The sequence below is a fragment of the Streptococcus gallolyticus subsp. gallolyticus DSM 16831 genome, from assembly GCF_002000985.1.
Taxonomy (GTDB): domain Bacteria; phylum Bacillota; class Bacilli; order Lactobacillales; family Streptococcaceae; genus Streptococcus; species Streptococcus gallolyticus.
The window spans coordinates 80,001-137,671 of record NZ_CP018822.1; the positions used below are offsets into that span (position 1 = coordinate 80,001).

The 57,671-nt window shown below is 37.9% G+C and carries 56 protein-coding genes and 1 pseudogene; 50 read left to right on the forward strand and 7 right to left on the reverse strand.

Going from position 1 to position 57,671, the window contains the following annotated elements; translation table 11 throughout:
• The first annotated feature begins 232 nt into the window (after nucleotides 1-232).
• The 4 genes from ispE (at nucleotide 233) to BTR42_RS00605 (ending at nucleotide 3,118) form a co-directional block, all read left to right on the forward strand.
• Entirely contained in the window at nucleotides 233-1,081 is an 849-nt protein-coding gene (gene ispE, locus BTR42_RS00590) for a 4-(cytidine 5'-diphospho)-2-C-methyl-D-erythritol kinase (protein WP_061459301.1), read from the forward strand.
• A 75-nt stretch (nucleotides 1,082-1,156) separates the two neighbouring features.
• Entirely contained in the window at nucleotides 1,157-1,603 is a 447-nt protein-coding gene (locus tag BTR42_RS00595) for a zinc-dependent MarR family transcriptional regulator (protein WP_039695577.1), read from the forward strand.
• Complete coding sequence (locus tag BTR42_RS00600; protein WP_009853222.1) at nucleotides 1,600-2,310, forward strand: metal ABC transporter ATP-binding protein; 711 nt, start codon at nucleotides 1,600-1,602, stop codon at nucleotides 2,308-2,310. The genes BTR42_RS00595 and BTR42_RS00600 overlap by 4 nt, the downstream gene beginning before the upstream one ends.
• A complete protein-coding gene (locus BTR42_RS00605; RefSeq protein ID WP_077495915.1) occupies nucleotides 2,300-3,118 on the forward strand; it encodes a metal ABC transporter permease in 819 nt (272 codons plus the stop codon). The genes BTR42_RS00600 and BTR42_RS00605 overlap by 11 nt, the downstream gene beginning before the upstream one ends.
• Before the next feature lie 76 nt (nucleotides 3,119-3,194).
• On the opposite strand, the gene tyrS is transcribed toward BTR42_RS00605, so the two are convergent.
• Nucleotides 3,195-4,451: a tyrosine--tRNA ligase gene (tyrS, locus tag BTR42_RS00610; RefSeq protein ID WP_077495917.1), complete on the reverse strand. Its 1,257-nt coding sequence runs from the start codon at nucleotides 4,449-4,451 to the stop codon at nucleotides 3,195-3,197.
• A gap of 159 nt (nucleotides 4,452-4,610) precedes the next feature.
• Between tyrS and pbp1b the strand changes: the two genes are divergently transcribed.
• The 24 genes and pseudogenes from pbp1b to BTR42_RS00735 all read left to right on the forward strand — a co-directional run bounded on the left by pbp1b (nucleotide 4,611) and on the right by BTR42_RS00735 (nucleotide 30,306).
• Nucleotides 4,611-6,935 (forward strand): penicillin-binding protein PBP1B, encoded by a 2,325-nt coding sequence (gene pbp1b / locus BTR42_RS00615; protein ID WP_077495919.1) that lies wholly within the window; start codon nucleotides 4,611-4,613, stop codon nucleotides 6,933-6,935.
• A 342-nt stretch (nucleotides 6,936-7,277) separates the two neighbouring features.
• Complete coding sequence (rpoB, locus tag BTR42_RS00620; RefSeq protein WP_039695584.1) at nucleotides 7,278-10,850, forward strand: DNA-directed RNA polymerase subunit beta; 3,573 nt, start codon at nucleotides 7,278-7,280, stop codon at nucleotides 10,848-10,850.
• 177 nt (nucleotides 10,851-11,027) lie between these two features.
• Nucleotides 11,028-14,666 carry a DNA-directed RNA polymerase subunit beta' gene (gene rpoC / locus BTR42_RS00625; protein WP_012961326.1) on the forward strand — a complete coding sequence of 1,213 codons (3,639 nt, stop codon included), beginning with the start codon at nucleotides 11,028-11,030 and terminating at the stop codon, nucleotides 14,664-14,666.
• A 170-nt stretch (nucleotides 14,667-14,836) separates the two neighbouring features.
• Nucleotides 14,837-15,205, forward strand: a complete 369-nt coding sequence (locus tag BTR42_RS00630) for a DUF1033 family protein (RefSeq protein WP_074658936.1) — start codon at nucleotides 14,837-14,839, stop codon at nucleotides 15,203-15,205.
• Between the two features lie 70 nt (nucleotides 15,206-15,275).
• Nucleotides 15,276-16,217 (forward strand): competence type IV pilus ATPase ComGA, encoded by a 942-nt coding sequence (comGA, locus tag BTR42_RS00635; RefSeq protein WP_077495921.1) that lies wholly within the window; start codon nucleotides 15,276-15,278, stop codon nucleotides 16,215-16,217.
• Complete coding sequence (gene comGB / locus BTR42_RS00640; protein ID WP_231873059.1) at nucleotides 16,099-17,184, forward strand: competence type IV pilus assembly protein ComGB; 1,086 nt, start codon at nucleotides 16,099-16,101, stop codon at nucleotides 17,182-17,184. Before comGA ends, comGB begins: the two co-directional genes overlap by 119 nt.
• Nucleotides 17,184-17,477 (forward strand): competence type IV pilus major pilin ComGC, encoded by a 294-nt coding sequence (gene comGC, locus BTR42_RS00645; protein ID WP_039695588.1) that lies wholly within the window; start codon nucleotides 17,184-17,186, stop codon nucleotides 17,475-17,477. The genes comGB and comGC overlap by 1 nt, the downstream gene beginning before the upstream one ends.
• Nucleotides 17,461-17,892 (forward strand): competence type IV pilus minor pilin ComGD, encoded by a 432-nt coding sequence (comGD, locus tag BTR42_RS00650; RefSeq protein WP_009853232.1) that lies wholly within the window; start codon nucleotides 17,461-17,463, stop codon nucleotides 17,890-17,892. Before comGC ends, comGD begins: the two co-directional genes overlap by 17 nt.
• Nucleotides 17,846-18,139: a competence type IV pilus minor pilin ComGE gene (comGE, locus tag BTR42_RS00655; RefSeq protein ID WP_012961329.1), complete on the forward strand. Its 294-nt coding sequence runs from the start codon at nucleotides 17,846-17,848 to the stop codon at nucleotides 18,137-18,139. Before comGD ends, comGE begins: the two co-directional genes overlap by 47 nt.
• Nucleotides 18,093-18,560, forward strand: a complete 468-nt coding sequence (gene comGF / locus BTR42_RS00660; RefSeq protein WP_012961330.1) for a competence type IV pilus minor pilin ComGF — start codon at nucleotides 18,093-18,095, stop codon at nucleotides 18,558-18,560. The genes comGE and comGF overlap by 47 nt, the downstream gene beginning before the upstream one ends.
• The gene (comGG, locus tag BTR42_RS00665) at nucleotides 18,514-18,864 is read left to right on the forward strand and encodes a competence type IV pilus minor pilin ComGG (protein WP_420031090.1); all 351 of its coding nucleotides are present in this window, start codon (nucleotides 18,514-18,516) and stop codon (nucleotides 18,862-18,864) included. The genes comGF and comGG overlap by 47 nt, the downstream gene beginning before the upstream one ends.
• 54 nt (nucleotides 18,865-18,918) lie before the next feature.
• Nucleotides 18,919-19,875: a class I SAM-dependent methyltransferase gene (locus BTR42_RS00670; protein WP_009853236.1), complete on the forward strand. Its 957-nt coding sequence runs from the start codon at nucleotides 18,919-18,921 to the stop codon at nucleotides 19,873-19,875.
• A 52-nt stretch (nucleotides 19,876-19,927) separates the two neighbouring features.
• Nucleotides 19,928-21,127 carry an acetate kinase gene (locus BTR42_RS00675; RefSeq protein WP_061458770.1) on the forward strand — a complete coding sequence of 400 codons (1,200 nt, stop codon included), beginning with the start codon at nucleotides 19,928-19,930 and terminating at the stop codon, nucleotides 21,125-21,127.
• Between the two features lie 161 nt (nucleotides 21,128-21,288).
• On the forward strand, nucleotides 21,289-21,489 hold the full coding sequence (locus BTR42_RS00680) for a helix-turn-helix transcriptional regulator (protein ID WP_012961332.1): 201 nt from the start codon (nucleotides 21,289-21,291) through the stop codon (nucleotides 21,487-21,489).
• Between the two features lie 231 nt (nucleotides 21,490-21,720).
• Entirely contained in the window at nucleotides 21,721-22,173 is a 453-nt protein-coding gene (locus BTR42_RS00690) for a hypothetical protein (protein ID WP_061458772.1), read from the forward strand.
• A gap of 11 nt (nucleotides 22,174-22,184) precedes the next feature.
• Nucleotides 22,185-22,820, forward strand: coding sequence for a CPBP family intramembrane glutamic endopeptidase (locus BTR42_RS00695; RefSeq protein ID WP_077495927.1), 636 nt, complete (start codon nucleotides 22,185-22,187; stop codon nucleotides 22,818-22,820).
• Nucleotides 22,821-22,998: 178 nt separating this feature from the next.
• Nucleotides 22,999-23,901: a helix-turn-helix domain-containing protein gene (locus tag BTR42_RS00700; protein WP_077495929.1), complete on the forward strand. Its 903-nt coding sequence runs from the start codon at nucleotides 22,999-23,001 to the stop codon at nucleotides 23,899-23,901.
• Between the two features lie 456 nt (nucleotides 23,902-24,357).
• Entirely contained in the window at nucleotides 24,358-25,620 is a 1,263-nt protein-coding gene (gene purD, locus BTR42_RS00705; protein WP_009853192.1) for a phosphoribosylamine--glycine ligase, read from the forward strand.
• Nucleotides 25,610-26,059: a 2-thiouracil desulfurase family protein gene (locus BTR42_RS00710; protein ID WP_012961319.1), complete on the forward strand. Its 450-nt coding sequence runs from the start codon at nucleotides 25,610-25,612 to the stop codon at nucleotides 26,057-26,059. Before purD ends, BTR42_RS00710 begins: the two co-directional genes overlap by 11 nt.
• Entirely contained in the window at nucleotides 26,059-26,547 is a 489-nt protein-coding gene (gene purE / locus BTR42_RS00715; RefSeq protein WP_061458775.1) for a 5-(carboxyamino)imidazole ribonucleotide mutase, read from the forward strand. The genes BTR42_RS00710 and purE overlap by 1 nt, the downstream gene beginning before the upstream one ends.
• Nucleotides 26,534-27,625, forward strand: a complete 1,092-nt coding sequence (gene purK / locus BTR42_RS00720; RefSeq protein WP_077495931.1) for a 5-(carboxyamino)imidazole ribonucleotide synthase — start codon at nucleotides 26,534-26,536, stop codon at nucleotides 27,623-27,625. The genes purE and purK overlap by 14 nt, the downstream gene beginning before the upstream one ends.
• A 19-nt stretch (nucleotides 27,626-27,644) precedes the next feature.
• Entirely contained in the window at nucleotides 27,645-27,869 is a 225-nt protein-coding gene (locus tag BTR42_RS00725; RefSeq protein WP_061458915.1) for a hypothetical protein, read from the forward strand.
• An 89-nt stretch (nucleotides 27,870-27,958) separates the two neighbouring features.
• Nucleotides 27,959-29,257 carry an adenylosuccinate lyase gene (gene purB / locus BTR42_RS00730; protein WP_009853197.1) on the forward strand — a complete coding sequence of 433 codons (1,299 nt, stop codon included), beginning with the start codon at nucleotides 27,959-27,961 and terminating at the stop codon, nucleotides 29,255-29,257.
• 146 nt (nucleotides 29,258-29,403) lie between these two features.
• Nucleotides 29,404-30,306: pseudogene (locus BTR42_RS00735) on the forward strand (helix-turn-helix domain-containing protein).
• A gap of 146 nt (nucleotides 30,307-30,452) precedes the next feature.
• Here the strand turns inward: BTR42_RS00735 and proC are convergent.
• Genes proC through BTR42_RS00750 form a run of 3 tightly spaced genes read right to left on the reverse strand, consistent with a single transcriptional unit; the run spans nucleotide 30,453 to nucleotide 32,903 of the window.
• Nucleotides 30,453-31,223: a pyrroline-5-carboxylate reductase gene (gene proC, locus BTR42_RS00740; protein ID WP_077495933.1), complete on the reverse strand. Its 771-nt coding sequence runs from the start codon at nucleotides 31,221-31,223 to the stop codon at nucleotides 30,453-30,455.
• Nucleotides 31,224-31,283: 60 nt separating this feature from the next.
• Entirely contained in the window at nucleotides 31,284-32,351 is a 1,068-nt protein-coding gene (gene pepA, locus BTR42_RS00745) for a glutamyl aminopeptidase (RefSeq protein WP_061458778.1), read from the reverse strand.
• 42 nt (nucleotides 32,352-32,393) lie between these two features.
• Nucleotides 32,394-32,903, reverse strand: coding sequence for a GNAT family N-acetyltransferase (locus BTR42_RS00750; RefSeq protein ID WP_061458779.1), 510 nt, complete (start codon nucleotides 32,901-32,903; stop codon nucleotides 32,394-32,396).
• A gap of 449 nt (nucleotides 32,904-33,352) precedes the next feature.
• Here BTR42_RS00750 and BTR42_RS12460 point away from each other — a divergent pair, with 449 nt between their 5' ends.
• From BTR42_RS12460 to ytpR, 3 genes are read left to right on the forward strand one after another with little or no spacing between them, the layout of a single operon-like run.
• Nucleotides 33,353-33,646, forward strand: coding sequence for a DUF4651 domain-containing protein (locus tag BTR42_RS12460; RefSeq protein WP_167367601.1), 294 nt, complete (start codon nucleotides 33,353-33,355; stop codon nucleotides 33,644-33,646).
• A complete protein-coding gene (locus tag BTR42_RS00760) occupies nucleotides 33,639-33,956 on the forward strand; it encodes a thioredoxin family protein (RefSeq protein ID WP_009853246.1) in 318 nt (105 codons plus the stop codon). Before BTR42_RS12460 ends, BTR42_RS00760 begins: the two co-directional genes overlap by 8 nt.
• Nucleotides 33,957-33,964: 8 nt before the next feature.
• Complete coding sequence (gene ytpR, locus BTR42_RS00765; RefSeq protein WP_061458781.1) at nucleotides 33,965-34,591, forward strand: YtpR family tRNA-binding protein; 627 nt, start codon at nucleotides 33,965-33,967, stop codon at nucleotides 34,589-34,591.
• An 86-nt stretch (nucleotides 34,592-34,677) separates the two neighbouring features.
• Here the strand turns inward: ytpR and BTR42_RS00770 are convergent, their stop codons facing one another.
• Nucleotides 34,678-35,394, reverse strand: coding sequence for a class I SAM-dependent methyltransferase (locus tag BTR42_RS00770; protein WP_167367602.1), 717 nt, complete (start codon nucleotides 35,392-35,394; stop codon nucleotides 34,678-34,680).
• Nucleotides 35,395-35,505: 111 nt separating this feature from the next.
• Between BTR42_RS00770 and BTR42_RS00775 the strand changes: the two genes are divergently transcribed.
• From BTR42_RS00775 to BTR42_RS00790, 4 genes are all read left to right on the forward strand, one after another.
• On the forward strand, nucleotides 35,506-35,901 hold the full coding sequence (locus BTR42_RS00775) for a single-stranded DNA-binding protein (RefSeq protein ID WP_077495935.1): 396 nt from the start codon (nucleotides 35,506-35,508) through the stop codon (nucleotides 35,899-35,901).
• 149 nt (nucleotides 35,902-36,050) lie between these two features.
• Nucleotides 36,051-37,094 carry a YeeE/YedE family protein gene (locus BTR42_RS00780; RefSeq protein WP_077495937.1) on the forward strand — a complete coding sequence of 348 codons (1,044 nt, stop codon included), beginning with the start codon at nucleotides 36,051-36,053 and terminating at the stop codon, nucleotides 37,092-37,094.
• 2 nt (nucleotides 37,095-37,096) lie between these two features.
• Nucleotides 37,097-37,324, forward strand: coding sequence for a sulfurtransferase TusA family protein (locus BTR42_RS00785; RefSeq protein ID WP_009853252.1), 228 nt, complete (start codon nucleotides 37,097-37,099; stop codon nucleotides 37,322-37,324).
• A gap of 127 nt (nucleotides 37,325-37,451) precedes the next feature.
• Complete coding sequence (locus BTR42_RS00790; RefSeq protein ID WP_077495939.1) at nucleotides 37,452-38,258, forward strand: Cof-type HAD-IIB family hydrolase; 807 nt, start codon at nucleotides 37,452-37,454, stop codon at nucleotides 38,256-38,258.
• Between the two features lie 59 nt (nucleotides 38,259-38,317).
• Here the strand turns inward: BTR42_RS00790 and BTR42_RS00795 are convergent, their stop codons facing one another.
• A complete protein-coding gene (locus tag BTR42_RS00795) occupies nucleotides 38,318-39,961 on the reverse strand; it encodes an ABC transporter ATP-binding protein (protein ID WP_077495941.1) in 1,644 nt (547 codons plus the stop codon).
• Nucleotides 39,962-39,967: 6 nt separating this feature from the next.
• Complete coding sequence (locus tag BTR42_RS00800) at nucleotides 39,968-40,927, reverse strand: ThiF family adenylyltransferase (RefSeq protein ID WP_077495943.1); 960 nt, start codon at nucleotides 40,925-40,927, stop codon at nucleotides 39,968-39,970.
• A gap of 378 nt (nucleotides 40,928-41,305) precedes the next feature.
• On the opposite strand from BTR42_RS00800, the gene BTR42_RS00805 reads away from it, so the two are divergent.
• The 15 genes from BTR42_RS00805 to BTR42_RS00875 all read left to right on the forward strand — a co-directional run bounded on the left by BTR42_RS00805 (nucleotide 41,306) and on the right by BTR42_RS00875 (nucleotide 56,694).
• Nucleotides 41,306-42,271 (forward strand): sugar ABC transporter substrate-binding protein, encoded by a 966-nt coding sequence (locus tag BTR42_RS00805; RefSeq protein WP_077495945.1) that lies wholly within the window; start codon nucleotides 41,306-41,308, stop codon nucleotides 42,269-42,271.
• Nucleotides 42,262-43,587 carry a sensor histidine kinase gene (locus tag BTR42_RS00810; protein ID WP_373128941.1) on the forward strand — a complete coding sequence of 442 codons (1,326 nt, stop codon included), beginning with the start codon at nucleotides 42,262-42,264 and terminating at the stop codon, nucleotides 43,585-43,587. The genes BTR42_RS00805 and BTR42_RS00810 overlap by 10 nt, the downstream gene beginning before the upstream one ends.
• A complete protein-coding gene (locus tag BTR42_RS00815) occupies nucleotides 43,584-44,267 on the forward strand; it encodes a response regulator transcription factor (RefSeq protein WP_058813570.1) in 684 nt (227 codons plus the stop codon). The genes BTR42_RS00810 and BTR42_RS00815 overlap by 4 nt, the downstream gene beginning before the upstream one ends.
• Nucleotides 44,260-45,564, forward strand: a complete 1,305-nt coding sequence (locus BTR42_RS00820; protein ID WP_077495947.1) for an ABC transporter substrate-binding protein — start codon at nucleotides 44,260-44,262, stop codon at nucleotides 45,562-45,564. The genes BTR42_RS00815 and BTR42_RS00820 overlap by 8 nt, the downstream gene beginning before the upstream one ends.
• Nucleotides 45,565-45,730: 166 nt before the next feature.
• Nucleotides 45,731-46,159 (forward strand): PTS sugar transporter subunit IIA, encoded by a 429-nt coding sequence (locus BTR42_RS00825; RefSeq protein ID WP_003062950.1) that lies wholly within the window; start codon nucleotides 45,731-45,733, stop codon nucleotides 46,157-46,159.
• 14 nt (nucleotides 46,160-46,173) lie between these two features.
• Nucleotides 46,174-46,668: a PTS sugar transporter subunit IIB gene (locus tag BTR42_RS00830; protein ID WP_003062952.1), complete on the forward strand. Its 495-nt coding sequence runs from the start codon at nucleotides 46,174-46,176 to the stop codon at nucleotides 46,666-46,668.
• Nucleotides 46,669-46,875: 207 nt separating this feature from the next.
• The gene (locus BTR42_RS00835) at nucleotides 46,876-47,724 is read left to right on the forward strand and encodes a PTS mannose/fructose/sorbose/N-acetylgalactosamine transporter subunit IIC (RefSeq protein ID WP_058813573.1); all 849 of its coding nucleotides are present in this window, start codon (nucleotides 46,876-46,878) and stop codon (nucleotides 47,722-47,724) included.
• A 1-nt stretch (nucleotide 47,725) separates the two neighbouring features.
• Nucleotides 47,726-48,559 carry a PTS system mannose/fructose/sorbose family transporter subunit IID gene (locus BTR42_RS00840; protein WP_013851407.1) on the forward strand — a complete coding sequence of 278 codons (834 nt, stop codon included), beginning with the start codon at nucleotides 47,726-47,728 and terminating at the stop codon, nucleotides 48,557-48,559.
• Nucleotides 48,560-48,628: 69 nt separating this feature from the next.
• Nucleotides 48,629-48,916: a hypothetical protein gene (locus BTR42_RS00845; protein ID WP_058813574.1), complete on the forward strand. Its 288-nt coding sequence runs from the start codon at nucleotides 48,629-48,631 to the stop codon at nucleotides 48,914-48,916.
• 167 nt (nucleotides 48,917-49,083) lie between these two features.
• Nucleotides 49,084-50,163 carry a hypothetical protein gene (locus BTR42_RS00850; RefSeq protein WP_077495949.1) on the forward strand — a complete coding sequence of 360 codons (1,080 nt, stop codon included), beginning with the start codon at nucleotides 49,084-49,086 and terminating at the stop codon, nucleotides 50,161-50,163.
• A 485-nt stretch (nucleotides 50,164-50,648) separates the two neighbouring features.
• The gene (locus tag BTR42_RS00855) at nucleotides 50,649-52,625 is read left to right on the forward strand and encodes an ABC transporter substrate binding protein (RefSeq protein WP_077495951.1); all 1,977 of its coding nucleotides are present in this window, start codon (nucleotides 50,649-50,651) and stop codon (nucleotides 52,623-52,625) included.
• Nucleotides 52,625-53,428 carry an ABC transporter ATP-binding protein gene (locus tag BTR42_RS00860; RefSeq protein WP_058692648.1) on the forward strand — a complete coding sequence of 268 codons (804 nt, stop codon included), beginning with the start codon at nucleotides 52,625-52,627 and terminating at the stop codon, nucleotides 53,426-53,428. The genes BTR42_RS00855 and BTR42_RS00860 overlap by 1 nt, the downstream gene beginning before the upstream one ends.
• Nucleotides 53,429-53,639: 211 nt before the next feature.
• On the forward strand, nucleotides 53,640-53,924 hold the full coding sequence (gene groES, locus BTR42_RS00865) for a co-chaperone GroES (RefSeq protein ID WP_077495953.1): 285 nt from the start codon (nucleotides 53,640-53,642) through the stop codon (nucleotides 53,922-53,924).
• A 67-nt stretch (nucleotides 53,925-53,991) separates the two neighbouring features.
• On the forward strand, nucleotides 53,992-55,620 hold the full coding sequence (gene groL / locus BTR42_RS00870) for a chaperonin GroEL (RefSeq protein ID WP_009853265.1): 1,629 nt from the start codon (nucleotides 53,992-53,994) through the stop codon (nucleotides 55,618-55,620).
• Between the two features lie 168 nt (nucleotides 55,621-55,788).
• The gene (locus BTR42_RS00875) at nucleotides 55,789-56,694 is read left to right on the forward strand and encodes a helix-turn-helix domain-containing protein (RefSeq protein WP_074658480.1); all 906 of its coding nucleotides are present in this window, start codon (nucleotides 55,789-55,791) and stop codon (nucleotides 56,692-56,694) included.
• Nucleotides 56,695-57,671 lie beyond the last annotated feature (977 nt).

Consider the following 57,671-nt stretch of genomic DNA (forward strand, 5'->3'; position numbering starts at 1 on the left):
CGAGAACAACTTTTGTTCTCGCTTTTTAATGTTTAATTTTAAAATATAATATGTTCTTAAGACTGAAATATGATTGACTTTAGATAAGAAGGAATATATATCATTGAATAATGTTTGGGTGATGATGTTCGTAATGTTAAAAATTTATGGCTTTTGGGAAGAATGTGGATATTTTTGTTATCTTCTAAAATTATTTGATATAATAGATGTAATATTTTAAAAGGATTATTGAATGGCTATTATTGAGAAGGCACCAGCTAAGATTAATTTGGGGCTAGATATTATTGGAAAACGACCGGATGGTTATCATGATTTATCTATGATTATGGTTAGTGTTGATTTGAATGACTATATTACGGTTTCTGAAATTGATGGAAGTGAGATTGTGGTTGAGTCTAATAATCATAAAATGCCCTTGAATGATAAAAATGACGTTTTTAAGGCTGCTAAATTGATTCGTGAGGTTTATCAGATTGATTCAGGGGTTAAGATTGAGTTGAAAAAATCAATTCCTATTTGTGCTGGCCTGGGTGGTGGTTCAACAGATGCTGCTGCTACAATTCGAGCTTTGGATAAATTATGGCAGCTTAATCTTTCTAAGGATGAAATGATTGATGTTGGATTTCAAATTGGGAGTGATGTTCCGTACTGTCTGGAGGCAGGTTGTGCGTGTATTTCTGGTAAGGGAGAGATTGTAGAATGTCTTGATTATCAATTATCAGCTTGGGTTGTTTTAGTGAAACCTGAGTTTGGTGTTTCAACACGTACGGTTTTTCCTGAAATTGATTGTAAGACGATTTCACGTGTAGATATCGCTTCGTTACGAGAGGCGGTGCTTGCTAAGGATTACGAAAAAATGATTGCATATATGGGAAATTCTTTGGAGGATATTACCATTAAGCGCAAGCCATTTATTCAAAAAATCAAGGATCGGATGATGAATTGTGGAGCAGATGTTGCTTTGATGACGGGAAGTGGTCCGACAGTTTATGCTTTGTGTCGTTCGGAAAAAAAAGCCGATCGTCTGGTCAATAGTATGCGTGGCTTTTGTAAGGAAGTTTACAAGGTTCGTATTTTATAGAGGAAAGAGTCAAGTCATTGATTCTTTTTTTAGTTTTTGATATAATTAACTGGTTAATGAAATGAGGTGTGAAATATGCAGCTAGAGAAGCAAGTAGATAAGTTAGTAAATCAAATTTTGTTGAAAGCAGAAAATCAGCATGAATTGTTGTTTGGTGATTGTCAGAGTGGTGTTGCCATAACGAATACTCAAGAGCATATCTTAATGCTTCTGTCACAAGAACGTTTGACAAATTCTGATTTGGCAAAACGTTTGAATATTAGTCAGGCAGCGGTAACGAAGGCAATTAAGTATTTGGTGAGTCAAGGAATGTTAGCGTCTGTGAAAAATAAAGAGGATGCGCGAGTGACTTATTTTGAATTGACAGACATTGCTAAGCCAGTTGCCAAAGAGCATACTCATCATCATGATGCAACATTGGCTGTTTACAAAAATTTATTTAACCAGTTTTCTGAGGATGAACAAGACGTTATTGCACGATTTTTGAAGGTCTTTTCAGATGAGTTAGAAGGGCGAGAATGAGATATATTACTGTAGAAGATTTGTCTTTTCAATATGATAGTGAGCCAGTTTTAGAAGGAATTAACTATCATCTTGATAGTGGAGAATTTGTCACTTTAACAGGTGAAAATGGTGCTGCCAAATCTACGTTGGTAAAGGCGACATTAGGTATTTTGACACCAAAGAGTGGTCAAGTAACTATTTCAAAAACGAATAAAGAGGGTAAGAAGCTCCGCATTGCTTATTTGCCACAGCAAATTGCGAGTTTTAACGCAGGTTTTCCATCAACGGTTTATGAATTTGTGAAATCAGGGCGTTATCCAAGGAATGGTTGGTTTCGTCGTCTGACCAAGCATGATGATGAGCATGTCAAAATTAGCTTAGAATCTGTTGGCATGTGGGAAAATCGTCATAAGAGAATTGGTAGCTTGTCAGGTGGGCAAAAACAGCGTGTTGTTATTGCTAGAATTTTTGCATCTGATCCTGATATTTTTATTTTGGATGAACCAACTACTGGTATGGATGCTGGAACGACAGAAACTTTTTATGAGTTGATGCATCATAGTGCGCATAAACATGGAAAATCTGTTTTGATGATTACTCATGATCCAGATGAGGTAAAACATTATGCTGACCGTAACATTCATTTGATACGTAATCAAAAGACGCCATGGCGTTGTTTTAATGTGCATGGTACTGATGTGAAAGGGGCTGTTGATGTTGATTGAAATATTTTCTTATGATTTTATGCAACGTGCTATTATGGCAGTAATTGCTATTAGTATTTTTGCCCCGATTTTAGGAATTTTCCTTATCTTACGTCATCAAAGTTTAATGAGTGATACGCTTAGCCACGTTTCTTTGGCCGGTGTTGCCTTAGGCATTTTGCTTGGGACTTCAACAACTTGGTCAACGATTCTTGTTGTCACGATTGCTGCGGTTATTTTGGAGTATTTGCAGACGGTTTATAAGCATTATGTTGAAATTTCAACAGCTATTTTAATGTCACTTGGTTTGGCGATTTCGTTGATTGTGACGAGTAAGTCTGAAAATGGTAGTAGTGTTAATTTGGATCAATATTTGTTTGGTTCGATTATTACGATAAATATGGAACAGGTAATTGCGCTATTTACCATTGCAGTTGTTGTTGTGCTTCTAACGATTTTATTTATTAGACCAATGTATATTTTGACATTTGATGAGGAGACAGCTTTTGTTGATGGTCTGCCTGTTCGTTTAATGTCTGTTCTCTTTAATATTGTGACAGGGATTGCGATTGCTTTGACAATTCCTGCGGCTGGAGCTCTTTTGGTTTCAACGATTATGGTTTTGCCAGCAAGTATTGCTATGCGCTTGGGGAAGAATTTTAAATCGGTCATTCTTATTGGTGTAATCGTTGGTTTTATCGGTATGGTAGCTGGTATTATCACCTCTTACTACTGGGAAACACCTGCGAGTGCAACCATTACGGTTATTTTTGTGGGAATTTTCCTTTTGGTGAATTTATTTAATATGATTTTTCATCGTAATAGCTAAAAAAAGAGGGGCTCTCCCTCTTTTTTTGTTGTGATAAAAAACAGACACCCAATGGTGCCTGTAAAGATTGTGCTAATTAGTATGTTAACACGAAGTATTTTTTCTTACCGCGACGGATAACTGTTAGTTCGTTATCGATTTTATCGTCGTCAGAAAGTGTGTAATCTAAATCTTGGATACGTTCACCGTTGATGTAGATGGCACCATTTTGAACGTCTTCACGTGCTTGACGTTTTGATGGTGAGATTTTTGCGGCTACAAGAACTTCAATGATATTGCGGTTATCGTCGGCTTGAACAGCGTAGTTAGGAACGTTGTTTAGACCTTGTTTCAATTCTTTTGCTGAAAGGCTCTTGATGTTTCCAGCGAAAAGTTGTTCAGTGATTTTAAGGGCTTGTTTGTAAGCTTCTTCGCCGTGAACAAGTGTGACAACTTCGCGTGCTAAGATTTTTTGTGCTAAACGTTCGTGACGAGCTGCGTTGAATTCTTTTTCGATTTCAGCGATTTCTTCTAGTGAAAGGAATGTGAAGATTTTCAAGAAGCGAACAGCGTCGTCATCCATAACGTTGAGCCAGAATTGATACATTTCGTATGGAGATGTTTTGTCGGCATCAAGCCAAACAGCATTTCCTTCAGATTTACCGAATTTTTTACCTGTTGAATCAGTGATGAGTGGTACGGTCATGACGTGACCTGTTTTATCAGCTTTGCGGCGTAGCAACTCTGTACCAGCAGTCATATTTCCCCATTGGTCTGAACCACCGATTTGCAAGGTAACGTTGTATTTGTCATTTAATTCGTAGAAATCGTAACCTTGCATGATTTGGTAGGCGAATTCAGTGTATGAGATACCAGTTTCGATACGTTTTTTAACGGATTCTTTACTCATCATAGCGTTGACAGTAAAGTATTTTCCGACATCACGTAGGAAGTCAATGAAGCTGACATTACCAAACCAATCATAGTTGTTTACCATAACGGCTTTGTTGTCACCATTTTCGAAATCAAGGAAACGTGATAATTGATTTTGAATCTTAGTTACCCAGCCGTCAACAGTTTCTTTAGTTTGAAGACTGCGTTCAGCATCTTTGAATGATGGGTCACCGATAAGTCCAGTAGCTCCTCCAACAAGAGCATATGGTTTATGCCCTGCCAATTGAAGGCGGCGTGATGTTAAAATAGCAACTAGGTGACCAAGGTGCAAGCTATCAGCTGTAGGATCATAACCAGTATAATAGGATACTTGCCCTTCTGTTAATGCTTTGACAAGGGCTTCTTCATCAGTCGTTTGAAAAACTAAGCCACGTTCTTTGAGTTCTTCGAATATGTTCACGAGCTTTCTCCTTACTTAAAATTTTGAGGTTGATAGTAATTTCTAGCTAAGCTAAATCTACCCCAATGATATATTGTAGTTTACAGGCTATTATATCAAAAAGCGGTACTTCTATGCAAGCTTTATCAAAGTTTGGTATAATATTAATGAGGTATTAGAATGTTTAAGAGAAACAAGAAAAAGAAAAAAACAAATCACCAGAAACTTAGTGTTATAGATTTGGGTTCGGTTGTTTTAAGAACAGTGAAATTATTAACCGACTTTTTTTATATTATTATCATCCTGTTTGGGATGTTAGGGGCGGGGATAGCTTTTGGTTATCTTGCAAGTCAGATTGATTCTGTCAAAGTTCCTAGCAAGGAAAGTCTGGTTAGTCAGGTAACATCTCTGACTAGGATTTCAGAGATGTCGTATTCTGATGGTAGTTCGATTGCAAGTATTGATACTGATTTGTTGCGAACACCTGTTGAAAGCGACGCTATTTCAGACAATGTTAAAAAAGCCATTATTGCGACTGAGGATGAAAATTTCGAGAGCCATGATGGTGTTGTTCCAAAAGCTGTTTTTCGTGCAACCTTAGCTTCAGTGCTTGGTTTGGGTGAGACAAGTGGTGGGTCAACTCTTACGCAACAGTTGATTAAACAGCAAATTTTGGGAGACGATCCAACCTTTAAACGTAAATCACGCGAAATTATCTACGCATTGGCGCTAGAACGTTATTTGAGTAAAGATGAGATTTTGACTGATTATCTTAATGTCTCTCCATTCGGACGTAATAATAAAGGTGAAAATATTGCTGGGATTGAAGAAGCAGCGCAAGGTATTTTTGGCGTTTCAGCCAGTGATTTGACAATTCCACAAGCGGCATTTTTAGTTGGTTTGCCACAAAGTCCGATTGTCTATTCTCCGTACACAGCTGCAGGGCAGCTGAAAGACGAGGAGGATATGGCTTATGGTTTGTCTCGTCAGCAAGATGTTCTTTATAATATGTATCGCGCAGGCTATTTGACTAAAGCTGAATATGAGGAATATAAGGCTTATGATGTTAGTCAGGATTTCATTCAACCTGAATCAACGACAACGAGTGAACATGATTTCCTTTATTATGCCGTTTTAGAAGAGGCTCAGGATATCATGTATGATTATTTGGTTGAGCAAAATGGTGTTTCTGAACAAGAATTAAAAAATGATTCAACGAAGGAATCTTACCAAAAATTGGCTTTAGAAGCGTTGCAACAGGGTGGCTATACCATCAAAACAACAATTGATAAAGATGTTTATAACGCCATGCAGAATACCGTAGCACAATACGGTAGCACGCTTGATCAAGGAAGCTCAGAAACGGTTGAAGTTGGTAATGTCTTGATGGATAATTCAACTGGGGCTATTCTAGGATTTATTGGTGGACGGGATTATTCAACTAACCAGAACAACCATGCGTTTGACACTGCGAGGTCACCAGGATCAAGTATTAAGCCGATTATCGCGTATGGGATTGCTATTGACCAAGGGCTTTTAGGTAGTGCTAGTATGTTATCTAACTATCCGACAACTTTCTCTAGTGGTCAGTCAATCATGCACGGTAGTGAAGAAGGAACGGCAATGGTTACTCTCCAAGAAGCTTTGAATACGTCATGGAATATTCCAGCTTATTGGACGTATCAAATGTTGCTCAATGATGACGTTGATGTTGAATCTTATATGAAGAAAATGGGATATGATATTGATGATTATTCTATTGAAAGCTTGCCTTTAGGTGGAGGAATTGAGACAACGGTTCTTCAACAAGTTAATGCTTACCAAATGATTTCAAATGGTGGTGTTTACTTGAAAGGTTACATGGTTGACAGTATCACAGATAGTCAAGGCAATGTTATTTATCAACATAAAGCTAATCCTGTACGTGTCTTTTCTGAAGCAACGGCTAGCATTTTAAATCAGTTATTAAAAGAAGTTATCACTGGTGGTGGTACGACAAAATTTTATGCAGATTTAAAGAGTTTAAATGCGACAGCCGCTAGTGCGGATTGGACAGGTAAAACCGGTACAACTGACAATTATACAGACGTGTGGCTTGTGCTATCAACACCGAAAGTAACGCTTGGTGGTTGGGCAGGTAATGACGACAATACTTCTTTACCTGATGCAGCAGGACATACTTATAACGCGCAGTACATGGCTTATTTGGTTAATGCTATCTACAATGCTGATTCAAGTGTCTTAGGTGTTGATAAGAAATATAGTTTGTCTTCAAGTGTTATCAAATCAACTGTTCTTAAAGCAACAGGTTTACAGCCTGGTACGGTGACGGTCAATGGTCGTTCGCTTACTGTGAGTGGTGAAACAACGACAAGTTACTGGGCTAAGAATGGTGCGGGTACAATGACTTATAAATTTGCTATTGGTGGTACAGATAGTGATTATACAAAAGCTTGGGAAAGTTTGTTGAGTAATTCATCTATCACAACAAGTAGCAGCAACTAATATACTTGCAAAAATTGAAAAAATAAGGTATAATATTAACGACTATTTGTCGTCTGCTTTAGTTGAAATATTGTCCAACTAAGGTTTACAGCAGTTAAATCACACTTTTATTGGTCAGATTTAGCTGCTCTTTTTGTGCCTAATTTTAGAAAAAATAGGAGTTGTAACCTATATTTAAAGATTCTAAAAATTCACATCAACGACACACTTGGCAGGGTGTTTTAACGAGCAGCCTAACTATAAAGGTCAAGATGAAAAATAATGATGATTCTCGTCAAAATGAAGGGAATCGGGTTATGTGACATTTATTGACCTCTGTATTTTAATGAAGGAGTAAAAAACTTGGCAGGACATGAAGTTCAGTACGGGAAACACCGTACACGTCGTAGCTTTTCAAGAATCAAGGAAGTTCTTGATTTACCTAACTTGATTGAAATTCAAACGGATTCTTTTAAAGACTTCTTGGATAATGGATTGAGAGAAGTTTTTGAAGATGTACTTCCGATTACAAACTTTACGGATACTATGGAGCTTGAATTTGTTGGTTACGAGTTAAAAGAGCCTAAATATACGCTTGAAGAAGCTCGTATCCACGATGCATCTTATTCAGCACCTATTTTTGTAACCTTCCGTTTGATTAATAAAGAAACAGGAGAAATCAAAACTCAAGAAGTTTTCTTCGGTGATTTCCCAATCATGACCGAAATGGGTACATTCATCATCAATGGTGGTGAACGTATTATCGTTTCTCAGTTGGTTCGTTCTCCTGGTGTTTATTTCAACGATAAAGTTGATAAAAACGGTAAAGTTGGTTACGGTTCAACTGTAATTCCTAACCGTGGAGCTTGGCTTGAATTAGAAACAGATTCAAAAGACATTGCTTACACACGTATTGACCGTACACGTAAAATTCCATTTACAACACTTGTACGTGCGCTTGGTTTCTCAGGTGATGATGAAATCATGGATATCTTTGGTGATAGCGAGCTCGTTCGTAATACTATTGAAAAAGATATTCACAAAAATCCAGCAGATTCACGTACTGACGAAGCTCTTAAAGAAATTTACGAACGCCTTCGTCCAGGTGAACCAAAAACAGCTGATAGCTCACGTAGTTTGCTTGTAGCTCGTTTCTTTGACCCACGTCGTTATGACTTGGCAGCTGTTGGACGTTACAAAATCAATAAAAAACTTAACGTCAAGACTCGTCTCTTGAATCAAACCATTGCTGAAAACTTGGTTGATGCTGAAACTGGTGAAATTCTTGTTGAAGCTGGTACAGTAATGACACGTGACGTGATTGATTCAATTGCTGAACAATTAGACGGTGACCTTAACAAATTTGTTTACACACCAAATGATTACGCTGTTGTCACTGAACCTGTTGTTCTTCAAAAATTCAAAGTTGTGTCACCAGTTGACCCAGACCGCGTTGTTACAATCGTGGGTAATGCCAATCCTGATGATAAAGCGCGTGCGCTTACACCAGCAGACATCTTGGCTGAAATGTCATACTTCCTTAACCTTGCTGAAGGTCTTGGTAAAGTTGACGATATCGACCACCTTGGTAACCGTCGTATTCGTGCCGTTGGTGAGTTGCTTGCTAACCAATTCCGTATTGGTCTTGCTCGTATGGAACGTAATGTTCGTGAACGTATGTCAGTTCAAGACAATGAAGTGTTGACACCACAACAAATCATCAACATTCGTCCTGTAACTGCGGCTGTTAAAGAATTTTTCGGTTCTTCTCAATTGTCACAGTTCATGGACCAACACAACCCACTTTCTGAATTGTCTCACAAACGTCGTTTGTCAGCCTTAGGACCTGGTGGTTTGACTCGTGACCGTGCTGGTTATGAAGTTCGTGACGTGCACTACACTCACTATGGTCGTATGTGTCCGATTGAAACTCCTGAAGGACCTAACATCGGTTTGATTAATAACTTGTCAACATACGGACATCTTAATAAATATGGTTTCATCCAAACACCATATCGTAAAGTTGACCGTGCTACTGGTGTGGTTACAAACGAAATTGTTTGGTTGACTGCCGATGAAGAAGATGAATACACAGTAGCGCAAGCTAACTCAAAACTTAACGAAGATGGAACATTCGCTGAAGAAATCGTTATGGGACGTCATCAAGGTAATAACCAAGAATTCCCATCAAACATCGTTGACTTCGTAGATGTTTCTCCTAAACAAGTAGTTGCCGTTGCGACAGCATGTATTCCTTTCCTTGAAAATGATGACTCAAACCGTGCCCTTATGGGTGCCAACATGCAACGTCAAGCGGTGCCATTGATTGACCCACATGCACCATATGTTGGTACTGGTATGGAATATCAAGCAGCTCACGATTCTGGTGCCGCTGTTATCGCTAAACACGATGGACGCGTAGTTTTCTCAGATGCTGAAAAAGTTGAAGTTCGTCGTGAAGATGGTTCACTTGATGTTTACCACATTACTAAATTCCGTCGTTCAAACTCAGGTACAGCATACAATCAACGTACACTTGTTAAAGTTGGTGATATTGTTGAAAAAGGTGACTTCATTGCTGATGGACCTTCTATGGAAAAAGGTGAAATGGCACTTGGTCAAAACCCAATCGTTGCCTACATGACATGGGATGGTTACAACTATGAAGATGCCGTTATCATGAGCGAACGTCTTGTTAAAGAAGATGTTTACACATCAGTTCACTTGGAAGAATTTGAATCAGAAACACGTGATACTAAGTTAGGCCCTGAAGAAATCACTCGCGAAATTCCAAACGTTGGTGAAGAAGCTCTTAAAGACCTTGACGAAATGGGTATTATCCGTATCGGTGCTGAAGTTAAAGAAGGTGATATCCTTGTAGGTAAAGTAACACCTAAAGGTGAAAAAGACCTTTCTGCTGAAGAACGCCTTCTTCACGCAATCTTCGGTGATAAATCTCGTGAAGTACGTGATACATCACTTCGTGTGCCACACGGTGGAGACGGTGTTGTTCGTGATGTTAAAATCTTCACACGTGCTAACGGTGATGAATTGCAATCAGGTGTCAACATGCTCGTTCGTGTTTACATTGCACAAAAACGTAAAATCAAAGTCGGAGATAAAATGGCCGGTCGTCACGGAAACAAAGGGGTTGTTTCTCGTATCGTTCCTGTTGAAGACATGCCATATCTTCCAGACGGAACTCCAGTTGATATCATGTTGAACCCTCTTGGGGTGCCATCTCGTATGAATATCGGACAAGTTATGGAACTTCACCTTGGTATGGCAGCTCGTAACCTCGGTATTCACATTGCAACTCCAGTCTTTGACGGGGCAACTTCAGAAGACCTTTGGGATACTGTTCGTGAAGCTGGTATGGATAGCGACGCTAAGACAGTTCTTTATGACGGTCGTACAGGTGAACCATTTGATAATCGTGTCTCTGTTGGTATCATGTACATGATCAAACTTCACCACATGGTTGATGATAAACTTCACGCTCGTTCAGTTGGTCCTTACTCACTTGTTACACAACAACCTCTTGGTGGTAAAGCACAATTTGGTGGACAACGTTTCGGTGAAATGGAAGTTTGGGCTTTGGAAGCTTATGGTGCATCAAATGTCCTTCAAGAAATCTTGACATACAAGTCAGATGATGTGACTGGACGTCTTAAAGCTTATGAAGCTATCACTAAAGGTAAACCAATTCCAAAACCAGGTGTACCAGAATCATTCCGAGTGCTTGTTAAAGAATTGCAATCACTTGGTCTTGATATGCGTGTGCTTGATGAAGATGACAACGAAGTAGAACTTCGTGATCTTGATGAAGGTGAAGACGACGATGTTATGCACGTTGATGACCTTGAAAAAGCTCGTCAAAAACAAGAAACTGAATCTGCTGAAAAAGTAGAAGTTTCTGCTGAAGAAAATAAATAATAGGAAACAACAATTTAGACATGGAAAGTGCAAGCCAACCTTGCCTTTCCTAGTCAGATTGTTTGAATGAGTCCTATAACGATAAATAATGTCTTGCAGACAAAAAGTTTGTAAGTCGTGACAAGTTAGAAAGTAGCTCTGCTATTTTCAAAAGAACAATAAAGAAAGGTAAAACTAGTGGTTGACGTAAATCGTTTTAAAAGTATGCAAATCACATTAGCCTCACCAAGTAAAGTCCGTTCATGGTCTTATGGTGAAGTTAAAAAACCTGAAACAATCAACTATCGTACGCTCAAACCAGAACGTGAAGGTCTTTTTGATGAAGTAATCTTTGGACCAACAAAAGACTGGGAATGTGCTTGTGGTAAATATAAACGTATTCGTTATAAAGGAATTGTTTGTGACCGCTGTGGTGTTGAAGTAACACGTGCTAAAGTTCGTCGTGAACGCATGGGACACATCGAATTGAAAGCTCCAGTATCACACATCTGGTACTTCAAAGGTATTCCATCACGCATGGGACTTACTCTTGATATGAGTCCACGTGCTCTTGAAGAAGTTATTTACTTCGCTGCTTACGTAGTTATCGATCCAAAAGATACTCCGCTTGAACCAAAATCACTTTTGACTGAGCGTGAATATCGTGAAAAATTACAAGAATACGGACAAGGCTCATTTGTTGCGAAAATGGGTGCTGAAGCTATCCAAGATCTTCTTAAGCGCGTTGATTTGAAATCTGAAATCGCTGAACTTAAGGAAGAATTGAAAACAGCAACAGGGCAAAAACGTATCAAAGCTGTCCGTCGTTTAGATGTGCTCGATGCCTTCTACAAATCTGGTAACAAACCAGAATGGATGGTACTTAACATCTTGCCAGTTATTCCACCAGATCTTCGTCCAATGGTTCAATTGGATGGTGGACGTTTCGCTGCATCTGACTTGAATGACCTTTACCGTCGTGTTATCAACCGTAACAACCGTTTGGCTCGTTTGCTTGAATTGAATGCCCCAGGTATCATTGTGCAAAATGAAAAACGTATGTTGCAAGAAGCTGTTGATGCTCTTATCGATAACGGTCGTCGTGGTCGTCCAATCACTGGTCCTGGTAGCCGTCCTCTTAAATCTTTGAGCCACATGCTTAAAGGTAAACAAGGTCGTTTCCGTCAAAACTTGCTTGGTAAACGTGTTGACTTCTCTGGACGTTCAGTTATCGCCGTAGGTCCAACACTTAAAATGTATCAATGTGGTGTGCCACGTGAAATGGCTATCGAATTGTTCAAACCATTCGTAATGCGTGAAATCGTTGCGCGTGACTATGCTGGTAACGTTAAAGCAGCTAAACGTATGGTTGAACGTGGTGATGAACGTATTTGGGATATTCTTGAAGAAGTTATCAAAGAACACCCAGTGCTTCTTAACCGCGCACCGACTCTTCACCGTTTGGGTATCCAAGCCTTCGAACCAGTCCTTATTGATGGTAAAGCACTTCGTCTTCACCCACTTGTTTGTGAAGCCTACAATGCCGACTTCGATGGTGACCAAATGGCCATCCACGTACCACTTTCTGAAGAAGCACAAGCTGAAGCACGTCTTCTTATGCTTGCCGCAGAACACATCCTTAACCCTAAAGATGGTAAACCAGTCGTAACACCATCTCAAGATATGGTTCTTGGTAACTACTACCTTACTATGGAAGAACCAGGTCGTGAAGGTGAAGGAATGATCTTCAAAGACCGTGATGAAGCAGTTATGGCTTACCGCAATGGTTATGTTCACTTGCATACTCGTGTGGGTATTGCCGTTGATAGCATGCCAAATAAACCATGGACTGACGAACAGAAACATAAAATCTTGGTTACAACTGTAGGTAAGATTCTCTTCAACGATATCATGCCTGAGGATTTACCTTACCTTCAAGAGCCAAACAATGCTAACCTAACAGAAAAAACGCCAGATAAGTACTTCTTGGCACCAGGACAAGATATTCAATCTGCTATTGACAGCTTGGAAATCAATGTACCATTTAAGAAGAAAAATCTTGGAAATATCATTGCGGAAATCTTTAAACGTTTCCGTACAACAGAAACATCAGCTTTCCTTGACCGCTTGAAAGACCTTGGTTACTATCATTCAACTCTTGCTGGTTTGACAGTGGGTATCGCCGATATCCCAGTTATCGATAACAAACAAGAAATTATCGATGCAGCTCACAGCAAAGTTGAACAAATCAACAAAGCCTTCCGTCGTGGTTTGATGACTGATGATGACCGTTATGTTGCTGTTACAACAACATGGCGTGAAGCTAAAGAAGAACTTGAACAACGTCTGATTGAAACACAAGATCCTAAGAATCCTATCGTTATGATGATGGACTCAGGAGCTCGTGGTAACATTTCTAACTTCTCACAACTTGCCGGTATGCGTGGTTTGATGGCTGCTCCGAACGGACGTATCATGGAATTGCCTATCCTATCTAACTTCCGTGAAGGTTTGTCTGTCTTGGAAATGTTCTTCTCTACTCACGGTGCTCGTAAAGGTATGACCGATACAGCCCTTAAGACTGCCGACTCTGGTTACCTTACTCGTCGTTTGGTTGACGTTGCCCAAGACGTTATCATTCGTGAAGACGATTGTGGAACTGACCGTGGTCTTGTTATTCGTGCCATTACTGATGGTAAAGAAGTAACAGAAACTCTTGAAGAACGTCTTGTTGGTCGTTACACTAAGAAATCTGTTAAACATCCTGAAACTGGCGAAGTTATCGTTGGTCCAGATGTATTGATTACTGAAGATATGGCAGCTGAAATTGTTAAAGCTGGTGTTGAAGAAGTTACAATCCGTTCAGTATTTACATGTAACACTCGTCATGGTGTCTGCCGTCACTGTTATGGTGTCAACCTTGCAACAGGTGATGCGGTTGAAGTTGGTGAAGCAGTTGGTACAATTGCTGCTCAATCTATCGGTGAACCTGGTACACAGCTTACAATGCGTACCTTCCACACGGGTGGTGTTGCGTCAAATACCGATATCACACAAGGTCTTCCTCGTATCCAAGAAATCTTTGAAGCTCGTAATCCTAAAGGGGAAGCCGTTATCACTGAAGTTAAAGGTACTGTTGTTGACATCGAAGAAGATGCTTCTACACGTACTAAGAAAGTTTACGTTCAAGGTAAAACTGGTATGGGTGAATACGTGGTACCATTCACTGCCCGCATGAAAGTTGCTGTTGGTGATGAGGTACACCGTGGTGCTCCACTTACTGAAGGTTCTATCCAACCTAAACGTCTCCTTGAAGTTCGTGACACATTATCAGTTGAAACTTACCTTCTTGCTGAAGTACAAAAAGTTTACCGTAGCCAAGGGGTAGAAATCGGTGATAAACACGTCGAAGTAATGGTTCGCCAAATGCTTCGCAAAGTTCGTATCATGGATCCAGGTGATACAGAACTTCTCCCAGGCACACTTATGGATATTGCAGACTTTACGGATGCTAACAAAGATGTTGTTATCTCTGGTGGTATCCCTGCAACATCACGTCCAGTGCTTATGGGGATTACAAAAGCTTCGCTTGAAACTAACTCCTTCTTGTCAGCCGCATCATTCCAAGAAACAACTCGTGTTCTTACAGATGCTGCTATCCGTGGTAAGAAAGATCATCTTCTTGGTCTTAAAGAAAATGTTATCATCGGTAAAATCATTCCAGCTGGTACAGGTATGGCTCGTTACCGCAACCTTGAACCACAAGCTGTTAATGAACTTGAAACAAGTGAAGAAGCAGAAACAGTTGAAGCAACTGTTTCAACAGATGCTGAATAAGGTTAATTCACATTTTATGCTAATAAATGAAAAGGTCTGAGATGAAAATTCTCAGACCTTTTTGCTTGTTATTATCGGAATTTTGCTGATAATAATAATTCTAAATAAGCAAATTCTTTTTAAAAAGCTTTTAATTTTTATATAATAAATTCCGTAAGGAAGTGTGTTAAATGTATCAAGTGATAAAAATGTATGGGGATTGGGAGCCGTGGTGGTTCTTGAAAGATTGGCAAAAAGATATTATAGAAGAAAAATGTTTTGAGTATTTTGAGGATGCTTTCTCTTTCTACAAAACAGAATGGTTATCTCTTAAAACGACTTTACCAAGTTGTAAATGTCATGATAATCTTCAGGCGGCTTTCTGGGATAAAACAGAGCAACGTTGGTGTGAGAATTGTGGGGATTATCTGCAACAGTACCATTCCATTTTAATGCTCAAAGACGGTCAAGAATTACCTGAAGGGACTTTTTCTTATCATTTTAACATTCAAAATGATGAATCAAGACCAAGACCTCAAAATTGTAAATTAGAATCGTAATCATGGAATTTTTTCCATGATTTTTTTGTTTTTTATGACTAATTTACGAATAGAAAAGTAGGAGGTCAAGATGATTCAGGAAAAAGCAAAGCAACTCATTAAGGAGGCTGTTGAAGTTAATGCGCAAGATATTTACATTTTACCTAGAGAAGACTGTTATGAAGTGTATCAACGCGTGGGAGACCAACGGCAATTTGTTGATTATTTTGAGCTAGAGCAGATGACTAGCTTGATTAGTCATTTTAAATTTGTGGCTGGTATGAATGTTGGGGAGAAACGTCGCAGCCAGCTAGGTTCTTGTGATTATCAATTTGCAGATGAGGAAGAGATTTCGCTTCGTTTGTCGAGTGTTGGTGATTATCGTGGACGAGAAAGTTTAGTGATTCGCTTGCTTTATTCTGGTCGTCATGATTTACAATATTGGTTTGACGGGATGAAAAATATTTTAGAAGCCATTGATAGTAGGGGGCTTTACCTTTTTTCGGGACCAGTAGGGAGTGGAAAAACCACTCTCATGTACCAATTGGTTCGTGAAAAATTTCCTAATAAGCAAGTCATTACAATTGAGGACCCTGTTGAAATCAAACAGGAACAAATGTTGCAGTTGCAGTTAAATAGTGATATTGGGATGACTTATGACGAGCTGATTAAATTATCGCTTCGCCATAGACCAGATATTCTGATTATCGGAGAAATTCGTGATAGCGAGACAGCGCGTGCAGTTATTCGTGCGAGTTTGACGGGAGCTGTTGTATTTTCGACTATTCATGCGAAGAGCATCCCTGGCGTTTACGCACGTCTTTTGGAATTAGGGGTTAGTAAGCAAGAATTGGAAAATAGTTTGCGTGCCATTGTTTATCAACGCTTAATTGGCGGAGGAGGTGTGATTGATTTTGCTAAAGAAAACTTTGAAAGTCACCGACCAGAGTGCTGGAATACAAAAATTGAAAGTCTTGTTAAAGACGGACATATCACAGCTGAACAAGCAAAAATCGAAAAAATTGCCATTTAAAAAACAGCGCAAGGTTATTCAACTCTTTAATAATCTTTTTGAAAGTGGGTTTAATTTAACAGAAATCGTGTCTTTTCTCCGAAGAAGTCAATTGTTGTTAGACATTTATGTTGAGAGAATGCAAGAAAGTTTGTTAAATGGTGCTAGCCTAGCAACAATGATGGCAGATTTAGGGTTTTCAGACAATATTGTCACACAAATTGCTTTGGCTGATGTTCATGGAAACAGTCAGAAAAGTCTGCTGAAGATTGAGTCTTACCTTTCTAGCATGACTGTCGTCAGAAAAAAGTTGATTGAAGTTGCAACGTATCCATTGATTTTGTTGTTGTTTCTTATTTTGATTATGCTGGGGTTGAAGAATTATCTACTGCCACAGCTGGAAAGCCAAAATGTGGCAACGCAGATTATTACGCATTTTCCAACGATTTTTTTGCTAAGTATTTTCTCGATTGGAGTGTTACTTGCTTGTGCGACATTTTATGCTAGGCGTTTATCGCAGATTGATTTATATAGTCGAATAAGCCGGATTCCACTTGTGGGAAACTATGTTAGGTTATATTTGACAGCTTACTATGCGCGTGAATGGGGAAATTTGATTGGGCAAGGTATTGAATTAATGGCAATCGTGGGAATCATGCAAAAGCAAAAGTCGCTCTTGTTTCAAGAGATTGGAAAGGATATGGAAGAAGCGTTGCTTTCAGGGCAAGCTTTTCATCAAAAAGTTCTGGGCTATCCATTCTTTTTGCGAGAATTGAGCCTAATGATTGAATATGGTGAGGTCAAATCGAAGCTTGGGCGTGAGTTAGACATTTATGCTGAGGAAACATGGCAGAGCTTCTTTGGCAAATTGACCCAAGCAACACAGCTCATTCAACCACTTGTTTTTGTCTTTGTGGCTTTGATTATTGTATTAATTTATGTGGCAATGCTGTTGCCAATGTATCAAAATATGGGAGGAAATTTTTAATGAAAAAGTTTTGGAAAAAATTACGTCAGAAAACGGTAAAAGGGTTCACACTTGTGGAGATGTTGATTGTGCTTCTTATTATCAGTGTTTTAATGTTGCTTTTTGTACCGAATTTGAGTAAGCAAAAGGACGTTGTTCGTGAAAAAGGCGATGCTGCTGTTGTGAAAGTGGTAGAGAGCCAAATGGATTTGTACGAAGTGAAAACGGGAGATAAACCAACTGTTGATGATTTAGTTGAAGTTGGCTACATCACTTCTGAACAAGCAAAAACTTACAATGAAGCTAAAAAATAAAACAGTTTCAGCTTTTACCCTTTTAGAAAGTTTATTAACACTAGGAATTTCCTGTTTTATTATCATGATGTTGTCAGGCTCTTTGAATGGTATTTTTCAAAATGTGGAAGAAAAGATTTTCTTTTTATCGTTTGAAAATCTCTATTGTGACACGCAAAAATTAGCTAATGCTAGGCAACAAAGTCTTACGTTGACTGTTTCGCAAGAGGAAGTGTCAACTGATTTTTCAACTGTAAAACTCCCTCCGTCGGTCAAAGTAGATAAAACTTATCAAGTCAATTTTGACAAAGCAGGAGGCAATTCGTCCTTGGCAAAATTAACCTTTCAAACGTCAGATAAAGAGGTCAACTATCAATTATATTTAGGGAGTGGTAAATATAAAAAGACAGAAACTAAAAGCTTACATACTCCTTGAAAGCTTGATAGCACTAGGATTGTTAGCGATGATTACGAGTATTGTTTTAGGGGAAATTGATAAAAATAGGCAGTCTATGCAAGAAAGTTTACGGCAGCAGGAAGCTCTTAATGTGGCAACAATGGCTGTGCAAACAGGACAAAATCATTTGAAGATGAATGGTGTTGAGGTTGAGATTATCAAAAAAGATGGAGAGGTCTATGTTTATGAGGGGAAAACGGAAATATTACACGTTAAAAAAGACTAGTTTAAAGGCATTCACCCTCATAGAATGTTTGGTTTCTTTATTGGTAATTTCGGGTGCTATTCTTGTTTACAATGCCTTAACGCAATCTATTTCTGCAAATGTGCATTATTTGTCGGAAAATCAAGAGGAAAACTGGCTTTTGTTTTCACAACAGCTGCGTGCGGAGCTTGCCAATTGTCAATTAGATAAGGTTGAAAATAACAAGCTATATGTGACGAAGTCCAGTCAAAAGTTGGCATTTGGACAGTCAAAGGCTGATGATTTTCGTAAAACAAACGCATCTGGTCAAGGTTATCAGCCAATGATATTTGGAGTAAAATCTTCTGCTATTTCTAGAGATGGTCAGAAGGTGACAATGACATTGAATTTAGAGAATGGTTTGGAGAGGACATTTGTTTACACTTTTGAAACGGCAAGTTAAGGCAGGGATTTTAATCTATGCTTTGCTTATGGCAGCAATTTTTGCCTTGCTTTTACAATTTTATCTAGGACGTGTCGTGGCAATGGAGCGACAACACCAAGCGCAGCTATCTGCTAGTCAGGCTTATTTAATGGCAGAATTAACAAAAGATTTGGCAAAAGAGGATACTGGTCACCTTACATTTGACCAAGGAGTAGCTGACTACAACTTCCAAGACAATCAATTGCAGGTGGTGGTCAAACTGCCTAATCAACAAGAATTTGACCATGTTTTCCAAAGAGCCCAGAAAGAGAAAGCTAATTAGGGCTTTCTTTTCATTTCCTGCGTTTTTTGATATGATAGGGTTGCGGAGGACAAGATGAATTTTGAAAAAATTGAAACAGCCTATGAGCTGATTTTAGAAAATATCCAATTAATTGAAAATGAGTTAAAAACTCATATTTATGATGCGCTTATTGAACAGAATTCTTTTTACTTGGGGGCTGAAGGTGCCAGTGAAGAAGTTGCTGCCAACAATGAGAAACTGCGTCAGCTTGCATTGACCAAAGAAGAGTGGCGTCGAGCTTTCCAATTTATCTTTATCAAAGCTGGTCAAACAGAGCAGCTGCAAGCCAATCATCAATTTACACCAGATGCTATTGGTTTTATTTTGCTGTTCTTGATTGAAAATCTGACAGATTCAGATAAAATTGATCTTTTAGAAATTGGTAGTGGGACAGGAAACCTTGCTCAAACATTGTTAAATAATTCGTCTAAAGAATTAAATTATCTTGGTATTGAAGTTGACGATTTGTTGATTGATTTATCAGCCAGTATTGCAGAAGTGATGGATTCTGATGCTCAGTTTATTCAAGAAGATGCTGTACGTCCACAAATTCTGAAAGAAAGTGATGTGATTATTAGTGATTTGCCAGTTGGTTTTTATCCTAATGATGACATTGCCAAACGTTATAAAGTGGCAAGTTCTGATGAGCATACCTATGCCCATCATTTGTTAATGGAACAATCGTTAAAATATCTCAAAAAAGATGGTATTGCAGTCTTTTTGGCGCCTGTCAGTCTTTTGACAAGTAAGCAAAGTGATTTATTGAAACAATGGTTGAAAGATTACGCGGATATTATCGCCGTGATTACCTTGCCAGAATCTATTTTTGGTAATGCAGCGAATGCAAAATCAATTTTTGTTTTGAAAAAACAGGCTGCGCATACGCCAGAAACCTTTGTTTATCCACTTTCTGACTTACAAAGTCGTGAAGCTCTGACTGATTTCATTAGAAAATTTCAAAAATGGAAAGTTGATAATATGAATTTTTAAAAAAATGTGATAGAATAGGGATATAACATGAAAGCGCTTTAGAGGTAAATTTATGGCGAAAACTATTTCTATTAATGCAGGAAGTTCAAGTCTGAAATGGCAATTGTATAATATGCCAGAAGAAGAAGTTATTGCAAAAGGACTAATTGAACGTATTGGTCTTGTCAATGGTGTTTCCACGGTTAAATTTAATGGACAGACGAAATCTGAAACCAAGGATATTCCAGACCACACAGCGGCTGTTAAAATTCTCTTGGATGATTTGATTTCAATGGACATCATTGCTAGTTATGATGAAATCACAGGTGTTGGACACCGTGTCGTTGCTGGAGGTGAGTATTTCAAAGACTCGGCTTTGGTAACTGATAAAGTCATTCAACAAGTTGAAGAGTTATCCATGTTAGCACCGCTTCACAATCCTGGAGCAGCTCTTGGAATTAGAGCTTTTAAAGACCTTTTGCCTGACATTACAAGTGTTGTTGTTTTTGATACCGCTTTTCATGCAACAATGCCCGAAGTAGCATACCGCTATCCGATTGCAAATCGTTATTATACTGATTATAAGATTCGTAAATATGGTGCCCATGGAACAAGTCACCAATATGTCGCGCAAGAAGCGGCAAAGGTTTTAGGAAAACCTTTGGAAGATTTGAAATTGATTACTTGCCATATTGGTAATGGGGTGTCCGTGACTGCGATCAAGGACGGTAAATCTGTTGATACTTCAATGGGCTTGACACCGCTTGGTGGAACAATGATGGGGACACGTTCAGGAAGCATTGATCCTGGTGTGATTACGTATTTACTAGAATGTGAACCAAATCTCGATAGCCCTCAAAAAATTCGTACGGTATTAAATCGCGATTCAGGTCTTCTTGGTATTTCTGAGAAATCAAGTGATATGCGTGATATTCTTGCTGGAAAAGAAGAGGGCGATGAAAAATGTCAGTTAGCTTATGACATGTATATTGATCGATTACGAAAATACATTGCACAGTATTTTGCGGTTTTGAATGGCGCCGATGCTATTGTCTTTACGGCAGGTATCGGTGAAAATTCAAGCGTTGTTCGTGAGGATATTATTTCTGGCATGACTTGGTTTGGTGTTGATACGGACCCAGCTAAGAATGTGTCAGGAGCCTACGGCGTTATTTCAACAGATCAAGCGCGTGTGAAAACTATGGTTATCCCAACCGATGAAGAACTTGTGATTGCGCGTGACGTTGAACGTTTTAAAAATTCTACTAATTAAGTTATCAAATATTATGATAAGACCAGAAAAGTTGACCTGAATGGGTCAGCTTTTTTGATTATTTTATAAAAAATGTAAAATAAACTTGACAAAAAATGTAAAGTAAACTATACTAAAAATGTAAAGTCTCCTTTACCAATTGATGCGATATGGAGGAGGAAATGGAAACAAAAATCCAAGAACTACGCAAAGCAAATAAAATTAGTCAAGCAGAACTGGCAGAAGCGTTAGCTGTGACAAGGCAGACGATTATCTCACTTGAAAAGGGACGTTATAATGCTTCTTTGGAGTTAGCTCATAAAATCGCTAAATACTTTGGGAAAACAATTGAAGAGATTTTTATTTTTGAAGATGAAAAGTAGGAGAAAAAGATGAACACACTTTATGAGACTATGAAAAACAGCAATCATGTGACGTTGAAAAACATTGGTCTTGCTACGCTAAGTTTAGGGTAACTATTGTTACTTACGGCATTGGTGGCTAATCTGAGTGACCTTTTATCAGGTTTTTTACTAGCAATGAGTATCATGTTAAACGTATTATCTATTACTTTTTTTCAAGATAAAATTTTGGGGAAATAAAGGGAGAAAATTTTGGTTTTAAAAGCTTTAATAAGTCTAACTCGGAAAAAGACATTGGAAGAATATCGTCATTATATGATGACAGTATCATTAAGTTTTCTATTTGTTGCTGCTTTATGTTTATTGATTTCATTTTTTATCAAGACCAATGATTTTGCGGCTGGTTTATTACTAGGCGGAGGAGTAGCAGGATTAGTAGTTGCTATCTATTATTTAACTTTGACAAGGCAGCCGAATCGGTTAAAAGCAGCTTACATAGCAGCTTATGATGAGCGCAATCAATTTATTTTGAGGGTGACAGCTATATCAACTTTGATTTTCTTATTTTTAGAGAATTTTATGTTGATTATCTTATATGCTTTTATGGGCGTGGTGTTAACGTATCCGATAGTTTTGCTGATTTGGTTGTATAGTTTATTTTTGGGATTTGTTTTCTTTAAACTAATATTTACAAGAATTTTATAAGAGGTGATATCATGAAAAAATTTTTAACAGCTTTAAAATATTTCTTTTTGGCCTTAGGATTGATTTTACTGGAACAGTTGCCAACTGCTTTTATTACGGCAAATCAACCATTTTGGCAATCTGTATTAATTACTTTAGCTCTTTTGGTAGTTGCTGCTTTCACAGTCTATGTTGCTAAGCGAGTTGGGCTGTTGAATCATTTAGAGGAATTAAAGACCTGGCAAGCTTGGAAGACGGTTTTGATAGGCTTTGTTGTACTAACTGTCGTTAAGTATATTGGTGGTATTATTTTACTTTTAGAAAATGGTCTTGGGGCAAATACAGAAAACCAAGCAGCACTTGAACAGCTTGGAATGTCACCTCTTTTGTTAATTGTATTGACTGTTATTGCTGCACCGATTGTAGAAGAAACAGTTATGCGTGGACTTATCTTAGGACGTACCTTTAATAATTCTTATTTTGGTGTTATCATTAGCTCTCTTCTTTTTGGTTTATTGCATATGCCAACTAATATTGGAAGTTGGGTTATTTACGGTGGTATGGGATTGGTACTTGCTGTTGTTTATCATAAGACACAGAAACTGGAGTATACAATAGCTATCCATTTTATCAATAATGCATTGGGAGTGCTTCTTATGCTCCTGTAAGGTAAAGTTTCATAATTGATTATATTAATTTAACCCAAGCTACCTAAGAAAAGGAGACTTGGGTTATTTTTATTTGTTTTTATCAGAAAATTTGCTATTTTTAAGGGAATTATTTTGTCGAGAGATGAGGATATGCTAAAATATGAAATATATACTTTTTTGCTGATAGGAGATTAAGTTGGAAAAGTTTGGGATTAAAGTACGTGCATTAAGAGAGGAAAAGGGAATTTCACGTGAGGAATTCTGTGGTGATGAAACAGAATTGTCTGTGAGACAGCTAGCTAGAATTGAGTCCAATCAGTCAATTCCTAGCCTAAGTAAAGCCCAATTCATTGCCAATCAACTTGGTGTTACCTTGGGTACAATGACGGATGGTGATAGCTTGGAATTGCCTAGACGGTATGAAGAGTTAAAGTATCTTTTGATTCGTACGCCGACATATGGGGATAAAGTTAGACTGGGACGTAAGGGAGAATACTTTGATGAAATTTCAGAGAAATTTTATGATATTATTCCCGAAGAAGAAAGATTAATCATTGATTGCTTACAGGCTAAACTGGATGTCCATTTTAGTGATGATGTTAATTTTGGTGAAGGAATTTTAAATGATTATTTTGACCAAGTTAACCGAAAACAATTGTTTAACATTAATGATTTGATTTTGATTGACCTCTATTTTATTTGTTTGGAATCGGCTAAGACAACTGAAGGAATTTATAGTATAACTTTTTACGATAAACTGATGAAGAGACTAATCAATCAAAAACGTATTTCGCCAGAAACCGATTTGATTTTAAATAATGTGTTGTTAAATAATATTGATTTAGCATTTAAATATGGACGAGAAAATTATGTTGAACGTGTTATTGAAATCAGTAATAGTATTATGACAGAAATTCATGACTTCCAGCGTCGCCCAATTTTAAGTCTGGTAGAGTGGAAGTATTATTTAAAGTTTAAACATGATTTTGTTGCAGCAGAACAGTCTTTTACAAATGCAACATTATTTGCAAGATTAGTTGGCGATACCTATTTAGAAAATAAGTTGAAAGAAGAATGGAAATTGGATACAACAACATGACATTTTTGTCATGTTGTTTTTTTATAGAATTTTTTATAATAAGAACAAAGATAGGGGAAAGGAGAAAATAAATGTTTGGAAGTTTAGGAAATTGGTGGGGATTATAATCTTCTACAAGAATAATTCTCTATGAGTCTTGTTCTTGAAATAATGGATTGTAGGCAAAATTTTAAATAATATTATGGGAATGAGGAACTGGCAGAATGCCTTCTGCGTTCTTAGTTAAAAAATAGATTAGATAAGATAAAGTCAGAAAGGGAAGTGTTTTGAAACGGCAAGATGCTTCTTTTTTTGTTGTAGTTCTATTATTTTTTACAAACTTGTTATATGAATTGCGATAATTTCCGAACAAATATGTTATAATGTATTTATATAATTCGTAAAATATATTTTTGCGTACTTTGTTGAGTTTGGAGCTTAGGCTCCTGTGATGTTTGTATTGAGGTATTTTTACTTATGAAACTTTTAGTTGTTGGCTCTGGTGGGCGCGAGCACGCTATTGCTAAGAAGTTGTTGGAATCTCCTCAAGTGAATCAGGTTTTTGTAGCACCTGGTAATGATGGCATGACACTTGATGGACTTGATTTGGTAAATATCGGTATTTCCGAACATTCTAAGCTGATTGATTTTGCGAAAGCTAATGATATTGCTTGGACATTTATTGGACCTGATGATGCTTTGGCTGCAGGAATCGTTGATGATTTTAATGCTGCTGGTTTGAAAGCATTTGGACCAAGTAAAGCAGCTGCAGAGCTTGAATGGTCTAAAGATTTTGCTAAATCAATCATGGCTAAATACCATGTTCCAACAGCTGCTTACGGCACTTTCTCAGATTTTGAGCAAGCAAAGAGCTATATTGAAGAACACGGTGCACCAATTGTTGTTAAGGCTGACGGTTTGGCGCTTGGTAAAGGTGTTGTCGTTGCCGAAACAGTAGAACAAGCGATCGAAGCAGCGCATGAAATGTTGCTTGATAATAAATTTGGTGATTCTGGTGCGCGTGTGGTCATTGAAGAATTTCTTGATGGTGAAGAATTTTCATTATTTGCCTTTGTTAATGGTGATAAATTCTATATCATGCCAACTGCACAAGACCACAAACGTGCTTTTGATGACGATAAAGGTCCTAATACTGGTGGTATGGGAGCTTATGCACCAGTTCCACATTTGCCACAAAGTGTTGTTGACACAGCTGTAGAAACAATTGTGAAGCCAGTTCTTAATGGTATGATTGCGGAAGGGCGTCCATATCTTGGTGTTCTTTATGCAGGACTTATTTTGACAGCTGATGGTCCAAAAGTTATCGAATTTAACTCACGTTTTGGTGACCCTGAAACCCAAGTTATCTTACCACGTTTGACATCTGATTTTGCTCAAAATATCACTGACATTTTAGATGGCAAAGCTCCAGAAATCACTTGGACAGATAAAGGGGTCACTCTTGGTGTTGTTGTGGCTTCAGAAGGTTATCCAGTTGCTTATGAAAAAGGTGTCCGCCTTCCAGAGAAAACGTCAGGTGATATTATCACTTATTATGCAGGTGCTAAATTTGCTGATGATAAAGCACTTCTTTCAAATGGTGGTCGGGTTTACATGCTGGTAACAACTAAGGAAGATGTTAAATCAGCACAAGATGTTATCTATGCTGAACTTGCAACTCAAGACACAACAGGTCTTTTCTATCGAAACGATATCGGAAGCAAAGCTATTGGACGTTAAACCAAAATGTATTTTAGTCAGCGCTTGTCTTTTGGGCGAAAGATGTAAGTATAACGGAGGTCATAATTACAATCAAGCCCTTGTAGATTATGTTGCTGACAAAGATGTGATAGCTGTTTGTCCAGAAGTGTTAGCAGGTTTGCCTACACCACGAGAACCAGTTGAATTGTGTGACGGTCGTGTTGTTGATGTTGCTGGTAATTGTTATGATGAGATGTTTGAAAAGGGCATTAAACGTTGTCTAGATGAAATGGCTGGAAAGTCAATTGATTTAGCAATTTTACAATCACGTAGTCCGTCATGTGGTGTTAATCAAGTCTATGATGGAAACTTTTCTGGACAAAAAGTGGCAGGTAGTGGGCTCTTTGCTCAAAAATTAAAAGAACTTGGCTATCATGTTGTTGATGTTGAAGATATAAAACAATTGGAAGGAAAATAATGAAACCATTAATTTCAGTTATCATGGGTAGTAAATCTGATTGGGCTACCATGAAAAAAACAGCAGAGGTACTTGATCAATTTGGTGTGGCGTATGAAAAGAAAGTTGTTTCTGCACATCGTACACCAGATTTGATGTTTAAACACGCCGAAGAAGCACGAGGGCGTGGTATTAAGGTGATTATTGCTGGTGCTGGTGGTGCTGCTCATTTGCCTGGTATGGTCGCAGCTAAAACGACACTTCCAGTTATTGGTGTTCCTGTGAAATCACGCGCGCTTAGCGGACTGGATTCGCTTTATTCAATCGTTCAAATGCCTGGCGGAGTACCTGTGGCAACTATGGCTATCGGAGAGTCAGGAGCAACTAATGCTGCCCTAACAGCTCTTCGTATTTTGGCAATTGAAGATACTGAATTGGCAGAAAAACTAGAAAACTTTGCACTTGAACAAGGTAAAGTTGCGGAGGCTTCAACAGATGAACTCGACTAAAACAATCGGTATTATCGGTGGTGGACAACTTGGGCAAATGATGGCTATTTCAGCTATCTATATGGGGCATAAAGTGGTTACTTTGGACCCCGCAGCAGATTGCCCAGCTTCACGTGTGAGTGATATGATTGTGGCACCTTACGATGATGTTGAAGCTATGCGTGAACTAGCAAAACGCTGCAATGTGCTCACTTATGAGTTTGAAAATGTTGATGCGGATGCTTTGGATGCGGTTGTCAAGGAAGGGCAATTACCGCAAGGAACTGATTTGCTTCGTATTTCGCAAAACCGTATCTTTGAAAAAGACTTTCTAGCTAAAACAGCAGGTGTGAAAGTAGCACCGTACAAGGTCGTCACATCAAGTCTTGACCTTGAGGATATTGATTTATCTAAGAAATACGTTTTAAAAACAGCAACTGGCGGTTATGATGGTCATGGTCAAATCGTGATTAAATCAGTTGAAAACTTAGCTGACGCTAACAAATTAGCCAATTCTTGCGAATGTGTTTTGGAAGAATTTGTGAATTTTGACCTTGAAATTTCAGTGATTGTTTCAGGAAATGGCAAGGATATGACCGCTTTTCCAGTACAAGAAAATATTCATCGCAATAATATCTTATCTAAAACAATTGTACCAGCTCGCATTTCTGATGAACTTGCTCAAAAAGCGCAGGCTATGGCTGTTCAAATCGCTGAAAAACTGGAATTATCTGGTACACTTTGTGTCGAAATGTTTGCGACACCTGATGATATTATCGTCAATGAAATTGCACCACGTCCCCATAATTCAGGACACTATTCAATTGAAGCCTGTGATTTTTCACAATTTGACACACATATTTTGGGAGTTCTCGGCTTGCCACTTCCAAGAATTCACCTCCATCAACCAGCTGTTATGCTGAATGTTCTTGGACAACACATGGAAAAAGCACAAGCTTATGTGCAAGAAAATCCTAGCGCTCACCTCCACCTTTATGGTAAACTAGAGGCAAAACATAACCGCAAAATGGGACACATTACTTTGTTTAGTGATGAACCAGATACCATTGCGGAAATGGGGGAAGGAATGGATTTTTAAAGTGTTAATCGGAGGAAATATGCTGAAAATCATTGTTCATGCTTATATTGATAATGCTGAGAAAGCTATCGTTGAAGTCGTTTTTGCTTCTTCTGATAAGTCTCGTATTTCTGAAAAAATGGCAGAACTGACAAATAAGTACCCCAATGATTACCTTGTTGTTTATGATTTACCACTTGATACAGATTTAACAACTTTACCTCACTATCCATCTGTTGAAATTGGTAAGGAAGATTTTAATTAATTGTGTTAGTTATTTTATTGATATAACTAAAAAAAGGAAAGGAGCTAGGGTGTTAACTGTATTCGCTTAACGCCCTTAATATCTTAAACATGATCGATCGTTATTCACGCCCTGAGATGGCGGCAATTTGGAGTGAAGAAAACAAATACAAAGCTTGGCTTGAAGTTGAAATTTTGGCTGACGAAGCTTGGGCTGAATTGGGAGAAATTCCTAAAGAGGACGTCGCTAAAATCCGTGCCAATGCAAGCTTTGACGTTGACCGTATTTTGGAAATTGAACAACAAACACGTCACGACGTTGTGGCATTCACTCGTGCAGTTTCTGAAAGTCTTGGGCAAGAACGTAAATGGGTGCACTATGGCTTGACATCAACTGACGTTGTTGATACAGCTTATGGTTACCTTTACAAACAAGCTAATGAAATCATCCGCAAAGATTTGCATAATTTCCTTGAAATCATTGCTAACAAAGCTAAAGAACATAAATTTACAATCATGATGGGACGTACTCACGGTGTCCATGCTGAGCCAACTACCTTTGGTTTGAAATTGGCAACTTGGTACAGTGAAATGAAACGTAACATCGAACGTTTTGAACACGCTGCTGCTGGTGTTGAAGCTGGTAAAATCTCAGGTGCTGTTGGTAACTTCGCTAACATTCCACCATTTGTTGAAGCTTATGTGTGTGAAAAACTTGGTATTCGTGCACAAGAAATTTCAACACAAGTTCTTCCACGTGACCTTCATGCAGAATACTTTGCAGTTCTTGCTAGCATTGCAACATCAATTGAACGTATGGCAACTGAAATCCGTGGTCTGCAAAAATCTGAACAACGTGAAGTTGAAGAATTCTTCGCTAAGGGGCAAAAAGGTAGCTCAGCTATGCCTCACAAACGCAACCCAATCGGTTCAGAAAATATGACAGGTCTTGCACGTGTTATTCGTGGTCATATGGTAACAGCTTACGAAAACGTGTCACTTTGGCATGAACGTGATATCTCTCACTCATCTGCTGAACGTATTATCTCACCAGATACTACAATCCTTATTGATTACATGCTTAACCGTTTTGGAAATATCGTGAAAAATTTGACTGTTTTCCCAGAAAACATGATTCGCAACATGGGGTCTACTTTTGGTCTTATTTTCAGCCAACGTGTAATGCTTAAATTGATTGAAAAAGGAATGACACGTGAACAAGCTTATGACCTTGTTCAACCTAAGACAGCTTATTCTTGGGATAACCAAGTTGACTTCAAACCACTTCTTGAAGCTGATGAAGAAGTCACTTCACGTTTAACACAAGAAGAAATCGATGAATTGTTCAATCCATCATACTACACTAAACGTGTTGATGAAATCTTTAACCGTATCGGTTTAGGAGATTAATAATAGAATACCTGAGACGAGTAGTCTCAGGTATTTTTTATGTTGTTTTGTCAGAAAATTCGCTATTTTTAAGGGAATTATTTTGTCGAGAGATGAGGATATGCTAAAATATGAAATATATACTTTTTTGCTGATAGGAGATTAAGTTGGAAAAGTTTGGGATTAAAGTACGTGCATTAAGAGAGGAAAAGGGAATTTCACGTGAGGAATTCTGTGGTGATGAAACAGAATTGTCTGTGAGATAGCTAGCTAGAATTGAGTCCAATCAGTCAATTCCTAGCCTAAGTAAAGCCCAATTCATTGCCAATCAACTTGGTGTTACCTTGGGTACAATGACGGATGGTGGTAGCCTGGAATTGCCTAGACGGTATGAAGAGTTAAAGTATCTTTTGATTCGTACACCGACATATGGGGATAAAGTTAGATTGGAGCGTAAGGGAGAATATTTTGATGAAATTTCAGAGAAATTTTATGATATTATTCCCGAAGAAGAAAGATTAATCATTGATTGCTTACAAGCTAAACTGGATGTCCATTTTAGTGATGATGTTAATTTTGGTGAAGGAATTTTAAATGATTATTTTGACCAAGTTAGACGAAAGAAGAACTTTCAAATTAATGATTTGATTTTAATAGATTTATATTTTGCTTGCCTTGCTTCTGCTAAATCGTTTGTGGGAATCTATAGCTTAGATTTGTATGATGAATTAATGGAGTGTTTACTAAATCAAGAAAATCTTTCACTAGAAACTTCTTTGATTTTAAATAATGTTTTGTTAAATAATGTAGATTTGGTTTTACGATTCCATAGAGAATCTTTTATGAAACGAATTATTATAAAAAGTGACACTATCATGACAAGTGTTCATGATTTTCAAAGACGTCCAGTTTTAAGTTTAGTTGAGTGGAAATATTATTTACAATTTAAAAAAGATTTTTTAGCGGTACAAAAATCTTACTCCAATGCTATTTTATTTGCTAACTTAATTGGAGATACTTATTTGGAAAATAAGCTTAAAGAAGAATGGGAATTGGATACAACAACATGACATTTTAGTGGGGATGTAATAGAAGTGAGCTAGGCAAGTAATACTTGTGAATTTTGGAATTGCCTTTGCTCTTAGACGCATAAAAAGACAAACCTCAAGAAAAGAGGTTTGTCTTTTGTTTGAAGCGCCGTAGAGGCGGTTTTTATTTACAAAGCTTTTGCTTTATCGATAGTGGCATCGATACTTGAAATGACACTTGCTGTCAATCCTGTTTTTTCAAGGTCGAGAAGTCCTGCGATGGTTGTTCCGCCAGGGCTTGAGATTTTATCAATCAAGTCATGTGGGCTGTCAGAACCTTGAAGAAGATTTTCAGCACTAGCAAGGACCGTTTGTGTCACGATATCGAGTGATTTTTCTTTTGGAATACCGTATTTGACACCAGCTTTGGCAAGAGCTTCGATAAATAGGTAAATGTAAGCCGGGCTAGAGCCTGCAAGAGCTGTAAAAGTATCAAAGTCTTTTTCAGGAATGTCAAAAGTTGAACCAAAGCTGTCAGTGATTTCTTTGGCGGTTGCTAGGAGTTCTGCAGAAACGTTGTCATTGCTACAAATCGCTGTTGTACTTTTTAGAATTTGAGCATTGAGGTTTGGCATGATACGAATTAATGGAAGATTTGGGTCTGTTAATTTACCAAGGCGTTCCAATGTTACCCCTGCTGCCATTGAAAGAATGGGTTGGTGGAAGTGAAGTCCAGCAAGGACTGGTTCAAACATTTGTGGTTTGATACCAAGGATAACCAAATCAGATTGGTCAATGAGTTCTTGGTGTGAAAGAGCTGCTTCAACTTCAAGCTGCTCTGCGATTTCGCGTGAGCGAGGAAGTGAAGATCCTGAAATGATGATATCGTGCGATGTTGTGTTGAGTCCGTTGATAATGGCAGTTGCCATTTTTCCAACTCCGATAAATCCAATTTTCATAGTAAGACAAAGGGGAAGTGCAACAGAGCTGCTTAATGACCTGAGTCCCCTAGCTCCTTTCTAGTATTTTTTGATGAGGTCAACAGTTGAGCGGTCTAATTTTTTAACAATAGCTTGAAGGAAAGCTTGCGCTTGCAAGAAGTCATCCATAGCATAAAGGCTTTGGTGTGAATGAATGTAACGCGCACAAACACCGATAGTTGTCGATGGGATACCACCGTTTTTGAGGTGAGCAGCACCAGCATCTGTACCACCTTTGGCAGCATAATATTGATATTTGATACCAGCTTCTTCAGCGGTTGTGAGTAAGAAATCACGCATATCTTTTAACATGATATGTCCTGGGTCGTAGAAACGGAAAAGTGTTCCGTCGCCAATTTTACCTTGGTTGCCATAAATGTCACCAGCAGGTGAGCAATCAACGGCGAAGAAGAGTTCTGGTTGGAATTTTGTGGCAGAAACGTGTGCGCCACGAAGACCAACTTCTTCTTGAACATTAGCACCAGCAATGAGAGTGTTATCAAGTTTTTGCCCTTTAAGGCTTTCAAGCAATTCGGTTACCATAAGCACACCGAAGCGATTGTCCCAAGCTTTAGAGATAACATTTTTTTGGTTGGCTGTGAGAATTGTTTCAGATTTTGGTACGATGATGTCGCCTGGAAGAATGCCAAATGATTCTGCTTCAGCTTTGTCTGTAAATCCAGCGTCGAAAATGATGTCATCGATTTTTGGAAGAGCAGCAGAGCCATTTGCTCCACGAAGGAAATGCGGTGGAACAGAACCAGAAACGACTGGAATGGCGCGACCGTCACGTGTGTAAAGAGTAAAACGTTGTGAGCTTAGCACCAAAGGATTCCACCCACCAATGCCAACAGCACGCATGGTACCGTCAGCTTTGATGTCGCTGACCATGAAACCAACTTCGTCCATGTGAGCGGCAACCATGATGCGTGGTGCATTTTCAGCAGCAGAGTTTTTAATACCAAAAATACCACCAAGACCGTCAGTTTGCACGTCATCAACAAGCGGTGTGATTTTTGAACGAAGATAGTTACGAACGCTATGCTCGTATCCTGCAATACTATCAAGTTCTGTGATTTCTTTTATTTTTGAAAATAATTCTGACATAAAAACCTCGATTCTTTCATAAATGAATAGTTATTTTCTGATTTAAACTCCAAATGCCTCAGAATAGGCTAATGTGCCATGCAACGGAGGAGCTGATTGAATCAATTTAATCCCCATAAAATGATTGCTCGGAACATCGAAGGGAGGGAGAATGCCCCAGTTTTTTGCTGCTTGATAGCCAAATCTTGAGTAATATTGAGGGTCACCTAAGACAATACTATAAGGAAACTGTAGAGCTTGCGCTAATTGATGCCCTTTCTTAACTAGGGCGGATCCAATCCCTTGCTGTTGATAATCGGGATGGACAGCGAGGGGAGCTAAAGCTAGGACAGTAGTATGATTGACCTGTGCTTTGGTGAATAAGATATGACCGACTATCTGACCGTCAAGCTCGGCAACTAAAGATAATTCGGGAATGAATTCTTTGCTTTGACGTAGTCGTCGGACAAGTAAATGTTCTTGATGATCAGAATAAGGTAGGGATGCAAATGCTTTTTTGATAACCTGATCAACAGCAGTAATATCTGATGCTTGCTCTTGTTTAATAAACATGCGTTCTCCTTGTGCTTCTTGTATCCTGTAACTATAGCCTTTGGTAAGCATTATCAGTAGCAACTATGACAACTTCAGATTGACATTGAGTAACAGTTTGTTGGTTGGCGTTCTTCTTAGCCTTCAGTCAAAGGCAAACAAGACACTAACTGAGAATCCCTCTACCATAACGATGCTACGAAATCCGATAGTCTGAACCAGTGGCTAGCTTTGTCGTAATTGTTTCTACGTGACTGCATTATATCATATTCTGTGAAAGTCTGACAGTCTCAATCTTAACCAAGTAGATTTGTTTAATCTTAGTGCTTATATAAGTGCTGAAGTGGTAGCAATCACCTACTGTGACTGCTAGGTCAGATGTCTTAGTAATGGTAACTGCAGCATTTCGACTCAAAATCCTATGTCATGTTCTTTGGAAATCTGCTAGGAAATATGCTAAAATAAAGCGTATGAGAAACAAAAAAAGAAACTTACTGTCACGTTTTAGCTTAGTGGGAGTTGGTGGTGTCATCATTTTGGGAACAATCCTAAAAAAACAACGCGAAGAAAAGCGACAAGAAAAGATTAAGCAAGCCATTCGTGATTATTTTAGTCGATTTGACAATATCTCGGTGCTTTATGCGAATGCTTTTGAATCTGATAAGGAGAGAACGACTGGTGGTCTTGTTTTAGAGGACGGTCGGACGTTTCAATTTGTTTACCAAAATGGTGAGATTAGCTATGAGGAGGAGAAAAATGATTAGCCCAAAATCCTATGAAGAAATGGCTACCTATCTAGAAAAACCTGAAAAAGTGGTTTTCTTTTTTACGGCAAATTGGTGCCCAGACTGCCAATTCATCTATCCAGTCATGCCTGAAATTGAAGCAGAAAATCCTGAATTCACCTTTGTCCGTGTGGATCGTGATGATTTCATGGAAGTAGCACAACGCTGGAATATTTTTGGGATTCCAAGTTTTGTAGTGACTGAAAATGGAAAAGAAATTGGTCGTTTAGTTAATAAATTACGCAAAACCAAAGCAGAAATTAACAGCTTTTTAGCTGGATTGAAATAGGAGAGAAAATGATTTTTACGTACAACAAAGAACATGTCGGTGATGTCCTCATGGTAATTGTCAAAGATAGCAAAGGTGCTAAACTTGACTATGAACGCAAAGGCAATGTCTCACGCGTTTTCCTTGAGAAAAATGGTGAAACAGTTGCTTGGAATATTTTTGAAGTGTCAAGCTTGGTTACAATTGAAGGTGTTGGTCAAGTTACTCTATCTGACCAAGACGTTGCAACATTGAACGCTGAATTGACAAAAGAAGGTTTCGGCGAACAATTGGAAAATGACCCTTCACCAAAATTTGTTGTTGGTCAAATCAAAGAAATGGTTGCTCACCCAGACAGCGATCACTTGAACATTTGCCAAGTGCAAATCTCAGATGACAAAGCCGTTCAAATCGTTGCAGGTGCGCCAAATGCCGCTGTTGGTTTGAAGACAATTGTAGCCCTTCCAGGTGCTATGATGCCAAACGGAAGCCTTATTTTCCCAGGTGCCCTTCGTGGCGAAAAGAGCTTTGGTATGATGTGTTCACCTCGCGAATTAGCCCTTCCAAATGCCCCACAAAAACGTGGTATCATCGAACTTGATGACACAGCCCTAGTCGGCGAAGCCTTTAATCCAGAAAAACACTGGAAAGGGTAAGAAAAAGAGCTTGAGAGAAATTCTTAGTTAAGAAAAACAGAGATTCACGTATTTGTGAGTCTCTGTTTTTAATTTATGTGTTGTATTTAATGCTTGTAGAAGGTAAGGTGTTGCAAGAAAGCGATATCTTTGTAAGGTTCTTGGTTAGCCACAGCTAATTCAATTTCTGTTAGGCGTTCTAGCCACCCTTCTTCTGTTTTAAAAGCGTTTGGTTGGAGGGCATAAAAGGTGCGCAGACCTTGATAATTTTCAAGTGTTAAGTTAGTCTTGCTGGTTAATTCGTCAATACTGTAAGTTTCACCATGTCCAAATGATGAGCTATTGTAGCTATCTTTTCCTTCTAAAAGATGAAGAGCATCCTCGATGTTATTGTTAAAAATAACCTGATGTAACACTTTTCCAGTGAGGTTGTGTTTAATCAAAGACAGTTCACCATTTGGCTTTAACAGACGTTCAAATTCACCAAGGTATTTTTGGTGGAGAGATTTATCAATGTACTCAAAGACATTGTGGCAAATGATGACATCAAAGGATTGTTCTGGTAAGTTTTTAAGAACTTCTAAACTACCATTAATTTTAGTGAATGTCTGTGTATCGTCGGCAAAAAGCATATCGGCATTTGGTTCAACGGCAGTAACGGTATTATTTTGTGATAAGTATTGTGAGGTTGTCCCAAAACCAGCACCGAAGTCTAAGACTTGCTTGTTTTTGATATGGCTGAGCTGCGCAAAAATCAAACGGTACATGATTTTTCCCCAAGGCTGATTTAGCATTTCCTTATAGGCATTAATATTGACTGTCATAAAATCTCCTATCTGTAAAAATTGATTTTATTTTAGCAGAATTGTTTGAAAATTTCATTTTTCAAGTAGATTAACAACTTCTTTTTCTAATAATAAGATAAGGAGGTAATGATGTACAATAAAGTTATTATGATTGGTCGTTTGACGGCGCAGCCTGAGCTTGTGACGACGTCAAATGAGAAATTTGTTACACGTGTAACACTAGCAGTCAACCGCCGTTTTAAATCGCAAAATGGTGAGCGTGAGGCTGATTTTATTTCAGTTGTGGTTTGGGGACGTTTGGCAGAAACACTTGTTTCTTATGCTGGAAAAGGAAGTCTGATTTCGATTGATGGCGAGCTTCGCACACGCAAATATGAAAAAGAAGGCCACACGAATTATGTGACAGAAGTGCTTTGCCATTCTTTCCAACTTTTAGAAAGCCGTGCCCAACGTGCCATGCGAGAAAATAATGTGGCAAACGACCTCGCTGATTTAGTTTTGGAAGAGGAAGAATTACCATTTTAACCAACCCAAGCTCGAGTCAGTTTTTGACTTGGGCTTTTTTTGTTATTTAGTGGGATAAATTTTTCTTATATTTGGTCATAAGAAAAATAGATTAGGCAATTACATTAAAACATGTTAATCTAATCGTATCATTAATTCGGAGGTAATAAATGCTTTTAAAAATAATTTCAGGTGGTCTTGTAGGTATTGCCTTTGGATTTGTTTTGCAACGCACACGCTTTTGTATGACGGGTGGTTTCAGAGATATGTATATTGCCAAAAATAATACTTTGTTTTATGCGTTTTTAATAGCAATTACAGTAGAAAGCATTGGTGTTCTTAGCCTAATTAAGTTGGGGATAATTTCATCTCCCTATGAGGATTACTCAGTGCTTGGGGCGATTATAGGATCTTATTTGTTTGGAATTGGTATAGTGTTAGCAGGTGGTTGTGCTACAGGAACTTGGTATCGTGCAGCTGAAGGCTTAATAGGTAGTTGGGTAGCTTTACTTTTCTATATGTTAAGTGCAGCAAGTATGAAGTATGGTGCTTTACAGTTTTTAAATCAGGCAATTTCAAAATACTGGGTAGTTAATGATAATCTAGCAGGGCAATTAGGAATTTCGGTGTGGTATTTTGTTTTACTTTTAGTCATTGTAACAATACTTTTAGTCATCAGAGAACTGAATAAACCTAAAAAAATTGTTGCTACGCTTGCACCCAAATATAAAGGAATCCGACACTTACTTTTTGAGAAGCAATATCATAAGTTTTGGGCTGGATTTGTCATTGGATTGATTGCTCTTATAGCGTGGCCAGCAAGTGAGCTTACTGGACGTACGGGTGGTTTGGGTATTACAACACCCTCTGCTAATCTTATTAGTTATGTAACAACTGGGGATGCTAATTTGCTTAATTGGGGAGTTTTTCTTATTTTAGGAATATTCCTAGGATCTTATATTGCTGCTCGAGGTGCCGGAGAATTTCGATGGCGTCTTCCTGATCTAAAAACTATTGGGAAGAGCACTGTCGGTGGTATTCTTATGGGAATAGGTGCTTCTTGGGCAGGGGGATGTACGATTGGAAATGGTTTAACAGCAACAGCAGTCATCTCTAGCAAAGGTTGGATTGCTTTGCCTTTAACTATTCTTGGAGTATGGACTGCATCTTATTTTATATTTGTTAAGCCAAATCAATATTTGAAAGGAGAATAGTTATGGCTGTAGTAGAACTTGAAACGGGTGGATTAGTGTGTCCTTTTCCATTGATTGATGCTAAAAACAAGATGAAAGAATTATCAATTGGTGATGAACTTCTTATTAAGTTTGACTGTACACAAGCAACGGAGAGTATTCCAAATTGGGCAGCAGAAAATAACTACCCTGTCACACGTTTTGAACAAGTTGGTCAAGCTTCGTGGGAGATTGTTGTTCAAAAACAGTAACTAATTTTTAACCAACCCAAGCTCGAGTTAGTTTTTGACTTGGGCTTTTTTTGTTATTATCAGGAAATAGTTTTTGAAACCCTTTTCAAAAAATGCTATACTGAGAGAAAATAGGAGGAAAAGTACAATGGTAAAAATAATTTTTAGTGATATTGACGGCACTCTTATTAATGATGCCTTGAAAGTGACGCCTAGGACACGCCAAGCCCTTCGTCATGCTGTTGATACAGGTATTTTATTTGTTCCAGTTTCGGCGCGTATGCCAGAGGCGATTAAGCCAATTTTGAAAGATTTTTTACCTGATGTACCCATGATTTCCTATAATGGTGCCCTCATCCAAGATGAACAAGGGCAAGTGATTGATAGCTGTCCGATGAGTCCACAAGAAGCGCAAGCGATTTGTCAGTATTTAGAAAAAGAAGTCTCTGACGTTGCTTGGAATGTTTACAGCGGTGAAAAGTGGTTGTCCCAAAACCGTGCTAATCGTTGGATTTCACGTGAAGAGCGCGTGGTGGGCTTAGCCTCTAAGGAAGCGAACTTGGAACAAATCGGTCGATTGCCAGAAGTTCATAAAATCTTGTTAATGGGTGAACCAGAACGCATGGAAGCTTTGGAAAATAAGCTAAAAAGTCTCTATTCAGATTTATCAATTGCAAGGTCGCTGCCTTATTATATTGAAATTATGGCAAGTGGGATTCATAAAGGAAAGGCAGTCCAGACTTTGGCGCAGCATTACGAGGTTGATATGGCAGATACGCTTGCTTTTGGTGACAATTTTAACGATTTAGACATGCTAGAGGCAGTAGGTGAAGCTTATGTTATGGCAAATGCGCCTCAAGAAGTCAAGGAGCAAGTCGGACACGTAACAGCTAGTCACAATCATGACGGTATTGCCTTAGTTCTGGAAAAACTTGGCATAAGTAGTTTCGAATAAATAGAGTATAAAAAACACCTGCGGGTGTTTTTTAAAATTCGTTAGAGAAAATAATGTCTCTAAATGGGCTTTTTCTGTGAGATAAGTTTACCGTTTTTGAGTTCTAATATATCATCAAAATAAGGTATCATTTCTTCTGATAAGTGATGAGTGATTGAAATAATAGAATAATTTTTATCAGATAACAATTCTTTTTCAATGGACTGAGCCAATTTTGCATTCAAGCTAGAGGTGCTTTCGTCTAGTAGCAAGAAATGGCTGCCATTAAGAATAGCTCTTGCCAATGATAATCGTTGTTTTTGCCCACCTGATAGGTTTAAATCATTCTCACCAACCACAGTATCTAATCCTTTAGGCAATTGTTTTATTTCGTTACTTAGTCCAACTTTATGAATAATAGTATCAATTTCTTCGTCAGAAAAGTCATTATCCAATAGAAGATTTTCACGAATTGTTCCATTAAAAATATAAGGGAATTGCTCTATACAGGTTATTTGTGACCGTAAAGAACTACCGTTAATATCTTTGAGAGAATGATTGTCTAGCTCAATTGTTCCAGAATCGCAGTTAAGGCTACCATTTAGTAATTTGAAAAGAGTTGATTTTCCTGAACCGCTAGGTCCAACGATACAATACTTTTTCCTTTTTTGAAATTCATAGTTAGCATCGGATAAGATAGTGTGTTTATCGAAACTTAGTCCAACATTTTTTAAAGTTAATTGTGAGTTAAAATGGATAGTTGACAATTTTTGATTTTCATCAACAATTTCTTTTTGAATACGCTCAAAAAAATTGGTATGTTTTTCAAAAATTGGAAAGACACCTTTTATGCTGATGATGCTTGATGATAAGTTACTAACACCATTAAAAATATTAACGCTGATTGTAGATACGGAAAGAATATCTCCGAAAGTTAATAATTTTTGAGCTACAAAAACTCCTGAAATAATCAAAGAACCAATTTGTCCTAAAACATTTCCGAGTGCTGCAAAAAATGTTGCAACTCCTACAATTTTGTAACTGGTAATTTCGGTGTTACAAATTGTGTCTATTTCTTTGTTGGATTGAGATAATAAGAAGCTCTGCTTGTTCAGGGAGAACAGGTGATTAAAGCCTTCGTAAAGATTGCTAATATTAGCTGTGAAATGTTCTTGTTGCAGTGTTAAATTTTTGAAAGATGAAGCCATTCTTTTATCAACCGCTTTTGGCAAGATTAGGTTGACAATAGCTAAGACAATAATTGCCAACATTAACATCCAATTAACAAAAAATAAAGCAACAATTGAAAAAGTGACATTGATAATTGCTTCAACAATATTATAAAAATTTTGATAGCCTTCACTTTCTATTCTACTAATGTCAGTTGTAAGCCATGAAATCATTTTTCCACTGGCATAGTCCGAGTTGTTATCAGGGTGGTGTTTGGCATATGCATCTGTAATATTTTTCCTAATATCCGATAGAATTTTTTGTCTAACATAGATTTCGTACCATGACTTAAAAGCAAATATGATGGTGTATATAAGGTACAAAATGGCACAAAGAATCACTTTAAAGACAAATAATCGTGTATTCCCTGATATTAAGCTATTGAAGGCATCTGCAGTTAGAAAAGCTGCTTTCAACTGTATAATTACAGAAAAGAGAATGATGAGTAGTAAGAAAAAGTTTTCTTTGTATCTTTGCCTAATATAAAAAAACATTAAGTTCTATACCTCCTCTTTCCATTTTAAGCAGTCATCAACAAAGTTATGTTCAGCAACTTTTATTTTTTTATTAACAAAAGGCGAAATAATTAATTGCCCAATCATAAAAGCAGACATATACCCATTCATGATGCTACCACTATTCTCATTAATATTGTTATTACCCAATTTTGTAATATCTTCAATATAATCAGAAAATAATTTAGCAGTTTCAAAGGAATCAACTACATATGCAGTTTGAAGTAATGGACCGTATCCAGATTCAATAACCTTACAAGCTAGTTTATTTTCCATAATTGATTGTGCTAATTTCTTCATTAAAGTATAATCATCAGCAGCATTAATGATTATATCCTCTTTTTTAAGTTTGTTAGTTATTTGATGTAGTTGAATAGGAGTAATACAATGTGGAACTGTTTTTACATCTGCTAAAACTCTGTATCTTTTTTTCATCACATCTACCTTTAAATTTCCGATATCACTAACAAAGTAGGACTGTGCATATAAATTCTTTTCTTCTACTATATCACCATCAATGATAATAAAATGTTGAAATCCTATTCTAACCAACATATCTAGTGCATGACTACCTACTGTTCCTAATCCAATTATAACAATCGTACAAGCTTCAGCGTACGTTTTAAAATCAACAAAGTTTGTATTAGGAAAACAGTTTAAAAAGGTGTCTGTTCGAGTAAGAGGCGTAGGAGTATCAAAAGACTGTAAAAAGTTTTTTGATTTTAAATAATTTAAAGTATCTTTCTTTTCCACGGCAGTTAATTTAGGATAGTCAGCAATTTCCTGTTCACTTTTAAAATCCGATAAAAATTTAAAAAAAAGAAAAATGTCAGTGTTTTTATCTGTATTTATCGCTAATTGAAGTTTTTTATTTCCCTCATAAACTATGATTCCATTATCTCTAAGCGACCAGTTTAGTTCCTTTTTTAACCTAAAATAAGTCATAAATTCCTTCCCTATTATAAAATCATCATAAAATAAAAAAGCCTAGAAATAATAAGTTTCTAGGCTATTCAGAAAAATTATTTGCAAACAATACAGATATTGATTTCTTTTTCTGAACGCGCCACATTGAATTTTGATTCACGAAATTCCATAATATTCTCCTCTCTTAAATTATAATTTACAGAATAATTTTAACATTGCAAAAAGTATATGTCAATAATACATAAGTATATATATTTAGGCATTGTTGTTAGCACGTCAATCGATAAAGTGCTATTTTTATTATTTCTGACTGAATTGTCCGTATAATTTAAACGTGTTATAATTAAGGCGAATATAGCTATCAGTGGTCTCTTGGTTTTATTGAAAAGGTATGAGATGAAAAAACGGAAATATATCGGTGTTTTGATAAGCGCTTTTATTGGGGTTCTTGCCATTGTTGGGGTTTATTGGAACTATAAAATGGTTCCTTCAAATGAAAATCAGGTTAAGATTGGTGCGACCTACATGACCATGAACAATGATTTTTACAAGGTATTGAACAACGAGGTTGAAAAAATTGTTGAGGAAAATAATGATATTTTGTACACTAGAGACCCTGCTTTGGACGTTGATAAACAAACGCAACAGATTGAATCGTTTATTGAAAAGGGTGTTAATATCATTATCATCAATCCTGTTGATGCAAACAGTCAAAAATTAATAAAAGCTTTGAAGAAAGCGAAAAGAGCTGGGATAAAAATTGTTGTTGTCGATAGTCAACTATCAGATGATTCTTCAGTAGATACGACGATTGTATCGGATAATTATCAAGCTGGTGTTTTATGCGCTCAAAATTTAATGCAGACGCAGTCAAGTGCCAAAATTTTGTTATTGGAACATCAAAATGCAGTATCAGCAGTAGATCGTATCAATGGATTTTTAGATACGATTGAAGGAAATGATGCCTATCAAGTGGTTGACCGCAAGGATTGCCTAGGGCAAACCGAAATAGCGATGCCGCAAGTGGAATCGGTCATCGCTTCAGGGGTCGAATTTGACACGGTGATGGCGCTTAATGACCAAGTGGCTATCGGAGCTTTGGCTGCAATTGAAAATTCAAATGTGACAACATCGATTAAAATCTATGGTGTAGATGGTTCGCCAGATATGAAAAATTTATTGGCAACGACGAGTTCAATTCAAGCAACAGTAGCTCAATCGCCGTTAACAATCGGTAAACGAGCGATTCAGGCGGGTTACTCGCTATATCACAACAAATCAGTAGATAAGGAAATTGTCATTCCAGTTGAATTTATGACTAGTGAGAACGTTTCTGACTTTGATTTAGCGGGGTGGCAATGATGAAAGCTTTGAAAAATATTGATTTTGCAAAACGTGCCCTGATTATTATTAATTTCTTGGCGGTGTTATTTTATAGCTCAGTTTATTTGTCAGCTACAAAGTACATTATTGACAATGGTTTGAGTCGTTCTTTATTAGAAGAAATTAGCGTCATTCCAAGTTCACCAGAGCGAATTTTTTGGTTGTCAAATCTCTTTTTTGCAGGGCTTTTACTTGTTATTTATATCAGAAATCAAAAGTTTAAAAAAGGGACAACGGCGCGTGATTGGTTTGCGATTTTTGAGGTGCTCTTGTTGTTAGCTACCTTTGTAGCGCTGCAATTTTCCTATAACGGTTTAATTTTGCTTGTTTTTATGGATATCTTTTTCTCTTACACGGATTTTTACACGTTTCGTGAGAAAAAGTCATGGTTGCTCTTTATTGTCGCTAGTTTCGGTGCGCTTTTGCTGTCAAATTATGACGTCTTGTCGCTTCTGATTAGAACGCCTGATTTGGATGTTTATATCGGATTTTTCCCTGCAAGCACGCGTTTAGTGATTCTTTTCATCAAAAATTGTCTGGTATCGCTAAATATTATCATTTTCATTATTTCTTTAGTGACTTACATTGTTTATTCGGTGACTGAAAACCATAAGATTGAGGAAGAATTGCTCATGGCTTCGCAGGCAAATACGCGTTTGAAAGAATACGTGGCGGTGTCTGAAAAAATTACTGAGGATAGGGAACGCAGGCGTATTGCGCGTGAAATTCACGATACTATTGGTCATGCCTTGACAGGCATTTCTGCGGGAATTGATGCGGTGATTGTCTTGATTGACCTTGACCCAAATAACGCTAAAAAGCAATTGACCAATGTTTCCAACGTTGTGCGAGAAGGGATTGTTGATGTTAGGCGCTCGCTGAATAAAATGCGTCCAGGTGCTCTGGAAAACCGCAGTTTAAAAGACGCTATTGAAAAAATGCTTGCCGAGTATCAAGAATTATCGCATTTGCAGATTGATTTGAATTATCAGTGGGACAATGTTGATTTTGACAAAACAAAAGAAGATGTCATTTTCCGTGTCATTCAAGAATCTGTGACCAATTCTTTGCGTCATGGACGAGCAACTGAAATTAAGATTAGTATGCTAAATGAAGATGATTACGTTTTGCTCATTAAAGATAATGGAGTGGGGAGCGAAACGATTCAATACGGTTTTGGGTTGACCCAAATGACGGAACGTTTAGCCATTATTGGTGGTCGTGTCCAATTTTCAGGTGAGGATGGTTTTGCCACAACGATTCATATCCCTAAAATAAAAGGAGAAGAAGAATGATACGAGTATTAATTGCAGACGACCAAGAATTGATTAGAGAGTCGTTAAAAATTGTCTTGTCTGCCTATCCTGATATCGAAGTTGTTGGCGCGGTGAGTGATGGGACAGAGGTTTTGGAAGCTCTACCGACTAGCAAACCAGACGTGATTTTAATGGATATTCGTATGCCAAAAATGGACGGTGTTTTGTGTACCAAAGCTGTTAAAGAACATTTTCCAAATACGAAGGTGATTATCCTAACGACTTTTGATGATGATGATTTTATTTATAGCGCTCTAAAATATGGTGCCAGTGGTTATTTGCTGAAGGGAACTTCGATGGATGAATTGCATGATGCGGTGGTGACGGTTAATGACGGACGTGCCATGCTAAATCCAGATATTGCCACAAAAGTTTTTAAACTTTTTTCACAAATGGCGCAATCAAACTTTGCTATCCAAGTTGATGATGCGCTAACGACTGATATTAGTAAAATGGAGTGGCGCATTATACAGCAGATTGGTTTTGGATTGTCCAATAAAGAAATTGCTGCCAAACTGTATCTGTCGGAAGGAACCGTTAGAAATTATCTATCTAACATCCTTTCTAAGTTGAATTTGCGTGACCGTACGCAGCTTGCTATTTGGGCGGTGCAGACAGGTGTCACCTTGAAATCATTTGAGGAAGATGACCATGACTAAACTCAAAAAATATTACAAATGGTTATTGCTACCGCTACTAGTAATTGTCATTGGGAGTGCTGCTTTTATTTATCATCAAACACACCAGAAAATCATTTTAAAAATCGGCATTTATGCAGGAAGTAGCTGGGATGTGCCGAATGGAAATGATTATAAAGTCATTGACACTGCGATTTCACGCTTTGAAAAATTGCACCCAAATGTCGAGGTGGTCTATGAGAGTGGTATTTCAAAGGATGATTATTCTGATTGGTTAACAGACCAGATTGTTGCAGGAACACAGCCAGATGTTTTTATCGTGCCAGAAGATGACTTTAACCTCTTGTCATCAACAGGTGCACTTGCTAAGTTGGATGAGCATATTAGTACGAGCTTTGATGATTCGATATTTTATGAATCCTCTTATAAGGCAGGAAATTACAATAATACGCAGTACGCTTTGCCATTTGAAAGCAATCCAACCATGATGTGTATTAATATTGAACTTTTGGAAAAAGAGGGAATTTCGATTCCAGATTCTGGGTGGACTTTAGAGGACTTTTACAATATTTGCAAGCAAGTGACCAAGGATACTGACGGTGATGGGGTGATTGACCAGTATGGCTGTACAGGCTACACTTGGCAACAAGCTGTCGCTGCCTATGGTGCGAAGCTATTTAACACAACGGGAACGAAAGCTTATTTTGACAGTGATGACGTGAAAAATGCCCTTTCCTTGATTACGCAACTCAATGCCCTTAGTGGCAATTATGAGGTCACTTCACAAGATTTTGACGAAGGAAAGGTTGCTTTTTTGCCAATGACTTTGGCAGAATATCGCACTTATAAACCTTATCCTTATCATGTTGCGAAATATTCTAGCTTCTCATGGTCTTGTGTGACAATGCCAGCAAGTAGTGAGGACGGCGATGCAACGCAAGTCGCAACATCACTTTATGCCATGTCCTCAAAAACCAAACACCGTACCTTGGCGTGGGAATTTTTGCAATTACTCTGTACCGATGTGGACATTCAACAATCAGTCTTTGATTATTCGCAAGGGGCATCTGTTTTGAAAAGTGTGATGCAAAGTGACGCCACGAAAGAAAAACTAAAAGAGGATGGTTTTGGTTCAGATTCTTTGACGGTTTCAACATTGGATTCAATGCTTAGTCAGGGAATTACCCAGCCAACCTTTAAAACGTATAACACCGTACTGGAACAAGCAGACTATTTGATTACCAAATCCATTGCCAATAACAGTATCGAGACAGATTTGTTTACAATCCAAAAGACAATAGAAGACAGTTTGAAATAATCTTGATGACATCTGGAGAGTTTGATCCCCAGATGTTTTTGTTTGCTTTCAAAATGACAAATGTCACATTCGAGGTGATAATTGTCATCAAAAGAAAGTGACAAATGAGAGTGTGAAAACGCTTTATTTAAGACTAAAATAAAAGACAGATAAGGAGATAAGTTCTATGAAGTATTTACTACTAGTCAGTCATGGAGACTTTGCGACGGGTCTAAAAACGTCTTTGGCGATGTTTGCGGAAGACAAAATTGACCAAGTCATCGCTGTCGGTCTAAAAAATGGCAAAACAGTTGATGACTTTGAAAAAGACTTCAGACAAGCTATTTCAGGTTTAACAGCTGACGATTCCGTTGTTGTTCTTGCTGATATTATTGGCGGTAGCCCTTTGACAACTGCTTGTAACGTCTTGGACGAACTCGGAAAATTGGAAAATGCTGTTGTTTTAGGTGGTATGAATTTACCAATGGCAATTACTTCTGCAGTGATGAAAGATATGCTTGAGGGCGATGATTTTGTACAAGCCGTTTTGCCAGAAGCTCAAGCGGCTCTTCAAGAATTCAAAATCACTTCAGATGATGATGACGATGATATTTAAAAAAGGAGATAAAAATGACTGTATCATTTGTACGTATTGATGACCGCATGATTCATGGGCAAACTGTAACACGTTGGGCAAAAGAATACCCTTGTGACGGTTTGATTGCCGTAAACGATGCTGCTTCAAAAAACAAAGTTTTAACCCAAGCTTACAAAGGAGCTTCGGACAAGAAAACCTTTGTTTGGTCGGTAGATGCTTTTGGACAAAAATCTCAAAAAGTATTGGATTCTGACACGCGCTATTTTGTGATTACCAAGAATCCAATTGACATGAAAAAAATTCTGGTTGACCAAGGTTTTGTTCCTAGTGATGTAAAAGAAATTATCGTTGGTCCATGTAATGACCGACCAGGTGCTGTCAAACTTGGGAATAATCAATCTATCACCCAAGAAGAAGCAGATGCCCTTGAAGCAATTGAAAAAGCTGGATACAAAGTGAAATTCCAATTATTGCCAGATGTTTCAATCGGTTACTGGTCAGATTTCAAATCAAAATTTGGTTATTAATTTATTGTTACTTAGCAGCGAATAAAGTGAGTATAGCTATTTTTGATACCAAAACTCGTTTGCGCTCTTTGTATCTTGTTAATTGAACATGAGCTGCGAGCTGTGTCAAAAAGATAGTTTCTCCTAGAGTCTAGCGACTCTTCGTCAAAACTCCTATTTTGCCTTTGCTCGCTGACGCTCTTTGTATCTTAGTATAGGAGATGTATTATGACAATTTCTTGGTTTCAAGCAGCTTTGTTAGGGTTGTTTGCATGTTTGTCTTCAATGCCAGGGCTTGGTGGTACAACCATTGGTAACTATACGCTTGGTCGTCCTCTTGTCGGTGGTCTTGTCTGTGGACTTATTCTTGGCGATGTTAAAACAGGAATCATCTGTGGTGTTGCTATGCAGTTGGTTTACATTGCCCTTGTAACACCTGGTGGTACGGTTTCAGCCGACGTGCGTGCGGTGTCTTATATCGGTATTCCTTTGGCAATGGTAGCCATCCATTCTCAAGGTTTATCAGCTGATTCAGCTGATGCGGCTAACTTGGCTAAATCAATGGGTACGCTTGTTGGTACTGTCGGTACGGTTCTTTTCTACGGAACAGCAACCATGAACCTTGTTTGGCAACACATTGGTTGGCGTGCGGTAGAAAAAGGTCAATTTAGAAAACTTTATCAAGTTGACTGGCTCTATCCATGGGTATCACATTTTGTATTCTCATTTATCCCAACATTGGTAATGTGTAAACTTGGTGCGACTGCTGTTACAGCAATGAAAGATGCACTTCCAATGGATGGTATTCCAATGAAAACCCTCTTTACAGTAGGGGCTTTGTTACCATGTGTCGGAATTGCCATTCTTTTGAAACAAATTGTTGAAAAAGTGACTGACTTTATTCCATTCTTTGTTGGTTTCACTTTGGCAGCTTCACTTGGTTTGAATTTGGTATCATGTGCAGTGATTTCATTAATCTTTGCCGTATTATTCTACGAACTTGAAATGGCTAAAACTGTAAAAGCAACAGCCACAGCAGCTGATGATTTTGATGACGATGATGAGGAGGATATCTAAAATGGCTCAAAAGAAATTAACAAAGAAAACTTTGATGAAATCTTTCCATCATTGGTATTATGGTAACCTTACTTGCTTCTCACAAGAGCATATGCAAACCTTTGGTTATTTGACATCAATGCTCCCAATCGTGGAAGAATTGTATGACAATAAAGAAGACCAAGCGCGTTCAATGCAAACTTATACAGCTTTCTTCAATACAGAACCTCAGCTTGGTTCACTCATTGTCGGAATCACAGCAGGTCTTGAAGAAGCGCGTGCTAATGGTTCTGAAGAAGTTGATGACGAAACCATTAACGGACTTCGTGCAGGGCTTATGGGACCTGTGGCTGGTATCGGTGACTCACTTGTTGTTGGAACTTTGATTCCAGTTATTTTAGGGATTGCCCTTGGTCTTTCCACTGGTGGCTCACCAATCGGTGCCGTTTTCTACATCGTCGTTTGGAACTTGTTAGCTTATCTGGGTATGAGATTTGCCTATTTCAAAGGTTATGAACTCGGTGATAAAGCCGTTGAATTTCTAGTTGGTGCTCAAGGTCAAGCCATTCGTAAAGCCGTTTCTATCGTTGGTGGTATGGTTGTCGGTGGTGTTGCTGCCACTTGGGTATCTGTCCAAACATCATTCCAACTTGGTAGTGCCAAAAATCCATACTTGGTTCTTCAAGATAAATTAGACGCCGTTTATCCAGGTTTGCTAACAGCAATCTTCATCGTCTTTTGCTGGTGGCTAATGGCTAAGAAAAATATCTCACCAATTAAAGTCATGCTATTACTCGTTGTTATTGCCTTTGTTGGTGTTCTCGTTGGATTCTTCGATCCAGGTTTGTCTTACTAATACGTTTTAGAAATACCAACCTCACTAGGGATTTCTTGCGTATCATATCAATCAAAAGAGGAAAAATTCATGACAAAATCAGAAGTGATTAACGGTTATCAAACAGAAATAGCCTACCAAAAACATATGATTGAAAATCTCGGACGTTGGCTAACCTTGCTCTTCTTAGTAGCAAGTATCGGATTTTTGCTAATATATTTCTTTCGTCAAACCAACCTCATTTTATCTATACTTGGCTACGTTCTAGCTTTTGTCGGTGTTTTTGGGATGTTGCTTTTTGGCTACGGCATTTACCGTGGCAAACAAAATGTCGCCAAACTCATTGATGATTTTGAAATGAAACTCCAATCCTTTTAAACATAAACAAAACTCCTTTAAAAATACCTTTTTAATCTCATTACAATACTTATTCAAAAAAATAAAAAGTTTCTAGTACATAATCTCTTTGCTAGAGACTTTTTTTGTGGTAAATTTCTAGCCAAACTATGGTATAGTATTAAAAAAGGAAAAGTTAGGAGATTATAATGAAAAAGAAATTTTGGCTAATTTTATTAGCAATGGGTGCTTTAGGATTATCGGGTTGTCAGAGTAAGGTTAACAGTGAACCAGCAAAAGCGTATGATTTGGCAATTTCGTATGGCAATCAGATAACGACATTTAAAACTGATAATAATCAGCTTGAAAAAGTTGAAACACGACAATTATTTGATAAAAATATTGGTATTTGGCAAGAACGCCTACAATCTGTCAAAGGAAATTTATATGGTAAAACTCACGAATCACCGAATTCATTTAAAAAGTATTTATTCGATGTAGAACCTAAAACGTTAAAAGGTAAATTGACAGAGGTTGGTGGTAATGACATCTATGGCTCGGCTAGTGATGAAGAGTATATTTACACAACTGCCGTTTTCTTAGGACATACTGATTTTTATAAATACGATACCGACCTACATCAAGTTACCAAAAAATCAATTAAAGAGGACGGTCTAATGAACCTCACCAATGACATGATTTTTGTTGGAGATACTCTTTATGTCCTTGTTGGTGCCGTGGATAATGAGACAGCGACTAATGCTAATTATCTATGGGTGATGAATAAGCAATTAGAAGTCCAAGAAAAAATCGACCTCAACTATACCGAGGGTGGTTATTTTCGAATGGTTGAAGCAGACGGAAAACTTTATATGACAGCTGCTAAAGAGGGGATTCGTGAGGACGGTGAGCCAGATGGTGGGCAACATATTCTTGTCTATGACCTTGCAAGTGGTGAAACCAGTCGTATTGAAACCAAGCTTGAATACCCAAAATTTATTTATTATGACGAGTCTCGTCATCAATTGCTAGTTCTTCATGACCCGCTATACGTTGCTGATTACACTTGGACAATCATTGACTTAGAAACGCTCTCTCAGACCCAGTTTACTTTCCCAGAAATTGCTTCGGGCATGTTAGAAGTCTTTTTCACACAGACAGATTCAGATTATTACTTTTTATTTAATGAACAATTAGTGAAATACTCTGTGGATACGCAAGAAAAAACGATTTATGATTTATCAAAATTTGGCATAGATTACGCAGATGCCATTATTTTTAGTGAGTGAAATAGCATGTCGAAATCAAACTCTTTTTTCTGAATTTTAAAAATATATTGACAGAAAGCAAAAATAAGGGTAAACTGTAAACAATCAAAAACAATGACGGTAAGCCATGTGAATGTCTCATGGTTTACAACTTAACAGGAGGAAATATGCTGAAAAAGGCGTCTGTAATGACTGAAAAACTAAATCATTACTATTACTTTAGTTTCTTTAGATAGACGTTTGTAGCCAATCATGGATGCAAACGTCATACCGTTTGTATCTATGAAGCTAAAGCATTTTACTGTTGAGAAAAGCCGATTAGATACTTTGAGTTCTAATTGGCAAGTAAGATATGTTTTTACGCATGTATTGAAAACCAGTTAGACTTTTGAGCCTAGCTGGTTTTATTTATTGTGGCTGATGTAGAACTAAGCAGTTCTAATATTGAAAAAAGTTTTCCAATCTCGACATCAAGATTGGGAGTAAGAAAAGCAGAGGTAAGTAGTATGAAAAGAAACATGGCAGCTATTATGGCTTTGATGTTAGCTGTACTCACGTTATTTGGGTGTTCATCATCAAAAGGCACTAGCGACGATGTTGTCCATATTGGGATTCTTCAGTATGTTGAACATCAATCGCTAACAGCAGCTCGCAAGGGATTTGTGGATGAATTAAAAAAAGAAGGCTACGTTGACGGGGATAATATCGTCATTGATTATGAAAATGCACAAGGTGACCAGTCAAATTTACAAACCATTTCAACCAATTTGATTGCTAATAATGACCTTGTTTTAGGGATTGCAACACCAGCCGCACAGACCTTGGCTAATCTATCAACCGACGTTCCAGTCTTGTTTACAGCAGTTACCGATCCAGTATCAGCAAAATTAGTTGATTCAATGGAAAATCCTGGGGGCATTGCAACAGGGACAAGTGACATGTCGCCTATTTCAAAACAGGTCGAATTATTGCAAAAAGTCATGCCGAATGTGAAAAAAGTTGGCATCATGTACACGACAAATGAACGCAATTCCGAAGTTCAAGTTGAAGAAGCAAAAGAAGCGTTTGCTAAGGCAGGTATCGAGGTCATTACCAAAGGTATCTCATCAACGAATGATGTCCAAGATACCGCTAAAAGCCTGATGAGCCAGACAGAAGTTCTATTTATCCCAACGGATAATATGATTGTTAGTGCTATCTCGCTCATTACAGAATTATCGAAAGAAACAAAAATTCCAGTTGTCGGTGGTTCAGCAGATGTTGTGGAACAAGGTGTCCTCTTTACGTACGGTGCTAATTACGAAGCCCTTGGTCGTCAAACGGCAAAATTAGCCATTCGTATCCTTGAAGGTGAAGATGTTAGTGATGTTGCTGCGGAATATCCAGAGACACTAAACGTCGTTACCAATGATGAAATGGCTGAGACTTTAGGAATTGATTTAAGTAGTATTGAGAACGACACGACAGAATCGTCTTCTGATACGACCGAAACAAGCACATCAGCAAGCTCAAGCACAACGAAAACAAGTTCATCAAGCACGTCAACACAAACGTCAGATTCATCAAGTACGAACGGTTGGCTTGATATTGTTTTATCGGCAATTTCACAAGGTCTTTTGTGGTCAATCATGGCAATTGGTGTCTTTATTACTTTCCGTATTTTAGATATTGCTGACCTTTCTGCCGAAGGCTCATTCCCACTCGGGGCAGCTTCAACAGCGATTATGATTGTCAATGGCATTAATCCATTAATTGCTACTATTGGTGGTTTTGTGGCAGGAATGATTGCTGGTGCGGTGTCTGGTTTCATGCACACCAAGATGAAAATTCCAGCTCTGTTAACAGGGATTATTACTCTTACGGCACTTTATTCTATCAATCTTTTGGTGCTAGGTAGTGCCAATGTTTCGTTAGCAGGTCAAGAAACACTCGTGACCTTAATGACGTCAGCACTTAACTTGTCGAAACTATATGCTGTGATTTTGATTGGTGTTATCTTTGTCGCATTAGTCATTATCTTGCTGGTGGTTCTGTTAAATACGCAAGTCGGTCTCGCGCTTCGTGCAACAGGTGATAATATTGCTATGGGTGAAGCTAATGGTATTAAGGTTGACCGCATGAAGATTTTGGGTTACATGATTTCAAATGGTTTGATTGCCCTTGCTGGTTCACTTTTGGCGCAAAATAATGGCTACGCGGATATGAATATGGGAACAGGTACGATTGTTAATGGTTTGGCATCTATTATCTTTGCTGAAGTTATCGTGAAATACTTGCCACTTGGCAAACGTCTCTGGTCAATTGTCCTTGGTTCAATCTTATATCGTCTGGTGCTTGTTATCATTCTAGCCATGAATGTCGATGCGCAAATGCTCAAATTAGCGTCAGCGATTCTGCTTGCCTTGATTCTCTATGTTCCAGAAATTCGCAACAAACTTCATATCAAACCCTCAAAAACATTAACTCCAGGAGGTGAAGATTAATGGCACTTTTAACATTATCAAATATTCATAAAACCTTTGAAAAAGGAACTGTTAACGAAAATCACGTTTTGCGTGGCTTAGATTTAGACATTGAACAAGGTGATTTCATCTCTGTCATTGGAGGAAATGGTGCTGGGAAATCAACACTTATGAATTCCATTGCTGGCGTCGTTGACATTGACGAAGGAGACATTCTTCTGGAAGGAGAATCTATTCGTAAAGCTTCTGTTGCCGCACGTTCAAAAGATATTAGCCGTGTATTCCAAGACCCACGAATGGGAACAGCAACCAATTTAACGATTGAAGAAAATATGGCGATTGCTTACCGTCGTGGTAAAAAGCGCAGCTTCTTCAAAAAATCTGTCACCGAACAAGAACGTGAATTGTTCAAAGAAACATTGACAGAGCTTGGTTTAGGACTGGAAAACCGTATGAAAACAGATGCGGCTTTCTTATCAGGAGGGCAACGTCAAGCACTAACGCTTGCCATGGCAACCTTGGTGCGCCCCAAAATTCTTCTCTTAGATGAACACACAGCAGCCCTTGACCCAAAAACAAGTGACATGGTTATGCATTTAACGAAAAAAATCGTTGAAGAACAAGAGCTAACAACTTTAATGATTACCCATAATATGGAACACGCTATCGAGTATGGTAACCGTCTTATCATGCTTTATCATGGCAAAATCGTGGTTGACGTTCGCGGTGATGAAAAGAAAAACCTCACCGTTGCTCAACTCATGGACCTCTTCCACAAAAATAGCGGTCAAGCCCTAAACGACGACGCCCTAGTGCTGGGGTGATATAGATTAACTGAGCAAAATTGCTTCCACTATAGGAACGATTTCAGCTCAGTTTTCTTTTTTTGAGAATTAGTGTTTTTTTCTTGACTATTTCTGACCAAGTGTTAGAATAGATTTTGTAGGAATTAGCACTCGATGTATTAGAGTGCTAAAAAAGAATTTAGCTCTGCTATTTTCAAACAAAAATTAAGAGATAATTGGAGGCAAAAGCATGTTAAAACCATTAGGTGACCGTGTGGTCTTGAAAGTTGAAGAAGAAAAAGAGCAAACAGTTGGTGGTTTTGTCCTTGCTGGCGCAAGCAAAGAAAGAACTCAAGTAGCAACTGTTGTAGCAATCGGTGACGGTGCTCGTACCTTGACAGGTGAACTGGTAGCGCCAAGTGTTGCAGCAGGTGATAAAGTTATTATTGAAAATGGTGTTGGAATTGAAGTCAAAGACGACGATAACACAGTAACTATCGTTCGTGAAGCAGATATTTTGGCTATTCTAGCATAAGAGAGATTGTGCTATAAACGTTTATTTAGAAAATTTATCAATAGAAATAAAATAGAGGAAACTAATCATGGCAAAAGATATTAAATTTTCAGCAGATGCACGTGCAAGCATGATGCGTGGTGTGGATATTTTGGCAGATACCGTTAAAGTAACCTTAGGCCCTAAAGGTCGTAATGTGGTTCTTGAAAAATCATTTGGTTCACCACTTATCACAAATGATGGTGTGACAATCGCCAAAGAAATCGAATTAGAAGACCATTTTGAAAATATGGGAGCTAAACTTGTATCAGAAGTTGCTTCAAAAACAAACGACATCGCTGGTGACGGTACGACAACTGCCACAGTATTGACACAAGCTATCGTTCGTGAAGGTCTTAAAAACGTTACTGCGGGCGCAAACCCAATTGGTATCCGTCGTGGTATCGAATCAGCTGTCGCTGTTGCAGTTGACGAATTAAAAGCCATTGCTCAACCAGTTGCTAATAAAGAAGCGATTGCTCAAGTCGCTGCGGTTTCATCACGTTCTGAAAAAGTTGGTGAATACATTTCAGAAGCTATGGAAAAAGTTGGCAACGACGGTGTTATCACTATCGAAGAATCACGTGGTATGGAAACAGAACTTGACGTTGTTGAAGGTATGCAATTTGACCGTGGTTACCTTTCACAATACATGGTTACTGACAATGAAAAAATGGTTGCTGACCTTGAAAATCCATACATCTTGATTACAGATAAGAAAATCTCAAACATTCAAGACATTTTGCCACTTCTTGAAGAAGTGCTTAAAACTAGTCGTCCACTTCTTATTATTGCTGATGATGTTGACGGTGAAGCTCTTCCAACACTTGTGCTTAACAAAATTCGTGGTACTTTCAACGTTGTAGCTGTTAAGGCTCCTGGATTTGGTGACCGTCGTAAAGCAATGCTTGAAGATATTGCCGTTTTAACTGGTGGTACTGTCATCACAGAAGACCTTGGTCTTGATTTGAAAGATGCCAACATGACAGCTCTTGGACAAGCTGCTAAAGTAACTGTTGATAAAGATAGTACAGTTATTGTTGAAGGAGCTGGTGAGGCTTCAGCTATCGCTAATCGTGTCAATGTGATTAAATCACAACTCGAAGCAACAACATCAGAATTTGATCGTGAAAAATTACAAGAACGTTTAGCTAAATTAGCTGGTGGAGTAGCTGTTATCAAAGTTGGTGCAGCGACAGAAACAGAATTGAAAGAAATGAAATTGCGTATTGAAGATGCGCTTAATGCCACACGCGCTGCCGTTGAAGAAGGTATTGTTGCAGGTGGTGGTACAGCACTTGTCAATGTCATTTCAAAAGTTGCTGAACTTGAACTTGACGGTGATGAAGCAACAGGTCGTAACATTGTTCTTCGTGCTCTTGAAGAACCGGTTCGTCAAATTGCATTCAATGCTGGTTACGAAGGTTCAGTTATCATCGAACACTTGAAAAACTCAGAAGTTGGTACAGGATTTAACGCTGCCAACGGTGAATGGGTAAACATGGTTGAAGCAGGTATCATTGACCCTGTTAAAGTAACACGTTCAGCCCTTCAAAATGCCGCGTCAGTTGCAAGTCTTATTTTGACAACTGAAGCCGTTGTGGCTAATCATCCAGAACCAGCTGCACCAGCGCCAGCAGCTCCAGGTATGGACCCATCAATGATGGGTGGCTTCTAAGCTAGATAAATGATTATTAAAAATAACGAAAACTCCTCAAATTCTGAGGAGTTTTCATTTGCCTTGAAAGCAATGTCTTTATTTAAGAGTTTTATAACAAAATTTGATATAATAAGAAAAAGTATAGATAACGTGGAAAAGAGCTAGCGCTCATTGTTATGGAGAAAAATGATATTGAACGAAAAAGAATTAATGAATTTAGGTGAACTTTATCGGGAACTCAGAGTGGCGCGTGGGCTAAAATTAAAAGATGTGGCACGTGGCAATTTGTCTCTTTCACAATTATCAAAATTTGAAAATGGGCAAACAATGTTAGCAGCTGATAAATTGTTAGTAGCTATTTCTGGGATTCACATGAGTTTCGCCGAGTTCGGGCACGCTTTAAATCATTATCAAGAAAGCCCCTTTTTTGCTGTTGGTAAACAGATTGCAAAATTACAGTTAAAGGGTGATGTTGAAGGATTAAAACAATTGCTGAACACTTTGGAAGATACGGAAACATTTGACACCTATAACCGACTAAATAGGATAGATGTCGCTAGCGCTATTCATTCACTAGACCCAAATTATGAAATCGCCGATGAGGACAAGAAGTTTTTGACAGACTATCTTTATGGTATAGAAGAATGGACGGAGTATGAACTGTACATTTTTGGAAATACAATGGCTATTTTGTCAGATGCAGATTTGATTTTCTTAGGGAAAGCTTTTGCAGAACGTGATAAGTTTTATTTATCATTGCCGCAGCATAAAAAAACAGCAGAGCTAACCTTTTTAAATATTATCTTTGCGCTAATTGACCGCGAAGAGTTTTATTACACCACTTTTTTTATTGATAAACTGGAAAAATTATTAAATTATCAAGATATGTTTGCGATTGTTGTTTTAAATTTCTTAAGGCAAATTCTAGCTTATTTAAAAGGTGAAATAACAACGACCGAACCAATGGAAGAATATATTGAAATGGTAGAAAAACTAGGTAACCCTACAACTGCTTTGGTGTTAAGAGAACGGTTAGAAGAATTTTGCCTAAAAGACAAGAAAAGAGCAGATAAACAACCACCGCTAACCTAATAGTGGATAATTGTTATCTACTCTCCGTGTTCGGAAATAGTTGGCACTAATTAAAATGGCCAAATTCTAAAAGTTAGAAGAACAGCTGCTACAGCAATCAATTTTTTGAGCATAACATTACCTCCCTTTTCTATCCATTATAGAATAAATTAAGAAAAAAAGCTAAAATTCTCAAATATGAAAAAAATATTTTTAAATTTTCATATTTGCGAATTTTTAATATCGGCAGTTTTCTATGTTATATTATATCCATAAGTATTTTGATTTTGGGAGCATACTCGAAAACCAAGATATTGTTCTAAGGGAATTGGACCTTCCTAGGAGAAAATTAGCAGAATTGCTAAATAAGACTTGAACAATGACCAGTTCAAGTTAACAAGTCATACCTTTTTCAATTGAGTGACACCGTCTGTAGTATTCGTAGTAGTATTATTTACTCAATTACAAATTAGTATATCCATGAGGTATGACAACATTAAGAACGGTTTATAAGGTTTGTTTTAGACATGATTGTTCACATATAAAATCACTGATAGCTAACCTAGACATCCTCGTAGACCTTATATTTATTTGACACCGTATTTTCGGTTGGGGGCAGCTGAAAATATGTTGGTGCAGCTTGATGACTGATTACCTTCTGAAAAGACTGATAAGCTACACTAAAAAACTTAAAGAAAAAACGAACTTTTTGATTTGGTGGGGTTCGTTTTTTCTTTTGCGTCAATTTTTCCAAGAAGCATTAAAATGGTCGAAAAATAATAGAAGGTGTAGTATACTAAAAGCAACAATAACAGTTTACTCGTGAATGTAGTAGTTTTTGAGGTGAAGGGGGTAAGCTTATGTTCTTTTGGTTAGGCGTTGCTGGTGCGGTTTTGGGTGCTATTTATATTGTTAGGATTGATAATAAAGATGATTTTTGACTAATGGCGGCTTTTTGAGCCGTTTTTTCTGTTTTTTACTGTAATATGGTGTGGCTG

What these genes read in the sequence shown, in the direction of transcription:
- BTR42_RS00800 (WP_077495943.1), bottom strand. Translation starts at nt 40,927, where the DNA reads ATGACTTATTTTAGGTTAAAAAAGGAACTAAACTGGTCGCTTAGAGAT.
- comGF (WP_012961330.1), top strand. Translation starts at nt 18,093, where the DNA reads ATGTTTATGAGGGGAAAACGGAAATATTACACGTTAAAAAAGACTAGT.
- BTR42_RS00875 (WP_074658480.1), top strand. Translation starts at nt 55,789, where the DNA reads ATGATATTGAACGAAAAAGAATTAATGAATTTAGGTGAACTTTATCGG.
- BTR42_RS00850 (WP_077495949.1), top strand. Translation starts at nt 49,084, where the DNA reads ATGAAAAAGAAATTTTGGCTAATTTTATTAGCAATGGGTGCTTTAGGA.
- pepA (WP_061458778.1), bottom strand. Translation starts at nt 32,351, where the DNA reads ATGTCAGAATTATTTTCAAAAATAAAAGAAATCACAGAACTTGATAGT.
- BTR42_RS00820 (WP_077495947.1), top strand. Translation starts at nt 44,260, where the DNA reads ATGACTAAACTCAAAAAATATTACAAATGGTTATTGCTACCGCTACTA.
- BTR42_RS00775 (WP_077495935.1), top strand. Translation starts at nt 35,506, where the DNA reads ATGTACAATAAAGTTATTATGATTGGTCGTTTGACGGCGCAGCCTGAG.
- BTR42_RS00840 (WP_013851407.1), top strand. Translation starts at nt 47,726, where the DNA reads ATGGCTCAAAAGAAATTAACAAAGAAAACTTTGATGAAATCTTTCCAT.
- BTR42_RS00675 (WP_061458770.1), top strand. Translation starts at nt 19,928, where the DNA reads ATGGCGAAAACTATTTCTATTAATGCAGGAAGTTCAAGTCTGAAATGG.
- comGC (WP_039695588.1), top strand. Translation starts at nt 17,184, where the DNA reads ATGAAAAAGTTTTGGAAAAAATTACGTCAGAAAACGGTAAAAGGGTTC.
- BTR42_RS00605 (WP_077495915.1), top strand. Translation starts at nt 2,300, where the DNA reads ATGTTGATTGAAATATTTTCTTATGATTTTATGCAACGTGCTATTATG.
- BTR42_RS00770 (WP_167367602.1), bottom strand. Translation starts at nt 35,394, where the DNA reads ATGACAGTCAATATTAATGCCTATAAGGAAATGCTAAATCAGCCTTGG.
- proC (WP_077495933.1), bottom strand. Translation starts at nt 31,223, where the DNA reads ATGAAAATTGGATTTATCGGAGTTGGAAAAATGGCAACTGCCATTATC.
- BTR42_RS00860 (WP_058692648.1), top strand. Translation starts at nt 52,625, where the DNA reads ATGGCACTTTTAACATTATCAAATATTCATAAAACCTTTGAAAAAGGA.
- ispE (WP_061459301.1), top strand. Translation starts at nt 233, where the DNA reads ATGGCTATTATTGAGAAGGCACCAGCTAAGATTAATTTGGGGCTAGAT.
- comGA (WP_077495921.1), top strand. Translation starts at nt 15,276, where the DNA reads ATGATTCAGGAAAAAGCAAAGCAACTCATTAAGGAGGCTGTTGAAGTT.
- BTR42_RS00760 (WP_009853246.1), top strand. Translation starts at nt 33,639, where the DNA reads ATGATTAGCCCAAAATCCTATGAAGAAATGGCTACCTATCTAGAAAAA.
- BTR42_RS00790 (WP_077495939.1), top strand. Translation starts at nt 37,452, where the DNA reads ATGGTAAAAATAATTTTTAGTGATATTGACGGCACTCTTATTAATGAT.
- BTR42_RS00595 (WP_039695577.1), top strand. Translation starts at nt 1,157, where the DNA reads ATGCAGCTAGAGAAGCAAGTAGATAAGTTAGTAAATCAAATTTTGTTG.
- BTR42_RS00780 (WP_077495937.1), top strand. Translation starts at nt 36,051, where the DNA reads ATGCTTTTAAAAATAATTTCAGGTGGTCTTGTAGGTATTGCCTTTGGA.
- ytpR (WP_061458781.1), top strand. Translation starts at nt 33,965, where the DNA reads ATGATTTTTACGTACAACAAAGAACATGTCGGTGATGTCCTCATGGTA.
- BTR42_RS00825 (WP_003062950.1), top strand. Translation starts at nt 45,731, where the DNA reads ATGAAGTATTTACTACTAGTCAGTCATGGAGACTTTGCGACGGGTCTA.
- BTR42_RS00680 (WP_012961332.1), top strand. Translation starts at nt 21,289, where the DNA reads ATGGAAACAAAAATCCAAGAACTACGCAAAGCAAATAAAATTAGTCAA.
- BTR42_RS00670 (WP_009853236.1), top strand. Translation starts at nt 18,919, where the DNA reads ATGAATTTTGAAAAAATTGAAACAGCCTATGAGCTGATTTTAGAAAAT.
- BTR42_RS00795 (WP_077495941.1), bottom strand. Translation starts at nt 39,961, where the DNA reads ATGTTTTTTTATATTAGGCAAAGATACAAAGAAAACTTTTTCTTACTA.
- BTR42_RS00830 (WP_003062952.1), top strand. Translation starts at nt 46,174, where the DNA reads ATGACTGTATCATTTGTACGTATTGATGACCGCATGATTCATGGGCAA.
- purE (WP_061458775.1), top strand. Translation starts at nt 26,059, where the DNA reads ATGAAACCATTAATTTCAGTTATCATGGGTAGTAAATCTGATTGGGCT.
- comGG (WP_420031090.1), top strand. Translation starts at nt 18,514, where the DNA reads ATGGTTTGGAGAGGACATTTGTTTACACTTTTGAAACGGCAAGTTAAG.
- BTR42_RS00835 (WP_058813573.1), top strand. Translation starts at nt 46,876, where the DNA reads ATGACAATTTCTTGGTTTCAAGCAGCTTTGTTAGGGTTGTTTGCATGT.
- pbp1b (WP_077495919.1), top strand. Translation starts at nt 4,611, where the DNA reads ATGTTTAAGAGAAACAAGAAAAAGAAAAAAACAAATCACCAGAAACTT.
- groL (WP_009853265.1), top strand. Translation starts at nt 53,992, where the DNA reads ATGGCAAAAGATATTAAATTTTCAGCAGATGCACGTGCAAGCATGATG.
- purB (WP_009853197.1), top strand. Translation starts at nt 27,959, where the DNA reads ATGATCGATCGTTATTCACGCCCTGAGATGGCGGCAATTTGGAGTGAA.
- purD (WP_009853192.1), top strand. Translation starts at nt 24,358, where the DNA reads ATGAAACTTTTAGTTGTTGGCTCTGGTGGGCGCGAGCACGCTATTGCT.
- BTR42_RS00600 (WP_009853222.1), top strand. Translation starts at nt 1,600, where the DNA reads ATGAGATATATTACTGTAGAAGATTTGTCTTTTCAATATGATAGTGAG.
- purK (WP_077495931.1), top strand. Translation starts at nt 26,534, where the DNA reads ATGAACTCGACTAAAACAATCGGTATTATCGGTGGTGGACAACTTGGG.
- BTR42_RS00725 (WP_061458915.1), top strand. Translation starts at nt 27,645, where the DNA reads ATGCTGAAAATCATTGTTCATGCTTATATTGATAATGCTGAGAAAGCT.
- groES (WP_077495953.1), top strand. Translation starts at nt 53,640, where the DNA reads ATGTTAAAACCATTAGGTGACCGTGTGGTCTTGAAAGTTGAAGAAGAA.
- BTR42_RS00630 (WP_074658936.1), top strand. Translation starts at nt 14,837, where the DNA reads ATGTATCAAGTGATAAAAATGTATGGGGATTGGGAGCCGTGGTGGTTC.
- BTR42_RS00805 (WP_077495945.1), top strand. Translation starts at nt 41,306, where the DNA reads ATGAAAAAACGGAAATATATCGGTGTTTTGATAAGCGCTTTTATTGGG.
- BTR42_RS00815 (WP_058813570.1), top strand. Translation starts at nt 43,584, where the DNA reads ATGATACGAGTATTAATTGCAGACGACCAAGAATTGATTAGAGAGTCG.
- BTR42_RS00785 (WP_009853252.1), top strand. Translation starts at nt 37,097, where the DNA reads ATGGCTGTAGTAGAACTTGAAACGGGTGGATTAGTGTGTCCTTTTCCA.
- BTR42_RS00855 (WP_077495951.1), top strand. Translation starts at nt 50,649, where the DNA reads ATGAAAAGAAACATGGCAGCTATTATGGCTTTGATGTTAGCTGTACTC.
- BTR42_RS00695 (WP_077495927.1), top strand. Translation starts at nt 22,185, where the DNA reads ATGAAAAAATTTTTAACAGCTTTAAAATATTTCTTTTTGGCCTTAGGA.
- BTR42_RS00845 (WP_058813574.1), top strand. Translation starts at nt 48,629, where the DNA reads ATGACAAAATCAGAAGTGATTAACGGTTATCAAACAGAAATAGCCTAC.
- comGD (WP_009853232.1), top strand. Translation starts at nt 17,461, where the DNA reads ATGAAGCTAAAAAATAAAACAGTTTCAGCTTTTACCCTTTTAGAAAGT.
- BTR42_RS12460 (WP_167367601.1), top strand. Translation starts at nt 33,353, where the DNA reads ATGAGAAACAAAAAAAGAAACTTACTGTCACGTTTTAGCTTAGTGGGA.
- BTR42_RS00750 (WP_061458779.1), bottom strand. Translation starts at nt 32,903, where the DNA reads ATGTTTATTAAACAAGAGCAAGCATCAGATATTACTGCTGTTGATCAG.